Source organism: uncultured Methanobrevibacter sp. (genome assembly GCF_900314615.1).
In the GTDB taxonomy this organism is placed as follows: Archaea; Methanobacteriota; Methanobacteria; order Methanobacteriales; family Methanobacteriaceae; genus Methanocatella.
In genome coordinates, this window is record NZ_OMWA01000005.1 from 57,672 (window position 1) to 115,342 (window position 57,671).

The 57,671-nt window shown below is 35.5% G+C and carries 23 protein-coding genes (2 of these 23 cut by a window edge); 5 read left to right on the top strand and 18 right to left on the bottom strand.

Annotation, left to right across the window (positions count from 1 at the left end):
- Positions 1-14,513: the 5' portion of an Ig-like domain repeat protein gene (locus tag QZN33_RS02425; RefSeq protein WP_296789223.1), read on the bottom strand. Its footprint begins 12,295 nt before the window's first position; 14,513 of the gene's 26,808 nt are visible here — the first part of the coding sequence; the start codon lies at positions 14,511-14,513; the stop codon falls past the left edge of the window.
- Between the two features lie 280 nt (positions 14,514-14,793).
- On the opposite strand from QZN33_RS02425, the gene QZN33_RS02430 reads away from it, so the two are divergent.
- Positions 14,794-14,967 carry a hypothetical protein gene (locus QZN33_RS02430; RefSeq protein WP_296789227.1) on the top strand — a complete coding sequence of 58 codons (174 nt, stop codon included), beginning with the start codon at positions 14,794-14,796 and terminating at the stop codon, positions 14,965-14,967.
- Between the two features lie 467 nt (positions 14,968-15,434).
- On the opposite strand, the gene QZN33_RS02435 is transcribed toward QZN33_RS02430, so the two are convergent.
- From QZN33_RS02435 to QZN33_RS02495, 13 genes are all read right to left on the bottom strand, one after another.
- Positions 15,435-31,376 carry an Ig-like domain repeat protein gene (locus tag QZN33_RS02435; RefSeq protein ID WP_296789228.1) on the bottom strand — a complete coding sequence of 5,314 codons (15,942 nt, stop codon included), beginning with the start codon at positions 31,374-31,376 and terminating at the stop codon, positions 15,435-15,437.
- Between the two features lie 828 nt (positions 31,377-32,204).
- The gene (locus QZN33_RS02440) at positions 32,205-42,626 is read right to left on the bottom strand and encodes an Ig-like domain repeat protein (protein WP_296789232.1); all 10,422 of its coding nucleotides are present in this window, start codon (positions 42,624-42,626) and stop codon (positions 32,205-32,207) included.
- Positions 42,627-43,094: 468 nt separating this feature from the next.
- A complete protein-coding gene (locus tag QZN33_RS02445) occupies positions 43,095-43,676 on the bottom strand; it encodes a 30S ribosomal protein S3ae (protein WP_296789236.1) in 582 nt (193 codons plus the stop codon).
- Between the two features lie 461 nt (positions 43,677-44,137).
- Positions 44,138-45,535, bottom strand: a complete 1,398-nt coding sequence (locus tag QZN33_RS02450) for a glutamate--cysteine ligase (protein WP_296789343.1) — start codon at positions 45,533-45,535, stop codon at positions 44,138-44,140.
- Positions 45,536-45,572: 37 nt separating this feature from the next.
- The gene (locus tag QZN33_RS02455; RefSeq protein WP_296789240.1) at positions 45,573-46,406 is read right to left on the bottom strand and encodes a class II glutamine amidotransferase; all 834 of its coding nucleotides are present in this window, start codon (positions 46,404-46,406) and stop codon (positions 45,573-45,575) included.
- Positions 46,407-46,465: 59 nt separating this feature from the next.
- Entirely contained in the window at positions 46,466-46,786 is a 321-nt protein-coding gene (locus QZN33_RS02460; protein WP_296789242.1) for a NifB/NifX family molybdenum-iron cluster-binding protein, read from the bottom strand.
- Position 46,787: 1 nt separating this feature from the next.
- Positions 46,788-47,357 (bottom strand): flavodoxin family protein, encoded by a 570-nt coding sequence (locus QZN33_RS02465; RefSeq protein ID WP_296789243.1) that lies wholly within the window; start codon positions 47,355-47,357, stop codon positions 46,788-46,790.
- 10 nt (positions 47,358-47,367) lie between these two features.
- Complete coding sequence (mtnP, locus tag QZN33_RS02470) at positions 47,368-48,126, bottom strand: S-methyl-5'-thioadenosine phosphorylase (protein WP_296789246.1); 759 nt, start codon at positions 48,124-48,126, stop codon at positions 47,368-47,370.
- Positions 48,127-48,131: 5 nt separating this feature from the next.
- Complete coding sequence (locus QZN33_RS02475) at positions 48,132-49,580, bottom strand: RtcB family protein (RefSeq protein WP_296789250.1); 1,449 nt, start codon at positions 49,578-49,580, stop codon at positions 48,132-48,134.
- Positions 49,581-49,644: 64 nt separating this feature from the next.
- Complete coding sequence (locus QZN33_RS02480) at positions 49,645-50,043, bottom strand: hypothetical protein (RefSeq protein ID WP_296789255.1); 399 nt, start codon at positions 50,041-50,043, stop codon at positions 49,645-49,647.
- 91 nt (positions 50,044-50,134) lie between these two features.
- Positions 50,135-50,587, bottom strand: coding sequence for a hypothetical protein (locus tag QZN33_RS02485; RefSeq protein ID WP_296789258.1), 453 nt, complete (start codon positions 50,585-50,587; stop codon positions 50,135-50,137).
- Positions 50,588-51,185: 598 nt separating this feature from the next.
- Positions 51,186-51,506 (bottom strand): hypothetical protein, encoded by a 321-nt coding sequence (locus tag QZN33_RS02490; protein ID WP_296789262.1) that lies wholly within the window; start codon positions 51,504-51,506, stop codon positions 51,186-51,188.
- Between the two features lie 33 nt (positions 51,507-51,539).
- Positions 51,540-51,953 (bottom strand): archease, encoded by a 414-nt coding sequence (locus tag QZN33_RS02495; RefSeq protein WP_296789263.1) that lies wholly within the window; start codon positions 51,951-51,953, stop codon positions 51,540-51,542.
- 88 nt (positions 51,954-52,041) lie between these two features.
- Here QZN33_RS02495 and QZN33_RS02500 point away from each other — a divergent pair, with 88 nt between their 5' ends.
- The gene (locus QZN33_RS02500; protein ID WP_296789266.1) at positions 52,042-52,218 is read left to right on the top strand and encodes a hypothetical protein; all 177 of its coding nucleotides are present in this window, start codon (positions 52,042-52,044) and stop codon (positions 52,216-52,218) included.
- Positions 52,219-52,319: 101 nt separating this feature from the next.
- On the opposite strand, the gene QZN33_RS02505 is transcribed toward QZN33_RS02500, so the two are convergent.
- The gene (locus tag QZN33_RS02505; RefSeq protein ID WP_296789271.1) at positions 52,320-53,429 is read right to left on the bottom strand and encodes an ORC1-type DNA replication protein; all 1,110 of its coding nucleotides are present in this window, start codon (positions 53,427-53,429) and stop codon (positions 52,320-52,322) included.
- Between the two features lie 32 nt (positions 53,430-53,461).
- Complete coding sequence (locus QZN33_RS02510; RefSeq protein ID WP_296789277.1) at positions 53,462-54,181, bottom strand: 6-hydroxymethylpterin diphosphokinase MptE-like protein; 720 nt, start codon at positions 54,179-54,181, stop codon at positions 53,462-53,464.
- 219 nt (positions 54,182-54,400) lie between these two features.
- On the opposite strand from QZN33_RS02510, the gene QZN33_RS02515 reads away from it, so the two are divergent.
- A complete protein-coding gene (locus tag QZN33_RS02515) occupies positions 54,401-55,309 on the top strand; it encodes a hypothetical protein (RefSeq protein ID WP_296789280.1) in 909 nt (302 codons plus the stop codon).
- A 70-nt stretch (positions 55,310-55,379) separates the two neighbouring features.
- Complete coding sequence (locus QZN33_RS02520) at positions 55,380-55,796, top strand: hypothetical protein (RefSeq protein WP_296789285.1); 417 nt, start codon at positions 55,380-55,382, stop codon at positions 55,794-55,796.
- Between the two features lie 283 nt (positions 55,797-56,079).
- On the opposite strand, the gene QZN33_RS02525 is transcribed toward QZN33_RS02520, so the two are convergent.
- Positions 56,080-56,727, bottom strand: a complete 648-nt coding sequence (locus QZN33_RS02525) for a YitT family protein (RefSeq protein WP_296789286.1) — start codon at positions 56,725-56,727, stop codon at positions 56,080-56,082.
- A 33-nt stretch (positions 56,728-56,760) separates the two neighbouring features.
- On the bottom strand, positions 56,761-57,429 hold the full coding sequence (locus tag QZN33_RS02530; RefSeq protein WP_296789290.1) for a YitT family protein: 669 nt from the start codon (positions 57,427-57,429) through the stop codon (positions 56,761-56,763).
- 186 nt (positions 57,430-57,615) lie between these two features.
- On the opposite strand from QZN33_RS02530, the gene QZN33_RS02535 reads away from it, so the two are divergent.
- Positions 57,616-57,671: the 5' portion of an alanine--glyoxylate aminotransferase family protein gene (locus QZN33_RS02535; protein WP_296789292.1), read on the top strand. It continues 1,087 nt past the right edge of the window; only the first 56 of its 1,143 coding nucleotides appear in the window; its start codon is at positions 57,616-57,618; its stop codon lies off the right edge, out of view.

A 57,671-nucleotide genomic window follows, 5' to 3' on the forward strand; every position in this document is an offset into this window, starting at 1 on the left:
TTAACAGTAATGTTTGTGTTGAATTTTTTCACATGGAATGTTGTGAAATTAATTTGATAATCATAGTAAGTACCATTACTGAACATTACTGACATTGTATATTCCCCAGTAGTATTTATTATATTTCTATAAACACTTTCAGGAATATAGACTACTTTAGTACCGTTTTTCTCTAGTTTAACTGGAGAAGCTACTTCTTTACCGTTAATTCTAACCCAGATATATCCGTTTTCAGTGTTTGTAGCATTAGTGGTTACATTACAGATAAGAGTTTGGTTATAGTAAATATCAGCAACTTCAATTATAATCCAAATCGGACGTGCTTTTAATACTACTGTAGTATAATTTGTAACACCGAAGTGGTAATCATCACCGTCATATGTTGCAGTAACAGTATAAGTTCCAGTATGCATATGATTTAAGGTAATATTAGCATAAGCAATAATCCAATGTTTATTATCGGTTGAATCACATGAAATGTTGCCATAGTAATCTTTACCGCCAATTACAAAGTGCACTTGCTCATTTTTATTAATAGTATAATTACTGTTAACACCATCATAAGGAATAATTATCTCAGCAGTAAATGTAATATTTTCATCAACTTCCTCACTTTTAGTTATTTTCATTATAGGCTGCATTTTAACATACAAAGTTCCGTTACGGTAACTGCATTTTGCAAGTCCAGTATCATTACCACTAAGTAAGAATACATCCTGGATAAATGCAGGAGAAACCCATCTGTTATAAGTTAAATTATATTTTGCACCAGCATCATATTCTGGGTGATCATTGTAAGTACCTAATGAATGGACAGAAATGATTGTATTGTCATTATCATCTGTAATATTAGCAAAGAAAGTGAAAGTTTGATTCCATTCCACTTCATAAGTACTATTATTAAGCATGTCAAGATATGTTTGGGTCATTATTGTACCGTTGTTAAATATTACATAATCAAAACTGTTTTTATCAAGATATAATATACCATCGTTCCATACAGAGTAATCAACAGGATTATATTTGCTGTTGTAATCACGTTCCAAATAAGTCATGTTTTTATTTGGATTTGGACCGGTAATGTTATTGTTGGTTAAGTGAACGGTAGCAGGCCTGTAAACCCAGATAGCATCCCTACCAGTAAAGTTAGAATCTATTACAGTGGAAATTCCACCATTAAAGTATAATGCACCACCATAGTCAATTGAAGCCTCATAATTAGCAAAAGTACTGTTTTGAACAGTTACATTACCGTCTACGTAAATTCCACCACCGTTACCGTCAGGAGTTTTAACATCATAGAAAATTGAATTTTTAATGGTTGTATCATTTACACCAATTAAATAGAATGCACCACCATTTTCAAATGCTTTGGATTTATTTACTTTAAGTGAATCAAATGTTAAATTAGTTGAATTAATCCATGAGATAGAACCCCCGTTTAGACTGGACACTTCATTATTAAATGTTAAATTATATAATGTAGAATCATTACAGTTTACTGCTGAAATAGATCCACCATTAGCATTTGACCGGAGATTCAAGAAGTTTGAATTTGAAATAGATAAGTCTGTAGAATTTTCCCAGTGAATAGCTCCACCTTCACCGAAAGCCTTAAGTGATGAGTCGATGTAACCTGCACCCATACCATAATCAAAGATACAGTAATCGATTGTAGTATTATAATTGTTATGACCTGAAATTGCACCACCGCTTATTAATGCTAATGAGAATATGAAGTTTGAATATGTTATCTTAGCATTGTCACTGTATAAAGCGATTGCACCACCGTCACCCAATGCACGGGAAGATACAAATGAAGAATTGAATATTGTAATATTTGTTGAGTTTACACCTGCAAATATTGTACCACCATTTACTGCAATTGAATCAACAAATGTGGTGTTGGCAATTAAACCATTAGGACCAACCCAATCAATAGCACCACCTTGACCGTTTTTAACATCAGTAATATAGTTAGTATCGAAGTAGGAGTTACGTACTTTACAGTTTGGACTGTCTCCTCTTACATAAATAGCTCCACCGCTCTTGAAAGCAGTGTTGTTGATGAAAGTGTAATTGTTAATGTTGATTCCATCCACACCTAACCATGCAAGAGCTGCACCAGCAATATCAGCATGATTTTTAATGAAGGAGTTGTTTCCACCGAATCCACCGGTAGCGTTAGCTTCCCTACATAAAGCTGCACCGTATTCACCAGCATAGTTATTTGTGAATCTAGTATTGTTAAGACCCATCATACTAGCATTACAGTCAATAGCACCACCGTTTTTGGTAGCCCTGTTTGCATCAAATATAACATTGAATATTCTACTTTGACTGGAAATACCATTCAAGTAGATACCTCCACCGTAGACAGCTTCGTTAGCTGTGAAATTAGAGTAGAATATATCACCAGCAGCCGCAAGCCAGTCGATAGCACCACCGTGATCGCCTGCAACGTTCTTTTCAAATACTGAGTAGTATATGGTATTGTTTTTACCGGTTCCACCTACCATGAGTGCACCACCGTGTCTTCCTGCAGTATTTGAGTAGAAGCGAGTGTCATTGACTGATACACCAGTTGCTCTTAAATTAATAGCACCCCCATCGATTGTAGCACCGTTTCTTGTAAATGTTACATTGTTGATTTTAGTGAAACCTGATTCTTCACCTGCAGCAATAGCACCACCAACGGATGCATGGTTGTCAGTGAATATTGAATGTATAACAGTTGCGTTGTCTGCATTAATATCTATAGCTCCACCAATTCCTAAAGTTTCATTGGTTACATTGTTTCCTGTGAATATACCGTGTTCTACAATACAGAAGTCACTGTCGTTACCTACATAGATTGCTCCACCTCTTTGACCTGCAGTATTGCCTGTGAAGTTATAGTAATCAATGTGAATGTTTTTCACACCAAGCCATGCAAGAGCCGCACCAGCAATACCAGCATGGTTGTAATTGAATACGTTATGGTCTCCATGACCGTATCTTGCACCTGACTCTCTACATAAAGCTGCACCGTATTCTCCTGCATAGTTATGTTCGAATGTTAAATTGTAAATTCCAATATTTTCCGCATTACATTCTATTGCACCACCGTTTTTGGTAGCGTTATTGTATCTGAATGTTGTATTGGTAATGTTGGTATTACTTGACCTTCCGTTTAAGTAAATACCTCCACCATAAAGTGCGGAGTTTCTAGTGAATGAGGAATTAATAATTTCACCCTCCTGAGCAATCCAGTAAACACCTGCACCGTAACCTGATGCAATATTTCCATCGAATAATGATTCATGTATTTTGTTTTCAGTACCTACACCACCGACATATACTGCACTACCGTTAACAGCAACGTTGTTATAGAATTCACCATCATCAATATGTACACCTGAAGCGTGTAGGTTAATAGCTCCACCACGTTCATAAGCAACATTTTCTCTCCATACTGAAACGTTAATGACAGTGTTACCTGAATCAGCACCTACATATATTCCTCCACCTAATCTGGCGGTGTTTCTTGTGAAGTTGGAATTTAGAATTGTTGCATTTTCTGCAAGAATGTTGACTGCACCACCAACTGCTAAGTCCTCTGGATATTCACCTATAGCATAGTAGTATAAAGTTTCTGTAGGATAAATTATTGTTTTATTGACTAAGCTCATATTATCAGTACGTTGGAGACGATAGAACATTGTATTGTGGTCCCAAGAATCCCAACTGAATGAATCAACACCTACAGTTCTGTTTGTTACAAAGTTATCTTCAAAGTATGAATCTATGATTGAACAGTTATGACTGCCTGGACTTACATAAATAGCTCCACCACTGACATCAGCAGAGTTATTGATGAATTTATAGTCAGTGATTGTAATACCTACTGAAGTCATCCAACCTAAAGCTGCACCTGAAACAAATGCATGGTTGTTTTTGAATGTGTTGTTTTCACCAGATCCTTTTTGAGCATTGACTTCCCTACATAATGCTGCTCCGAATTGAGCATAGTTTCCGTCAAATATTGTATGTGTTAAATACATTTTGGAAGCGTTACAGTCAATAGCACCACCATTGTATTTAGCATGGTTGTCTGTGAATATACATCTTGTAATTATACTTTCATTTGAAAGACCACCGAAGTATATTCCACCACCATAATATGCATTGTTATTTGTTAAGTTTGAATTTACGATTGTACCTGAAGATGCCATCCAGTTAATAGCACCACCGTTACCGTCTGTAGCATTGTTTCCTTCGAAAACAGAGTTGTATACATAGTTGGTTTCACCTTCTCCACCTACATATAATGCTCCACCTTCAAGTGCCTTGTTATTATAGAAGTTGGATTGATTGATAGTTACGGAAGATGCGCTTAAGCTGACAGCTCCACCAGCAGCAAGTGCATAGTTATCTTTGAAAGTGGATTTGGTAATGTTGATTTTACCTGAGTCACTACCTACATAGATTGCTCCACCATCATAAGCATGGTTATTTGTGAAAATGGAATTGTCAACAAGACCTTTTTCAGCATACCATTCAATAGCACCACCGTGACCATCAGTTGAATTGTCAACATAGTTGTTGTTGAATAGACAGTTTATAATTTCACAATTTCCACTGCCTTCACCTACATAGATTGCTCCACCACTGAAGCCTGCAGTGTTATCATAGAAGTAGTAAGTATCAATATGAATACTTGATGCATTAACCCATGCAAGAGCTGCACCTGCATATTCCGCATGGTTATCTCTGAAGGTGTTATTAAATCCATGACCTCCTGTAGCATTTACTTCTCTACATAAAGCTGCACCGACATATGCAGTGTTAGATACAAATGTAGTGTTTATCAATTCCATTCCAGGAGAGTTACAGTCAATAGCACCACCACGGGTAACTGCATTGTTTGCTCTGAATGATGTATTATAGATTTTAGCATTTGTAGCTGTGTAATCGTAGTATATTCCACCACCTATGGTAGCATTATTGGTATAGAAATTACAATCAATTAATGTACCATTTACACCAGCCCAATATAATGCGCCTCCTTTATCTACCTTATCACCAAATTTACCGCTAGCATTACCATTAGCAAATTCCACATCAACAAAGGTAACATTGGCTGCAGTGATATTAAATATTCTTGAGAATCCTCTTGCATCTATAGACCAACCATCACCATAAATAGTAAATGGTTTAATTATATTTGTAAGATTCATACATTTGGTATCTAAAGGATATGAAGTATCATTATTATAATATGGAGTGAATCTCATTGTCCTTGTCAAGTGAATCTCATATTTTCCATTAGTGATATTGCCTTCAATCCAACGTTGGAGAAGTGTGAAATCTCCAATCGGATCACCGTGTGCAGTATCTTGAGTGGAGTTTACTTTATATAAGTAGTCTGCACTAGAAAATCCAACAGTAACATTATAAGTTTGATTAGTTATAAGACCAGTGAATGTTGCATAAAGGAAATTTTCACCTTCATGATCATTATAATGTTCATAGAAATTATCTGGAGTTATAATGACCTGTTGGATTAATTGACCAGTAGTTGAATTAGTTAAATTTATAACAGCATAAATATCTTTTCTATTAAGATTTCTTGGACTGTCAACAATAACAGTAATAACCGGAGACTCAAAACTTGAGTCAGTAATAACCTTTAATATATAATCATAATTATTTTCAAATAATGAAGTGAAAATAAAGTGAGTGCTAGTTCCGTTAGTATAAACATCTGTTCTATGGGTATTTGGATCAATATGTCCGATGCCATCGAAATTATTGAAGTCCCTATATACACATTCAATAGAATTCTCAACTACTATATAATAAACAGCAGCACCATTATATACAGCACTATTTTTTCTAAAGGTATCATTATAAATTGTAAGACCAGTAGATTCACCTCCATAGTATATAGCACCACCATTGTCTGCATGTGAACTTACAAATGTAGAATCACGTACATTAGCAGTTATATCAGGAATAACATAAAGAGAACCACCATTTTGTGCATTGTTTGATTCGAAAGTACAACTTGTTATGTAGTGCCCAGTAGTTGCAAGATAAACAGCACCACCATCAAATTTAGCAGTATTCCTTATAAAAGTACAATCTGATATAGGGAAATTTGAATTGCCATTAAATGCATTGTAAATTGCACCACCATAAGAAGCATTATTGCCATCGAAAGCACAATGTGAAATATCTACATAATGATTATTTAACTTAGGTGCGTAAATTGCACCACCCATATTAGCACTATTATTTGTGAAATTATTATACTGAATAGTGGAACCAGTTGCATATACATAAATAGCTCCACCTTCATTCGCCTTATTACCAATGAACTCATTATTTATAATTGTTTGTGCAACAGGAAGATACATAGCACCACCTTGTTGAGTAGCAGTGTTATTAATGAATTTCATACCTTCGATTTCAGTTGCACGCAACCAGTATAATCCACCACCTTGCTCAGCAGTGTTATTAATGAAAGTTAAATTTTTATAATTTACATCAACATTTGTAAAGTAGATTCCACCACCTTTTTCTGCTGCAAAACTGTTTGAAATTGTAACATTTTCAATATTAAACGAAGACGCACCATAGATACTTCCACCACTGTTGGAACCTAACTTACCTCCAGTAGCTTTATTTCCATCGAAAGTGGAGTTAATTAAATAAACAGAATTAGCGTTTAATTTCCATACAGTAAGTCCTCCACCAAAGTTTGCTGTGTTGTTGATGAAGGTGGTATTTATAAACCAAACATTTTTAGTACCTTTAATCATTGCACCACCTCCACCTTTATCATTATCAGCATCAGTTGCTAAGACACCTTTAGCAGTGTTGTTAATAAATTTAGTATTAAGAACATAAATTCCCAAAGTATTGGAACTATCTAGATATAATGCACCAGCTTCTCTAATAGACCAACAATTTCTAAATTCAGAGTTGTTAATAACTAACTTACCTCCATCAGGTCTTGCATAGATAGCTCCACCTTGTACCCAAGGTTTATCTTTGATAGTAGCAGATGTTGTAATATAATTTCCATCAAATGTACAGTTATCAATAGTTGCCTCAATATTAGCCTTATCCCATAAAATAGCTCCACCATCTGCCTTTTCAGCAGCATGAACTGAATTATTTATAAATTGAGAATTTCTGACAACTCCATATTTTTGTCCTTCAGACCAATAGATAGCTCCACCACCCCTAGTAGTCCTAACATTTTGAATAGTACCGCTAGGTGGATAAGCAGCATTACCTGTAAATATACAACCATCAACAACATTATTTGTAGATTCTTTTCCACCATACCAGAAGATAGCACCTCCATCCATTTTTGCAACATTATTTGTAAAGTTTGAATTGTATACATTAGAATATGAACCTGTAGCAAATATTGCTCCACCATCCCAAGATGTATAACCATTTTCAAATGAAGAATTAGTTACATTACAATAACTACCTTGCAAGTAAATCATTCCTCCTCTATATGAAAAGGAATTAGCAAATTTAGAGTCTGAAATATTAGCATGATCACCTTTAATATAAATCGCACCACCTAAATTAGTAGTACTATAACCAGTTGGAGAGAGTCTTGCAAAGGTTAGGTTAAATGTGGAATTTTTGACATTAGCGGAGATACCGTTAATATAAATTGCTCCACCGGCATTAGTAGCATTATTCATTGCAAAGTGAGAATCTTCAATAGATGCATATTTCGCATCAATATATACTGCACCACCATCATAGCTTGAGGTAGTATAGGATATGTTTGAATCAATAATTTTAGAGTCATCCCCTTTAATATAAACCGCTCCTCCTTCTTTTGCAGAATGAGAATGGGATAAGACAGAATTATTAATAATTGTATTTGCACCGTTTACATAAATGATTCCACCGTAACCTGCAACAGCCTGAGTCATTGTTGAATTTGCACCGGAAATAGTGGTATTTGTACCTCCAACATATATTGCACCACCGTCACCTTTAATTGCTGAACTCATGAGGAAGTTAGAATCAATAATACTTGCTAAGTTACCTTGTACATAAATCGCACCACCGGAATTAGTTGCATTATTCAATGAGAAAGTACTGCCTTCAATTGTTGCATGGAAACCAGAGATATAAATACCTCCACCATTACGTTGAGCATAACACATTGTAAAGTTAGATGTGAGAATTTCCGCATTGATTCCATCAACATAAATAGATCCACCATCAGTTTGAGTGGAATTGCATCTTACAAATGATGAATTGGAAATTGTGGAATTTGAACCTGCAACGTAAATTGCTCCACCACCAAGAGTTGCAAAAGTATAATCAGTTTTCATACCGTCAAGAGTAGCATTATGTCCCTGTACATAAATAACACCACCTTGTCTAGCGTTGGACCTTTCGAAACTGCAGTTTGAAAGATAAGAATTGTTTCCTAAAATATAAATTGATCCACCACCTGTAGTATATGCTTTGCCTGGTTCTGTGGCAGTTAATGAGACATTACATTTTTCGAATACTGAATCTGTAACATTTACATTGTTACCTGTAATGAATATTGCTCCTCCTGCAATCTTAGCAGTTGTAAGTGCGAAGTATGATTTGGAGATTGTTACATTATTACCGTTAAGGGAAATTGTACCACCGTTTGAATTACCGTGTGTACTTCTACCGTTGTTCATGGTACAGTTAATGTTTTCCATAATACCGTGACTGCCTATCCAGTTGATAGCACCACCATCGTCCCCAGCGAAATTTTTGGTGAAATTGGAGTTATATAATCTGCCGTAGTCACCGGATACATATAAAGCTCCACCGTTTTCATCAGAATTGGACATGCTGATTGAAGTGTTGTTGATTAATGAATGGTTACCCTGAATATATACTGCACCACCTTCTCCGTCGATACCGTTAGCAGAGGTTGCATTACTCATCTTAATGTCACTGTTTAAAATGCTTGCATTGTTTCCTTCTACAAATATAGCACCACCATGACGTGCAAATGTCATCATTGAAGAGACATTATCCAAAGTAGCATTGTCTCCTTCAATATAAATTGATCCACCATAAGTAGAGTTCAAACGTGAGAAATCAGAGTCTTTAATCAGTGTGGAGTTACCTGAAACGTAAACACCTCCACCCGCTTTTTGACTTGGAGACTGAGTGAAAGTGGAAGTTGTAATGTTTACATTGTTACCTTCGACATAAATGGAACCACCATAAGCAGCACTAGTCATGTTAAATAATGATTCTTCAATAACAACATCTGAACCTGAGATAAATATGTTTCCACCTTTTGTATCACCAGGTCCACCAACAGCGATGTTAATCAATCCAGTCATATTATGGATTTTACCATGGTTTCCTTGCCAGTAGATAGCACCACCCTGACCTGCAGTTGGTCCGCCGGCACGATTTCTCATGAATAAAGAATCTTCAATTGTAGTGTGCTCACCAATAACCATAATTGCACCCGCCTTATTTGGTGCAGTACAGTCAATGAATGTTGAATTGGAAATAGTTGAATAATCTCCTGTTACAAATAATGCTCCACCATCGGTTTCATTTAATTTTCCCGCTTTAAATAATACTGCACCAAGTTCGAATTTGGAATTTGCAATAGTTACATTGTCACCGGTAAGACAAATTATACCACCTTTTGATGTGGATGCACCGGTTACTTCATCGTTGTATGCAACAGCAGTGTTGTTGTAACATATAATATGGATAACATGACCTAAGTCACCTTCCCAGTTGATTGCTCCACCGTCATCTCCACAGGAGTTATTTGTGAAATTAGAATATTCAACTGTATTGTTTAGAGAACCGGTTGCAAAGTTGATTGCACCACCGTCACGACGGGCATAGTTGTTAATAAATACTGAATTAGTAATATCACATTCTGATGCACCAACATCAAATGCAACTGCACCACCATGACCTGTAAGTTTGTAATCTATTTTAGTTGAATTTACTGAATCGTTACGGTTTGATTTGTAGTTGGACCATGTGTTGTTTGCAATACCTAATGCACGGTTATTTTCAAATTTACATAAGTCAAATGTTACATTATGATTATCTTGCAGGAACACTGCTCCTCCACGACCAACTGAAGTACAGTTAATGAAAGTAGCATTGTAAATGTATTCGTGATCACCTGTAAACATAATCGCACCAGCGTCACCACCAGTAGTATTAGTATCCCAGTGACTTGCATCCCAACCAGCATATTTAACAGTAGTTCTACCGTATGTACTTTGTTTTAATGCACCACCATTGTTGGTAGCATTGATAACAGTAATGTTTATCATTCTACCATAATCACCGTCATAGTAGATTGCACCGGCTGAACGTGCCGCACGGGTATTAAGGAATGTACAGTTAATTACACTACCATAGTTTGCACCTGCCAACCAGTCAAGACCTCCACCGTTGGTACCTGAAGTACAGTTAATGAACTTGGAATTGGAGAATGTAATGTTGTCACTTCCGGTCATGTATGCTCCACCACCACGACGATTAGAGTTGGAATCAATGAATATGGAATGATCTACAGTACCATTGTCCCCCCTCCAGAAGATTGTTCCACCGTCACCGCAGAAGTATTCATCAGTTCCCCAATCAACAGGGGACGGACCAGTTCCAGTAGTGCTTTTAAGCAGTGACCATCTATAATTTTGGCCATTTTTAACAGTTATTGCCATGGTGTAACTTATCTTCTTATTTCCATCCATTTGCACAATAACATATAAATAATCCATAGTATCTGCACCTGCAGTAGGCAGTGCAGTTTCATTTATTATTTTATTGGTAGTGGTTACATTCTTAATTTGGCTTAAACTGTGTAAATTAAATACACTTGTATCAATATCTTCTGCAGTTGCAGCGTTGTTTGTGAAATTACAATAGTCAAATCTCGCATTTATACCATCAATAGATATAGCTCCACCATTACGTTTAGCAGTGTTATTGTCAAATGTGGAGTTAATAATGGTAGCATTGGATGAACCTTTAGCAAAACTGATTGCTCCACCCATACGTTGAGCAGTGTTGTTGATGAATCTGGAGTTTTTGATAATACCTAAAGTAGCACCGTTATCAAATCCGATAGCACCACCATTACCTGATAAGAAAGAATTTTTACCGCTGCTTAAGTTTTTATCATCATTCCAGGTATTGTTTGCAGTACCTAAAGCAGTGTTATTTGTAAATACACATAAGTCAAATGTTACATTTTTGTTATCCTGCAAGAACACAGCTCCTCCACGACCTGTAGCAGTACAATTAATGAAGGTCACATTGTACAAGTATTCATGGTTACCGGTGACCATAATTGCCCCAGCATCACCACCAGTAGTATTGGTATCCCAGTGACTGGAATCCCAGCCAGCATATTTAACTAATTTATCATCACTTTCATTTAATGATCCTCCCCATGACTTGGTATTGATAATTGTGATGTTTTTCATCTCACCATACCAACCATCGTAGTAGATAGCACCAGCAGAACGAGCAGCTCTAGTTTCATTGAAAATACAGTTGTAGATTTTACCATAGTTAGCACCTGCCAACCAGTCAACTCCACCACCATTAGTACCAGAAGTACATTTGGTAAAGGTACAATTTTCATAGGTTACATTATCACTTCCTGTCATGTATGCTCCACCACCACGACGAGCGGAATTAGAGTTTTCAAATGTACAATTGATTACATCACCTAAATCTCCACTCCAAAGGATGGTACCTCCATCACCTCCGAAGAACTGGTCTATAGTCCAGTCCACAGGAGAAATTGTGTCAATAGTGACATTAGTTTCATCTAATTTCAACCATTCCCAAACATTAGGAGAAGTTTCATGAGCAACATATAATTTAAATATATGAATGGTATCACCATTTGAATTTTTACCATCTGTATAGTTAAGAGTAAATAACTTATTTGCATCACTTGATGTAGGAGCAACACTAGGTAAATCACTACCTTGAATGATATTAATATTTCCTAAAACTAAATCGCCGTTTGTTTTAACTTCTATGATAGTACCCATGTCTACTTTAATAGGATATAAGTGTGCTGTACCAGTTGCTCTATTATTGTTAAATCTGGAATGTTTGATTGTACCATTGTGTCCGTGCCAGAAGATTGCACCACCATTACGTCTAGCAGTGTTGTTTATGAATGTTCCGTTATCAACTAAACCGTCTTCTGCACCATCGTGCCAGTCTATAGCACCACCGTTGGTACCTGCGACATTATCTTTAAAGTACACATTCTTGAAGGTTGTGTTTTTGTTTCCGTGGTCACATCGTTCGAGGTATACTGCACCTCCACGGCCACCAACATGATAAGTAGCATTATTCAACTGAGCATTATTAGCAATGAATCTGGAATTTTCAACAGTACCATTAATACCTGCCCAGAATATTGCACCACCATCACCTAAGTTACCATATGATCCGGTGTGTGTACCTTTAGCAGTATTGTTTGTGAAATTGGAACCTATAATTTCACCATTGTGACCTCTCCAGTATACTGCACCACCATTTGCATAAGCAGTATTATTTTTAAATACAGAATTAAGAATATTACCATCACTTGCACCTTCGTGCCAGTCTATAGCACCACCATTTGTACCTGCAGTATTATTAATAAATACACAGCCATCAAATGTGGTGTTGGTACCGTTACCTTCATCACTACCTTGCAGATAAACAGCTCCACCACGACCTCCTGAATTAGTAGCAGCATTATATTGAGCATAGTTATCTTCAAACCTACAGTTAATAGCAGTACCATTGGAACCAGTCCACATTACAGCACCACCATAACCACCATAGGTTAAATTACCATAAGAGTCGTTATACTGTACAAGACCTAAAGCTTTATTATTGGTAAAGTTGGAATCTTCAATAGTACCATTAGTACCAAACCAGAATACAGCACCTGCAGACCTGTTTGCTATATTATTATTGAAAGTAGAGTTACTAATAACACCATCATGAGCACCTCTATTGAAATCTACAGCACCACCATTAATACCAGCAACGTTATCATTAAAGGTAGAACTGTCTATAGTTAAGTTAGTACAATTTTCAGTGGAGTTACCATGTAAGAATATAGCACCACCACGTACATTAGCATGGTTATTGGTGAAAGTAGAATTACCATTAATAATACCATGACTACCTACCCATACGATAGCACCACCATCTCCACCACCAAGGATACCACCAATTACACTAGTGACCTCACCAGTAGCATTATTGTTAGTAAATGTAGAATTAGTTACAGTACCATAATGACCACTCCAATGTACTGCACCACCACTACGTTTAGCAGTGTTATTGACAAATGTGCTATCTCTAATGTAACCATGAGTAGCACCTGCAGACCAGTCAACAGCACCACCATTAGAACCGGCAGTATTGTTAATGAATGTAGAAAGTACAAAACCTGTATTATTATTAAGAGGATTATAAGTGGTATTAGTTAAGAATACTGCACCACCATGTTGTTTAGCAGTATTGTTAATGAAAGTACAGTTATATGCATAACTATCCCAACCTCTCATTACTAATGCACCACCATTACCAGGAAAAGCGGTGAATAAACCTTTTGCTTCATTATATTTAAAGGTAGAATCAGATATGTGGAAATTACTACTTTGCATACCAACTCCACCTGCGGAACCATTAGCAGTATTATTATTTATTGTACAATTTAAGATATTAACATTAGTAATACGATTACCACTACTACCAATAGCACCTCCATTCATACCAGCCATATTCTTAATAAAAGTAGAATGACTTATAGTAACACTGGAACCATTCAGGAATACTGAACCTCCAACACCTGTTTGCATATTATTAGGGTTCTTTATAGCACGGTTACCTTCAAAGTATGAATTGTTAATTGTGCTTCCAATACCATTTATGAATACAGCACCACCATTAGCATTAGTAGCAGTATTGTCAATGAACTTACAATTATCAATGTTGACTACACCTTTTGCAAATATTGCCCCTCCATGTCCAGCTTGCATACCATTTGGCATTACGGTAGCTTTACAATTGATAAATGTTATTCCAGTTAAGGTTATGGTATGTCCTTCCGGAACAATGAATGCTCTCGCTAGGTTACTACCATCTATTATTACTTTACCCTGACCATCGATTTTAGTCACGGTTTTCTGAATAGTTATTCCTTTAACTAAACCGGAATCTGAACTACTGTTATAAGTATAGTTCTTGTTTAAAGTGACGGTTCCTCCGACACTTATATCAGTCTGCAATTGTGAAAATGAGTCTGCATTTACACTTCCCTCATGCAGTTGATCGTTAGAATTAGGAAGTGAATATGCAGAGACATTACTTTGTACTGTTAAAACAGTACTATCCGCAGTATTTGAATCACTTGAAGCTGCAACAGCCTGAAGTGAGAAAATACAACATATTATAAGTAATATTATTAATATCTCTTTTTTGTTCATAATACACCCCCTCCATTTTACTTTTGTTCCATTATACTAGAACATGGAGAGTCTATAGTGATATTTAGTTTAGATTATACTTATATATAAAGGTTATACTTTACATTAAAACAATGATAAATAAACAAATAAACATGATTTATAAAAAAAATTAAACACTATATTTTTATACACAACATAAATAAAAAAATTATCAACAGAACTCTGAACAAATTAAAAAATTTAAAGTTAGGTAAACCTAAATTAAATGTTTTTTATTAAAAAATCAATATTTTATACAATGATAAAAAAATTAGAAAAATATTTTAAAACTAATATAAAAATTAAAATTACCTATACAAAATTCAGTTTTTATGACAAAATACTGGAAAAAATTGACATGGAAACCGTTATTAAAACTGGCGGAAAAGTAATAAAATCCACTAAAAAAAGCTCTAAAATTATTGTTCAATAATATACAAACTAAAAAAATATTATAAAAAATATAACAAATGTTAAACAAGTAAAATAAAACTTACAAAAAAATTAGATTAAATTTGAAATAAACATAAAATAATATGCCAAAATAGAAAAATTAGTAAGAAATTAGATAGCAATAGAAAAAATAACAATAAATTAACTAAACAATAAAGAAACAATTGAATTTAAACAGTTTAATTTAAGAAAATTAAAAATTATTACTCTGAAGAATTGGAGTAATACTGAATTTGGGCAATTCTCAGTTCTTCAATATGAAATTTGATACACATCGATTATTTTTAACCGATATATCCTTTAAAAATTCAAATTTTAATTATCAAATAAAATATCTAATAGATTTTTTCCGATTAAAAAATAAAGATTTTCAAAGAAACTAATGAAAAAATAGCGAAAAATAACATCTCCAAATTTTCGAGATATAAAAAAAATAAAAAAAGAAGATTATTTTTTAAATCTTCTTATCTGTGTTGAACCGATCATCAACAATAAAAGCAATACAAGTATCGGATTACCTGTTGCATACTCAGACAGCATGACACCAGCACCAGCATGTTTACCTTCACTGCCGTTATTGTCCGGAACATCAGGCTGAGAGTATAAAACTTCAATATCAGTTATATTGTCATTTGCATCATACTTGTCATCACCTGAATAGAATGCCACAATATTGTGGTCCCCTCGGGTAAGACCCGGAATTACAAATACTGCAACACCATTGTCAACTTCAGCAGTGTACTGTTTTCCGTCAATTGTAATGGTTACAGTTCCTGTAGCGTCACTTGGAACATGAACAATGACAGTTGCATCTTCACCTTCATTGATGTCATCAGCTTCAGCCCTAACAGGAGCTTTAACTTTATTGACAGTGAATGATACTGGAGCAGTACTTTCCAGGTATTTGTCATCACCTTCATATGTTACTGTTGCGGAATATTTTCCTGCAGGAAGTTCAGGAATTATTATCTTGGCTTTGCCGTTTGTAATTTCTCCGTAATATCCTACACCGTCAATGGTAATCAGGACTTTTCCTGTTGCATCTGACGGAACAGTTACAGTGATTACCTCATCTTTTCCAACAGTAATATCCTTTCCGACTGCAGAAATACTTGAAGGGACTTTTGAGACAACAAACTGACCGGTAGTGTAGTTGTCATTGTATGAATCGTCACCTGAGTATTTTACAGCAACTGTTTTATTTCCAAATGCAAGATCCGGAACTTCAAATATTGCTTTTCCGTTTTCAACATCTGTTGTGTATTCTTTACCGTTGATTTCAATTGTCACTTTACCTGTTGCTTTTTCAGGAAGTGTTACTGTGACGATTTCAACATCACCGACATTAATGTCTTCAACTTCAACACTTATTGGAGTTGCGTATTTTGGAATATCCGCAACCAGCTGTGTAGAGTTGGATGCATAATTATTGTCACCTGAATATTCAACAGTTATATCGTGTTTACCAGGAGTTGTATTTTCCAGGGTGATAACAGCTTTGCCGTCAACTACCTCAGAAGTATATGTAACATTATCAACAGTTACAGTAACGTTTCCGGTTGCATTTTCAGGTACAGTTACAACAATGGTTCCGTTACCCTGATCAACCACATCCATAGGAGTTGTTGCTTTGGATACTGTAAATATTGTAGTGTTAACTGCCGGCAGGTATTTTTCATCTCCATTGTACATTACGCTTACTGTATATTCCCCTTTAGGAAGTCCGGATATTACAAGTTCCCCGTTTCCTCCACTTATAGCTACATTATATTTTGCACCTTCAGAGTAGACTGCGCCGAGAACTCCTGTGTCTAAATTGAAGTTGAATGCTTCACCGTCAATGACTACAGTAACGTTTCCGGTTGCATCTGAAGGAACTAAGAGACGAATGTTTTCGTTTTCACCCACATAGATATTGTGAGCAATAGGAATAACAAATGATTCAAGTTTGGATACTTTAACAGTGGTAGCGTTTGAACTTGAGAGATATTTGTCATCACCTGTGTAGGTTAATGTTACATTATAGCTGCCTGCGGTTAAATGTGGAATTTCAGCAGTTCCTTTTCCGTCAGTGACGTTTAGATAGTATCCCACACCATCAATGTCTATCAGTACCTGGCCTGTTGCATCACTTGGAACTTCTACAGTGATTGTTATATTTTCACCAACACGGATATCTTTGATTGAAACTGTTAGTTTTGAATCAACTTTACCTACATCAAACTGTTCAGATGTGTAGTTTTCTTCATATTTTGCATCACCATTATAGACTGCAAATACTGATTTGTTGCCCGCAGTAAGACCTTCAATTTCAAATGTTGCAACACCATCAGTGACTATTTCAGTGTATTTTTTACCGTCGATTTCGATTGTGACATTACCATCACAGTCTTTGGCAACATTTACTTTGATTACTGCCTTATCTCCAACTTTAATGTTTTCTACATCAATGCTTATTGGAGTTGAGCGTTTTGAAACGTCAATTGTTGCATTTGCAGTTGCGTTGCTGTGTGTGTCATCACCTGAATAGATTACTTCAATGTCATGAGTTCCAGGAGTTACATTGTCTAAAGTTACAACAGCAGTGCCGTTTATTACTTCAGCAGTGTAGTTCTGACCGTCAACAGTTACAGTCACATTACCTGTAGCGTTGTCGCCTACTACAACTACAATTGTTCCGTTACCTTGATCAATGACTTTTACATCAGAATCTACCTTAGGCTGGTCAATTGTGAAGTTTGAAATTGTGTAGTTAGATGCATAATTATCATCACCTGAATATTCTACAATTACTGTCTTGTCACCAGGTGTTAAATTATCAACAGTTACAACAGCCTTACCGTTTTCAATAGTGCCAGGATATTCATGACCGTCGATAGTTACAGTCACATTACCTGTAGCATTTTCAGGAACAGTTACAGTGATTGTAGCTGTCTGACCGTCTTTTGTGACATTTACATCAACAGGAGCATCATATTTAGGTCCGACTACTGTAGCGTTAGCAGTTGTAGCATTGTGAGTATCATCACCTGAGTAAACAACTGTAATGTTTTGCTCGCCTGGAGTAATGTTATCTAAAGTAACGACAGCAGTGCCGTTAACAACAGTAGCATTGTATTCCTTGTCTCCAACCTTAATGGTTACGTTACCGGTAGCGTTGTCACCTACAACAACCACAACAGTTCCGTTACCTTGATCAATGACTCTTACATCCGGAGTGACCTTAGCAGGTTCAACAGTTACCTTTGAAACTGAATAATTGCCGTTATAGTTATCATCTCCAATATATTCCACAGCAATAGTATGATTGCCTGCAGATACATTTTCAACAGTTACAACAGCTTTACCGTTTTCAATAGTTCCAGTGTAGTTTTGACCACCGACATTAACAATGACATCACCAGTAGCGTTTTGAGGCACTTCAACAGTTATTGTGAACGGTTCACCTTCTTTAGCTTCGCCAACAGTAACATTAATACCAGTATCATACTTAGGAGCTGTGATATTGGCTGTTTCAGTTGCATTGGTATGAGTATCGTCACCGGAGTAGATTACCTCAACTTCATGAACTCCAGGAGTTTCATTGCCAATGTTTACAATTGCAGTTCCATTGATTACAGTAGCGTTGTAAGTATTGTTTCCAACTTTAACAGTAACATTACCAGTAGCATTATCACCAACAACAATTACCACAGTTCCATTGCCCTGATCAATTACAACAGGTTCAACATCTGATTTGCCTGCTTCTTTTGTGAAGTTTGAAATGGTGTAATTGCCTGAGTAATTGTCATCACCTGAATACTCAACCGCAACAGTGTGGTTTCCAGGAGCTATGTTATCTACATATACTGTTGCTTTACCATCCTCTTTGACTTCTGTGACATATTCCTTACCACCTACATTTACTGTTACATTACCAGTTGCATTAGTTGGAACTTCCACATTAACAACAACAGTACCATTTTCAAGTTCAGTTACTGTTACATCCACATCTGAATCATATTTAGGAGTAGTGACAGTGGCATTTGCAGTAGCATTAGTATGATTACCATCACCTGAATAGATTACTTCGATGTCATGAATACCAGGAGTTTCATTATTAATATTAACAATAGCAGTACCGTTAATCACAGTAGCATTATAAATATTATCTCCCACTTTAACAGTAACATTACCAGTAGCATTATCACCAACAACAATTACCACAGTACCATTTCCTAAATCAACCACATTCATGTCAGGTTCAACTTTTCCAGGAGATACTGTGAAGTTAGATAAGGTATAATTAGCAGAGTAGTTTGAATCTCCACTGTATTCTACTATCAGTGTCTTGTCTCCGGCAGTTAGGTTTTCAATAGTTATGATAGCTTTTCCGCCTGTAATGTTATCTGTTGTGTATGTTTTACCGTCGAGAGTTACAATTATTGTGCCAGTTGCATTGATTGGAACTTCGACAGTTACAGTTGCATTGCCACCAGCTTTAGCTTCAGTTACTGTTACATTCATCTGAGTGTCGTATTTTGGAACAGTTATTGTAGCATTTGTTGTAACTGTATTGTTGCCATCAGTGTAGATTACAGTAATGTTATTGACGCCAGGAGTCATGTTTTCAAGAGTGATTGTTACACTACCATTGTCAATTATTACGGTCTTGTTTGTTCCGTTTGGAAGAACAACAGTAACGTTTCCAGTTACGTTTTCAGGCACTGTTACAACTACTGTTGTGCTGTTTACAACTGTAGTTACAGGCAATTGTTTTTCTGCCTTGGTCACATTGAATGTTACATCCAATTCTGTGCCTTTGTAGTTTTTATCGTCTGCAAATACTACATGAGCTTCTTTTTCACCGACTGTGAGTTTACCCATTTGAATGATTGAATTTACATTACCAGAGTATGTTTCACCGTCGACAGTGATTGTTACTTGTCCTTTGTAGTCATTCGGAACAACAATTATAAATGTTGAGTTCATCGCATCAGTTACGTTAACTGCTAAAACTGTTGGTTTTAAGTTGATTTGAGTTACATTGAATGTAGTGTCGTTTGTTTGAACAGTGTAGTTTTCATCACCTTCATAGGTCACATTTACAGTGTATTTATCAACATCCAATCCAGTTACATTGAATACTGCGACTCCTTTATCGATTTTTGTAGTGTAGTTTTTATTAGCAACTGTTATTGTTACATAACCTGTTTGAGCAATAGGAACTTCCACTGTAATTTGAGCCATTTCATTGTATGGAGTGTCTTTAACAGTCACATTTACCATAGCTTCGTGTTTATCTACAGTGAATGTGTATGATTCAGATGAGCTTTCGTAATTGTTATCTCCAGGATAGTATACTACAACAGTGTGTTTTCCAACAGTTAATTTTGTTTTATCAATGATTATTCTATTGTTTTCCAATTCTTTATCGTTTATTATTTGATCATCAATATATACAACAGGTTTACCTGTACAGGACACAGTAATATTGATTTTTGCATCACCACCAGCAGATAATCCGCTAGGAGTTACATTGATTTCAATGTGTGATTGTGCTTTTTTGATGAAGAATTTATAGGACGCATTTGCATTTAAGTTGTAGTCATCACTGCTTGTGAATGTTACATTAGCCTCTTTAAGACCTGCATTTAATCCATCCAATTCAATTACAGTCAAACCATTGGTAATTTCTTTAGTGTAGGTTTTATCTCCTACTTTAATTTCAATGGTTCCATTAGCTTTTCCGGATACTTTAACAGTAGCTGTAGCATTGTTTGGATAAGTTGTATCTGTTATTGTTACATTTATAGTAGGTTCAACAGCTGAAACTGTGAATGTTGGCTCGATAACTTTAATGTTATAATTATTATCACCATAGAATGTTACTGTAGCCTGTTTAGCACCTTTTAAGAGTTGTTCCATTTCAATAAATGTTTTTACAGTTCCATTATATATTTTACCGTCAACTTCAATGCTCACATTTCCATTAAAGTCATTCAATACTGATACGATAAATGAAATGTTTTCGTTAACTGTTACGTTTTGAGCAATTACTGAAGCTGTTAAGTTTGCTTTGGAAATATTGAAGTATGTGGAGTTTTCTTTAATTCCGTAAGTTCCATCACCTAAGTAAGTCACATTTACTTTATATCTTCCCGCTTTCAAGTCAGTTGCGTTGAATGTAGCAATTCCGTCTTTAATTTCCAGAACAACATCAATGTCTGTTCCGTTAACTACGACTCTTACATATCCTTTTTGGACTTTAGGAACTTTAACAGTAATTACAGAATCATTTCCATAGACAACAGTAGTTGCAGAGACATTTACTAAAGCATCTTTAAGGCCAACCGTATTGTTTGTTGCATTGAAAGCACTTGTGAAGTTTGCATCACCGCTGTAGATTGCAACAACAGTGTTGTTTCCATTTAAGAGCACATTTTCCAATATTGCCCTACCGTTGTCTACTTCTTTTGAGTATTTTTTACCGTTGATGTAGAATGTTACATTTCCGGTTGCTCCAGGAGTAACGGTTGCGATTACATTCTGGTTTTCCTGAGTAATTACAATTGTTGATTTTGCTTTGACAATGTGGAATTTTACATTTTCTGTTGCATTAAAGTTATATTTGTCATCATCTGAAGCTGTGAAGTTAACTAAAGCATCTTTTACGCCTGCAGATAATCCTTTCAAGTCAATTGTAGCAACACCGTTTGTAACTGTTCCGTTGAATACTTTTCCGTCAACAGTAATGTTAATTGTACCATTTGCATAATCAGATACATTAACGACAGCTATTGATTTGGTTGGGTAAGTTACATCATCAATAGTGACATTAATGGTTGGAGTTACTCTTGAGACTTTGAATTCAACTTCAACAGACTTATTACCGTAATTGCTATCACCATAGAATGTTGCATTAGCCATGTAAGTTCCAGCAGGCAATTTATCAATGCCAATTAATGATTTTACATCATCGTCATAATAGCTTACACCACCAATGGTAATGTTAACTTTTCCACTAAAGTCATCAGTTATATTGACCACAAAGCTTGGATTTTCTTTGACAGTGACATTTTGACCAATTACATCAACGACCAGATTACTATTCTTTGTAATGTTGAAGTAAGTGTGATTTGTAGCCACATCATAAGTTTCATCACCCAAATAGGTTACATTTACAATGTATTTGCCGACTCCTAAACCTGTTGCATTGAATTTAGCTTCACCATTTACGATTTTAACAGTTACATTCACAAGAGTATCGTTTACTGTGATTGTTACATATCCTGTTTGCGCTTTAGGAACTTTAACGGTTATCTCAGTTGGAACGCCGTAAGTTTCATTAGTTGCAGATGCATTTACCAAAGCTGTGTTTTTAGCAATTGTAATGTTTTTGAAGCCTTTTGATGAAGTGAAGTTGATGTCTCCATTATAGATTGCTACAATTGAATTGTTTCCAATTGTTAAGTTATTCTTATCCAATAAAGCAACATTATTTACAAGATCAACTGTGTAGTTTCTTCCGTTTACAAAGAATGTTACTGTTCCGGTTGCATTTGTAGTGACAGTAGCTTTTACATCACCATTCACATCCTGAGTTATAGTTGTGGTTGATGCTGCTTTTTCAACAAGGAAGTTTGTTGAATTTGTTTTTGTCACATACCTGCTGTCACCAGTGTAGTTTGCAGTTACTGTGTGAAGGCCACCTGAAATATTGTTCAATGTCAAAGTACCGACACCATCATCATTTATTGTGACTGTGTGGTTTAGGCCATCTATTGTCAGATTTAGTTTTTTGCCTTCAACATCAATTGGCAATGTGACTGTAAATATTGTGTTTTGACCGTATTGATGTGCTTCAACATTTAGTTTTAATGTCCAGTCATCAGTTGCTAGAACATTGAATTTAGTTCCATTATTGTAGTTCAATGCATAAACACTGTCTCCAGGATATGTTACATTGACCACATATTGTCCAGGAGCGTTTAGAACCGTATTGTTTACATTTAAAATAGCCAATCCATTATTGACAGTGACATTTTCATATTTTGTATTATTTACATAAACTGTTAAATTTTCACTAACACCCATAGGCAAGACTACGTAAATAGTAGCATTTCCACCAAGTTTTACATTATTAACTTTTACTGTAATATTATAATCATCGGTTTCACTGACAATGAATAAAATATCAGTGTGGTTTCCATTAAATATGTCATCACCAAGATAGGTTACAGTTCCCCTATATGTTCCATTAGGAAGTCCTACAATATTGAACTGAGCTCCACCCGTGGAGTTCACTTTTTGATAATATGAATCACCATTACTTAATGATAATTCAACAAATCCTCTTGCGGATTCATTAAGCTGAACTGTAATTGTTTCAACTTGGCCCACTTTAATTGAAGTTGTTGGAGTTGCATGAATGGTAGTGTTTAAGCAATATATTTCAAATGAAGTTTGATTCATATTAAACGCATAGTATTCATTTGCTTCAAGCACTACACCTGCAGAGTGTATTCCGACTGTAGTATAGTTTTCTTTTGTTAAATTAAATTCACCTACGTAATTTTCACCTTTTTTGATTGTAGGAACTACAATTATTTTATCTTTACCATGTAAATTGAATCTGACTGTTCCGTTGGAGTTTGTAGTTATGGTTACTGTTGCATTTTCCCCATAGGCAACACTGTTAATATGAACTATTAACCAAGAGTTACGCAAGTTGGTTAAAAATGAAGTTTCATTTTGAGCTCCCAAATGATGGTCATCCTCATCATATGTTGCAGTTACCTTATGGGTTCCTTCAGCAAGATTATTTAAATTCCATTCAGCTGTGGCAACTAACCATTTTGCAACGCCATTTAAAACATCAGCATCATATTCTGCAGTTCCCATCTTAAAGTGGACTTTACCTGAAAGTGTGTAATTGCTTGTATATTTAGGAGTTATTGTAGCAGTAATTACAACTCTATCACCATCAGGGTCACCAGTATGTGTCAGTTCAATTTTGATAGGCATTTTAACGTTTATTGTACCTGATCTGTTTGTACATTTAGCCAGTCCAATGTCGCTTCCATAAATTATGAAATTGGCCTGATAATATGTGTTTGTCTTGAACTGATTATAGGACATGTTGAAATATCCTCCCATACTCTCATTGTTCCATGTTTTCAGATTTTTAACTGAAATGATTGAATTGTTGTTGTCATCAGTAATGTTGGCAAAGAATGTGAATGTTGAATTCCAGGTTACATTCCATGTATCATTTGCCAAAATGTCCATGTAGGTTTGTGTGTGGATTATTCCGTTGTTGAATATCAGATAATCAAAGTTATTTCTCTCCAGATACAAGTCACCGTCGTTCCAAATGGAATATTTTGTTTTTTCCACTCCTAAAGTAGAGTTGTCCTCTAAATATGGAAGGGATTTGTTTGGGTCATCTGCTGTAAGATTATTACGAGTTAAAGTTACATTAGCACCTTTTGCAATTCCAATTGAATTGAATGAATTGGTGAATGTGGAATTGATGACTCTTGATATTCCTGAGTTGAAATATATTGCAGAGGCATTATCCTCATCCACATGAGTGTCATTGAATTTTACAGTATCGATTGTGACATTTCCATCGACATACATTCCACCACCACGGTCCCATGATGCCCATGTGTAGTTGATTAATGAATTTTTAACTGTTGCATTAATATTGGACAGGTAAAGTGTTCCTCCTTTATAGTTAGCACCTGAATCGTTGAAAGTGGCTTTATTAATTGTTACATTATCAGAGTTAACCCATGCAATGGATCCTCCGTTTCTAAATGCAGTTTCATCATGAGTTATAATATTATAGATCAATGAATCATTACAGTTATCAGCGGAAATTGATCCACCTGACAAGTGTGCTTCGTTGGATTCGAAACTTGAATCTTTTACTGTGATGTTTTTAGAGTTTTCCCAGTATATTGCACCGCCTTCACCATAAGGAACACCCTGTGGATCGATACGAATTCCAACAACATTATATTTGAAATGAATATTTGTAATGTTGGCATTATCAGAGGTGAATCCTGCTATTGCACCACCGCAATCTCTAGCAGAGCATGAAGTGAAGTTTGAATCAAGAATTGTTACATTATTCCCTCTTAAAACAAGTGCTCCACCATTGGTTAGGGAGTTACATTCAGTGAATGAGACATTTTTAATTGTCATGTTGTCTGATTTATCATCAACATATATTGCACCGGCATTTATGGAGATACATTTATTGAATGTTGTGTTCATTACAGTACCATTGTTTCCAATCCAGTCAATGGCTCCACCACGGCCTTCAATAGCATTTGAAATATAGTTTTCATCGAAAGAACAGTTATCCACAATACAATTGTCACTTCCAGGACCTACATAGATTGCTCCACCACTATAGTCTGCAGTGTTGTTTGTGAATGTGTAATTGTTAATGTGAATATTACTTACACCTAACCATGCAAGTGCCGCACCTGATTTGGTTGCATGGTTTTTAACGAATGTGTTGTTTTCACCGAATCCTCCGGTAGCGCCTTTTTCTCTGCATAATGCTGCACCAAACTCAGCTGTGTTTGTAACGAATTTGGTATGTGTAAGGTTTACTAAAGTTGCATTACAATCAATTGCCCCACCATTTTTGGAAGCAAAGTTGTCTTTAAATATCAGGTGTGAAAGTTCACTTCCACTTGATGCACCGTTCAGATATAAAGCACCACCGTATACTGCTTCATTATCAGTGAAATTAGTGTATTTGATTTCACCTTTCTGTGCAAGCCAGTCAACAGCTCCACCACGGTTTCCTGCCTTATTGCTTTCAAAGTCAGAATCAAAGACCACATTAGTAGTACCTACACCACCTACATAAACAGCACCCCCGTTGTTTCCTGCTGTGTTGTTGTAGAATTTAGTTTTATTTAATCTGACACCGGATGCTTCCAAGTTAATTGCACCACCATCATGGAAGGCATTGTTCTTTTTGAATGTTACATCTGTAATGTTTGTGTGGCCTGAAGCACTGCCTACATGAATTGCTCCCCCATCATATGCATTGTTGTTTGTGAAATTGGAGTTTATGATTTTGTTATTGTCTGAATCGATGTCAATAGCACCACCATGACCTGCAGCGGCATTGGTTACATTGTTATCCTTAAAGTTACAGTGATTTATTGTGAAATTGTCACTGCCGACACTGGCATAAATAGCACCACCCATCTCATCGGCATAGTTTCCTGTGAAATTATAGTAATCAATAGTGATATTTTTCACGTTCAACCATGCAAGAGCAGCACCTGCAATTCCTGCATGATTATATTTGAATTCATTGTGATGACCTGAACCGTTTGTAGCGCCCTGTTCCCTACATAATGCTGCACCGTATGCACCTGCATAGTTGGATTCGAACAATGTATATGTAAGGTTCATTTTAGTTGAGTTACAGTCTATTGCACCACCGTTTCCAAGAGCATTGTTGTCTGTGAAGATTGCATGAGTAATGTTGGTATTGTTTGAAACACCGTTAAGGTATATTGCACCACCATTGATAGCTGAATTTAAAGTGAAGTTAGTGTATTCTATATGACCAGCATATGCTCTCCAATAGACAGCTCCACCATTATTGTATGCAACATTGGATGTGAAATTTGAATTATAAATCTTATTGGTTGTACCTACACCACCAACATAGATACCACCACCATTGCGATGAGCAACATTCCATACGAATTTAGTGCCGTTTAATGTTACACCGGATGCCTGAAGGTTAATAGCTCCACCATCCACTTCTGCAGTGTTATCTCTAAATGTTGTATCTGCAATATGAGTATTACCTGATTTACTACCTACAAATATTGCACCACCATAGAATGCATTGTTGTTGGTGAAGTTTGAGTTTGTAACGTTTGTATTGTCTGCAACTATATCAATAGCTCCTCCATGACCCCCTGTTTCATTAGTAATGTTGTTTCCAACAAACACTGAACCGTTAATACCAGAGTTGTCACTTCCATTACCTATAAATATTGCTGCACCGCTTGCATTTGCAGTGTTGTAGTAGAACTTGTAGTCATTGATATGGATTCCTGTTACGTTTAACCATGCAAGAGCCGCACCGGCAATATCTGCATGATTGTATTTGAATGTGTTGTTTTTACCTGATCCCCCAGTAGCACCGGATTCCCTGCATAATGCAGCACCGTATTCTCCCGCATAGTTTGAAATGAATTGGGTGTTGTAAAGCTGACCTCCTGTTGCGTTCCAGTCAATAGCACCACCGTTTCTGGTAGCGTTGTTCTGCTTGAATATTACATTTTCAATCCTACTGTTTGGAGATGATCCTCCAATGTATACTGCTCCACCGTGCTCAGCAAGGTTTCCTGTAAAATTGGATTTCTCTATACGGCCAGCAGTCGAATTCCAATTCACAGCACCACCACGAACTGTAGCATTGTTGTACATGAACACTGCTGAATAGACATAGTTGTTGTCACCGGTTCCTCCTGCAAATATTGCACCACCGTTTTCAGCTGTATTTTCCCTGAAATAACTGTTATTTACTGCTACGGAAGATGCTACCAAGTCAATAGCTCCACCTAAAGTGATGGCATTATTGCCTATGAATCCGGAATTAGTGATGTTAATGTGTCCTGCATCATCTTTGTTAGGGTCTTTTCCAACATATATTGCACCACCAGTATAAGCATTGTTGTTTGTGAATGTTGAGTTTAAGATTCTACCGGTGTCTGCGTACCATTCAATAGCACCACCATGTCCTTCACTCAGACTGGTTACATTGTTTCCTACGAATGTGGAATTGAAAACTGTACAGTTGGTACTTCCAATACCTACATAGATTGCACCACCACTGAATTCTGCAGTGTTATCTTTGAATTTATAAGTGTCAATGTAGATGTTTTCTGCTTTCATCCAAGCAAGTGCCGCACCGGCAATTGTAGCATGATTTGAGATGAATGTATTGTTTCTGCCGGAACCATTGGTAGCACTAGCTTCCCTACATAAAGCAGCTCCGTTTTCAGCACGGTTCAATTGGAATGTAGTGTTGTAAAGACGCATGTTTGAAGCGTTACACTCTATAGCACCACCGTTTTTAGTAGCATTGTTAGTTGAGAATATGTTATTGGTGACATTACAGTCTGTAGCAGTTGAATTGAAGTATATTCCTCCACCGTATTCTGCAAAATTATTTGAAACAACAGAGTTATTTATTACACCGTTTTTACCGGCCCAGAATATAGCTCCACCTTTCTGGATACCGTCACCATATGCTTTAGTTTTTCCAGTATGCACAATGTTGTCATTGTAAATTCCACTGGTATTACCGTTAATAAGCCTTACATCATTTATAATTACATTCTCTCCGGTAATATTAAATATTCTTGCATATGCTAACGCATCGATACTGTATCCATTACCATTAATTGTAATTGTATCGGTGATATTCATACACCAGTCATCCGGATCTTGGACTTTACCTCCCCAATCTTCCACTGCTGTGAAAATATAATCTCTTGTCAGATTAACGGTTTTATTGCCGCTAATAGCTTCATCGATTAAACGCTGAAGAATTTTGAAATCCCCTCTTTCAAAGGTATCGGCAGTTCTAAAGCTGGATTTGGCTTCTTTGTAGAGATAAGCACTATCTTCAAAACCTACAGTCACATTATATTCAGTGTCACGTGTTAAATTTACCCTGGTACTTACAACAAATCCTGCGGTTCTGAAATAATCTACATAATCCTGATATGAATCCAATATTATCTGTGTGACTAACGCATCATCTTTAGTGATATTAATGACAAGTGTGAAATCATGACCGTTTGGATCTTTTGGACGGGACACTATTACAGTACCAAGTACAGTATCGGTAGCACTGCTAGCAGTCATTGCCAATATATAATCTTCATTACCCTTAAAGTAACAGTCATCAATCCTTTTTACATAAGTAGAACCTGCACTACTTTTCATAGTAAGTGTAGTTCTGCCTGCACTAATGTCACCTTCATCATCAAAATTATTATAATCCCTATATATTACTGTATCATCACTACCTGTATCATCAACAACAACATAGTATATTGCACCACCATTATGAGATGCTATATTATTGGTGAAAGTGGAATTATGAATTGATACAATAGTACCTACAGAACCTGCATAATAGAAAGCTCCCCCATTATATGCATAAGAGTCATTGAATGTTGAATCATAGAAGTATATGTAAATATAACTTCCCACATAAACGGCACCACCATATCTTGTAGCATTACACCCTTCGAAAGTACAGTTGGTTACTTTATGATAATTGGTATTGAAATACAATGCACCACCATCATATGTAGAGGTGGAGTTGGTGATATTGGAATCATATATGTCAATATTTTCGCCTGATATATACATCCCACCACCATTCTGAGCAGATGCATTAATGATATTGATTAACCTTAAAGTACCCCGACTTTCAAGCCAGTATATGGCACCACCATTAGCAGAGGAAGTGGAATTTATAATAGTTACATTATACATATTACCGCCGGTAGGACGGGAACTTCCATACATGTAACCCCAGTATATGGCACCACCATTACCCTCTGCTGAGGAATTAATAATGGTTGCATTGGCAAATACAGAATTACTGTCCCATACCGCAACAGCACCACCTACTAATCCTGCACTGGAATTGATAATAGTAATGTTCTCAAATATGGTATTGGTAGACCATTTGATAGCTAATGAACCTCCTTTCTGTGAGGAACAGTTGATGAAAGTGATATTTTTCAATTTACTATCGATAGCATTGAAATACATACCTCCACCCCAGACATCGGATTTTGTTGCAGTTGTGGTACAGTTAATAAAAGTACAATTTTCAAAGTAGAAATATTTTCCTCTCTGGTTGTGTGAAAATGCTCCTCCTTCCTGTAGCGCATGATTATCAATAAAGTCTACATTGTAGATGTAGAAATAGTTAAATGAATTATCATTTCCACTGTCAAAACGGATAGCTCCACCACGACCGTTGCTTCCATAGGTAGCATGGTTTGAGATAAAGGAAGAATTTAATAAATGTACATTTGTAGTTTTAGTATTGAAATGGATTGCTCCACCGAATTGGCCAACAACATAATTGCTTTTAAAAGTATTGTTAAACATCATCAAATCAGTTGGACTTTCAAAGAACAATGCTCCACCACTACCTGCATAATTACTTTCAAATTTTGAATTATTTATTGTTAGATTTACTGAATTTTGAGAAGTGATAGCACCGCCATGACCTTTTTGGGCATGATTTCCTATAAAAGTACAGTTATTTATTACTGAATTTACAGAAGCACTACCTACTTCAATAGCTCCACCACCATAAACATTAGAGTTGTATGTTGCAGAATTATCTGTGAATCTTGAATTGTTTATTAATGCTTTTTTACCGGTTATATAAATAGCTCCAGCACGACCTAAATTGGTAGCAGAATTTGAGGTAAAAGAACAGTTATCAACAGTTAATTCATCAACTGAACAGGATATTGCCCCGGCTAATGTATATGCTTCATTTGAAGTGAAAGTACAATTTTTTATTAAAGTACCCGCACCACTACTTGAAATATGAATTGCCCCACCATCAGAGGATGAAGCTTTATTATTCTTAAATACGGAATTTGTAATTTTTAAATTGGCAACATTATTTCTAAGTCTTATAGCTCCACCGCCCAAAGAAGTTGCAGTATTGCCGTCAAAAGTACAGTTTGTTATGTTAACAATATTATCATAACTGTATCCTAGTGACAATGCTGCAGCGGTAGGTGCCTTATTGTTTAAAAAGGTACAGTTTTGAATCAGCAGTGTGGATCCAGGCTTCACACCATAAAACTCTACAGCACCAAAACCTTGATTCTGATTACCTGAATTACTGTAAGCATTTGCAAATATGATATTCTTTAATACAACTGCACCTGCTGTACCTGAATGGTCATGGCCATCATAACCAATTGCAAATATTCTTGCCAGATTGTTTCCGTCAATTGTATATCCATGTCCGTCTATTGTTATTGCCTTTGTAAAGCTTATTCCATTAACATAAGCGGAATCACTAGACGTATAAGTATAATTCATTTTCAAATCGATTGTAGCTGAATTATCCCCATTTATTTTTTCATTCAACTGCGTAAATGATCCTCCACCCGTCTTTAAAATATCTTCTCCAGATATCGAGCTGAGTGATAAATCATTACTTGCTCCAACAACTTCCTCATCGGAAGTCGCCAATGTCTTATTTGTATCATCCGCATGAACATCGGCAGCTGAAACTGCAGATATTGAGCAAATAATACATAATAATAAGCATATTATTAAAATCTCTCGTTTATTCATACATTCATCTCTCCATTAATCGATGTAATATTTATTTTACACCAATTATTTTTCGAAAGTTGATATGTATTTTAGAAAAAGAAATTATATAAGTATTACTATTTTAAAAAAATTTGAAAAATATAAAATTTTATTCATAATTTAGAAAAAATTATAAATTTTATTCAAAAATAAATTTTTAATAAAAACATAACTGTAATAAAAAAAATAATTATTAAAAAATATTCAATGATAATAAATCATTCTGAATATTTATATAAAAAAATATACTAATAGTATACAATATTAAAAATTGAATGAAATAATTAAATGAGAACCAATATTAATAGAAAATAATAGACAAATTACAGAGTTACAGAAAAAAATATACAGTATATATTGCCCTTTTTCATTACAACCATTTAAATCAATTAAAATCTGTAATTTATCCAAAATTAGGTAAAAATTAAGAAAATAAACATATATTCCATCACTCCAATTTAATGATGAAAAATAAGCTATTTAAAACATATAAATATGAAATAAAGACCATTTTAAAGAAATAATGAAAATTATATTGTAAATTTATACAATAACTTAAAGTAAATTATTTTTTAATATTGGCTAAAATTTTTTTACAACTACAATATCCAAGATGGTTAGAAGTCAAGTGTCCATCTGTCGATCAAACTACACTCCTCCAAATTGAATCACAAAATAGAACAAAAGATGCTTCAAAAAAAACTGAGCAAATATTTAAAAAAATGGAAATATTGAAATCAATAAATAATCACTGAATTTATTAAACATAATTTCCATTGAAAAATATATTGTATACAAAAATGTAAACTATTTTCGATATCTCCTTGGCCTAATTAGCCCAATCAGAGCACAAATCAACAGTATAATCCAAACAGGATTACCAGTTGCATAATCTGACAAGTTAACCCACTCTGAAGAGAGTTTACCATAAGATTTACCCTCATGTGTTGCACCAGACCCCTTATCAAAATCAACATTTATCATGAATGATTCTGATACCTCATCATATTTATCGTCACCTGAATATGAAACGAAAATGCTGTAGTCACCATATTTTAAACCTGAAAGTTCAAATACCGCTTTTCCATTTTTAACAGCTTTTGTGTAAACCTTACCATCAATCTCAATTGTTACAGTGCCTTCAGCATCACTAGGAAGAGTTACAGTGAATTTTTTACCGTCGAAATCGATGTTGTCTTCAGTGAGCTTGATTTTCACTTTGGATACTTTAAAGGATCCTTCACTCTCATCAGGCAAGTATTTATCATCACCAGAATAGTAAATGCCAAATTTATATTTTCCCGCCTTGAGTTTAGGAATTGTGAATGTCACTTCACCATTTCTTAAAGATTTGGTGTATGATTTGCCGTTTATAATGATTGTTACATCTCCTGTTGCATCTTCAGGATATTTGATATTGATTATTTCATCATCCCCCACCTTGATATCTGAAATAATGATAGAAACATCACCAACATCCGCCCTAACATGGAATACTGCACTTGTATTAACACTTGTGTAATTTTCATTGCCTTTATAGACTGCAAATGCATTATGAGCGCCTAAAGGCAAATTAATCAGATTCCATGTTGCCTTACCATCATAGTTTAATGTATTTCCTAAAGCTAAAACATCAGTGGTTTTGACACCATCCTCCAATGGAATCTCAATTGTTAACCCATCAACAGTGATTAATACAGTTCCAGGAGCATTGACAGTAACATTCAATACTTCAATTTCGCCTTCTTTAATGTCAACTACTTCAATTTTAATTTCAGGTGTTAATTTTGCTACATTGAAACATGCATGTGTTGAATTTGGCTTGTATTTATTGTCTCCGCTGAATGTTACATCAACATCGTAGTCTCCTCCCGCAAGACTATCGTATTCAAATACTATCTGCCCATCATAAACCGGAAGATCATTGTATGTTTCACCACAGACTGTAACGTTTACAGTCCCGTTGCTGTCTTTTGGAGCTTTAACTGTTATAACAATAGCTTCACCGTAAGTGATGTCTTTAACGTCGATTTCAATTGGAGAATCTCTCTGTATAACAGTTACATTTTCACATGTGAAATTGTTATCCGAACTATTTAAGTCTTTTTCAAGAGCCCCAACAGATACTGTATTTTTAACTTCTCCTGCAGATATTGCTTTAACGGTTAATGTTAAAGTAGCACTGGTTGAAGAGTTTAAGTTACCGACATACCATACTCCTTCATTTTCGCTGTAATATCCGTATTCTGTATCAGCTGATATGAATTTGAGTGATTTTGAAAGTTTTTCAGAGACTTTTACATTTGTTGCATTACCTAAACCTGCATTATAAACCACAATTGTGTATGTGATCTCCTCATCCACATAAACTTCTCTTGCATTTGCTGATTTGACAATATTAAGGTCAACTCCAGGATATATTTCAAAGGAAGTCCTGTTTGCGGATTTAAAGTAGTTGTTTGTTTCAGGATAGTCTAATTCAACCTCATATACTCCGAAGTCAAGTTCAGGAATTTCAAATTCAGCACAGCCGCTTTCATTGACTTTAACTTCATAAGTTTTGCCGTTTAAGTTGATTGAAATTGTATTGGCCTCATTTTCAGGAACTTTTATAATCATTTTTCCTTTTTCGCCGTAAGTGTAGTTTTCAATTGTTGGAATTATGAATGAAGCGATTTTCATAACTTTAAATGTTGTTGAGTTAATTGCCGGGAAGAAATCTTCACTGCCAGTGTATTTAACTGTCACATTATATGTTCCGCAATGCAAACTGGTTAAGACAATTTGAGGGGTTTTGCCATCCTCTAAAGTGAAATTGCCTATTTCAGCACCATTCAGCAATACTGTAACGTTTCCAGAAGGTACTGTTTCATTTTGCCTGTCAACAATACTGATGACAAATGATTCATTTTCAAGATAGTACATATCAGTAGCCGGAATAATTGCATAAGCTAATTTTTTGGATGTTGAATTTTCAATTCCAGTGTAATAATTATCATCCGGATGGAATACTAATTCATATAATTTATCGGAACTTGAAGCATATTTAAATCTGGCCATACCTGAAATATTTGTTTTGACTGTTTTGCCGGTGAGAAGATTGTTCTGCCTGTCATAAATATAAAATGTTATGTCCTGATAATCCTCATACTGTGTTTGATAAATATTATCATAATCGCCAGGTTTTACGTCGTCTGCAAGTACAACAGGAACTCTACGTTCACTGCCAGTGTTTGTAACACCGTCAATACCTAAGTAAGTCACATTGGTAAGGCCGATTGTTCCGTCATTCCATATTGCATTGACTAAATTGTCATTACCCCTAAGTGTTGCTACAACATCAATTGTTTGATTATTATTAGTTTTTGTTACGTTTAAGACTAAATCCTGAGAATCCGCCTTGTTGTTGAGCAATACGGAGTCGATAATTTCAAGATTATTTTTTGCAAGATAAATAGCTGAACCTTTACTTGCAACATTTCCTGTCAGTATGCAGTCTGTTAAAATTTCATTTGACTGGGATTTCCAGTATATTGCTCCACCCTGTTTTGCTGAGTTATTAGTGAAGTTAGCACCGTTAAATGTAGTGTAGAGATTGTCTCTTAAAAATACTGCTCCACCCAGTTTTTCTGCATTATTTTTAATGAAATTACAGTCAGTAATAGAACCTATATCACCAGTCCATGATACAGCTCCACCGGATCCACCCAATACTTTATTTCCGTCACTGTCAATATATTTATGAACTCCTCTTGCATCTTCATCAACAAGACCTAAAGCTTTGTTATCTGTGAAATTGCATGATTTTACTGTACCGTTGTGACCGTACCAGAATACTGCACCACCATTTCTCAAAGCAGTGTTGTTGATTAAGTTTGAATTGGAAAGTCTACCGTTGACGGCTCCTTCCTGGAAGTCAACAGCTCCGCCGTTAAGTCCTGCAAAGTTATTTTCAAACAGTCCGTTGTCGATAGCTACATTGTTGCAGTGGCCTTCACCTCCGTCATCGCTTCCTTTTAAGAATACTGCACCACCTGAGTAAGCAGCACGGTTGTCTTTGAATTTTGAACCATTGATGATTCCGTTTTGGCCAACCCAAAGGACTGCTCCACCGTCACCGCCGCCGTTGGCATCAGTAATATTGCCCAGAGCAGTGTTGTTTGTGAAAGTGGAATCTTTGATTGTACCGTCAATTCCACTCCAGTATATACCCCCACCGGATCTTTTTGCAACATTATTTACAAATGTTGAGTTGTCCACAATACCGTGTCTGGCTCCATGATACCAGTCAATAGCACCACCATTATATCCTGCTATGTTATTTGCGAAGTATGAACTTCTAAATGTTGTATTGTCGCATTTTTCATCTTCACTTCCCTGCAGGAATACTGCTCCACCACGTTTAGCTGCAGTATTATTTACGAAATTGGAATAGATAACGTTACCCAGTGCCCCGGACCACATTACAGCTCCGCCGTCACCTCCGTATGTGACGTCACCTAAAACGCTTGTAGCGTTGGCTATACCTAAAGCTTTGTTGCTGTAGAATTTTGAATATTTTATTGTACCGTTGTGACCGTTCCAGAATATTGCTCCTGCTGAACGTTTAGCAGTGTTGTTAATGAAAGTGGCATTTTCCACTAAACCATCTTCAGCACCTGCATGCCAGTCAATAGCTCCACCATTTGTTCCTGCAACGTTATCTGCAAAGTAAACGTTTCTGAATGTAGTATTTTTATTTCCGTGATCGCACGGTTCAATATATACCGCCCCACCACGGCCACCAACATCATAATCAGGGTTTTTAACAGCTTCATTGTCAGTGAATCTGCAGTCATCCACAAGACCGTTCAGACCTGCCCAGAATATTGCGCCTCCGTCACCGACATTTCCATAGGAACCTGGATTTAGACCTTTTGCAGTGTTGTTTGTGAAATTGGAACCTATAATCTCACCGTCATGACCTCTCCAGTATACTGCACCACCATTGGCGTTAGCTGTGTTGTTTTCAAATGTGGAATTGAATATGTTACCGTTATGTGCGCCTTCATGCCAGTCAACAGCACCACCGTTGGTTCCAGCTAAATTGTTTGCAAATTCACAGAAACTGAATGTTGAGTCAGTACAGTTTCCAGCATCACTTCCCTGAAGGTAAACTGCTCCACCACGTCTTGCTGCAGAGTTTTTTTCGAATTTACAGTTGTCAACAAGACCTTTAGCACCAGTCCACTGTACGGCACCACCGTTACCGCCGTATGTTAAATCACCATAGGAATCTTTATATTCAACAATACCTAATGCAGTGTTGTTTTTAAAAGTGGAATCTTTTATTGTACCGTTTGTTCCAAACCAGAATACCGCACCTGCAGATCTGTTAGCGACGTTGTTTTCAAATGTTGAGTTGATAATGGCCCCATCATGAGCTCCACGGTTAAAGTCAACTGCACCTCCGTTAATTCCTGCAGTGTTGTTTGTGAATTTATCATTTGCAAATGTGGTGAAACTGTTGTCTCTTAAAAATACTGCACCCCCTAATCTTCGAGCAGTGTTGTCTGTGAATGTGGAATCATTTATTTTACCAATATCCCCAATCCAGGATATAGCTCCGCCAGAACCTCCTAAAATAGGATTTCCGTACTCATCGACATATTTATGCACTCCTCTCGCATCACTGTCAACAAGACCCAATGCCTCATTTTCGATGAATGTTGTGTTGAACACTGTACCATTGTGTCCGTACCAGAATAATGCTCCACCATTTCTAAGTGCAGTGTTGTTGATAAATACTGAATTTGACAGTTTACCGTTGGTAGCTCCCTGCTGGAAGTCAACAGCACCACCGTTTAAACCTGCTCTGTTGTTTTTAAATACACCATGGTCTACAAATACATCATTACAGTGAACATCAGTTCCGTTGTCTGATCCTTTAAGGTATATTGCACCACCGGAGTATGCAGCTGTGTTGTTTTCGAAATATACCCTGTCGATGAAACCTTCAGGACCTACCCAGAGGACAGCTCCACCGTCTCCACCGCCGTTTGCATCTGTAATATCACCTGTAGCAGTGTTGTTTATGAAAGTACTGTTTCTGATTGTACCGTTTATACCGCTCCAGTATATACCACCACCTGATCTGTGAGCAGTGTTGTTTATGAAAGTGGAATTTTCCACACAACCGTTTGCAGCACCTCTAAACCAGTCTACAGCACCACCATTGTATCCTGCAGTGTTATTTATGAAAAGGGAATTATAGAATGCTGTATCGTGACCGTTACCTACATCACTACCCTGCAGATATACTGCTCCACCACGACCACCGGATTTGGTAGCATTGTTGTATTGAGCATAGTTGTTTATAAATGTACAGTTGTCTACAATACCCTGTGCACCTGTCCACATTACAGCTCCACCGTAACCACCATAGGTAACATTACCATAGGAATCTGTGTAATTGACAATACCTAAAGCAGTGTTGTTGATGAAAACTGAATCTTTGATTGTACCGTTTGTACCGAACCAGAATACTGCACCTGCAGACCTGTTAGCTTTATTATTTACGAATGTTGAATTGAAGATAACCTCATCGTGAGCTCCACGGTTGAAATCAATAGCTCCACCATTGATTCCCGCAGTGTTATTGATGAAGTGAGTGAAGTCAAATGTGATTTTGGAGTTTTCACGCATGAAGATTGCTCCACCAAGTCTAGGAGAAGTATTGTTTATGAAATAGGTGTTATTTACAAAACCTATTGAACCTATCCAGTAGATTGCACCACCATTGTTATTTTGAACAAAACATCTGGTGAAATTGGAATCCAGCATTGTAACGTTATTTCCGGAAATGTAGATAGCTCCACCATCTTCCACACCGTAACAGTCCACCATATTGGATGAGGATATTTTTATATCATTACCGTCGATATCAATGGCTCCACCTGTTGTTGAGTTACAGAATGTGAAATTGGAGTTTTCAATGTTTGTGTATTCACCGAATCTTATATATACTGCTCCACCGGCCCTTTCGGATTTCACATGATCAAATGATGTTCCTGAAACATTTGTATGTTCTCCAAAAATGTATAATGCTCCACCATCATTGGTTGCAGAACATCTTGTGATGTTCAAATCAGTTATTTGTGCATTTGAACCTGCAATAAACATCACACCACCATTACGGGAAGTACAATATTTGAAATTGGACTGGCGTATTGAAGCATCATCTCCTCCAATCGCAATAGCTCCTGCTGCACCGAATCCTCCTCCTTCACCATTATAATCCGGTGCGATACAATATGTGAAATTGGATTTTTCGATATTTGCGTTTTCACCCATTATGTATATAGCTCCTCCGGAACCGCCTCCTTCTGCAATGTTTTTGAAAAATACAGACGAGGTAATATTTACGTTATTTCCATAAATGAATATTGCACCACCAAAACCTGCAGTGTCACTTTTGGAAGAACTTGCATTTGCAAATGCAAAGAGACTGTCGGCAATCAATACGTCGTCCCCTTCAATGTAAATGGAACCTCCTGACTCAACAGTCCAGCTGTAGGTGAGATTATCATTGATAATGCTTGCATTTGTACCTAAAATATAGATGATTCCACCAGTATTTGCAAAACTGCGGACGAAATTTGAATCCTTGACAAGCGCAAGGTCTCCTTCAATAAATATGGCTCCACCACGACTGTTTAATGCCTGTGTTCTATCAAATGAACAGTTTATAACTGTCGTATTGTAACCACCAAGATAGAATGCACCGCCGTCACCATATCTTGCAATACAGGTATTGATAACACCGTTGAGGATGTTTACGTCATCTTCTCCTGTAATGTAGATGACTCCGCCGTCATTGGTAGCATTTGAATAGCCGATGTTGAAATGATTTACTGTTGCATGGTCACCTGCAATGTATAAGGCACCGCCCTGATTGGTTGCTGAGGTCATGTTTGATACGAATCCGTCAATATATGCATGTGAACCTTCAATGTTTACAACACCTCCGTCAAAAGCAGTACACATTATAAATGTACAGTTTAATAGTTTTGTGTAGTTTCCTGTAATATCAACTGAACCTCCACGGCCGCTTTCCTGATTAACCCTGTTTTGCAGGAACTTTGAATTGGACACAGTTGCATTTGCTCCGGCAATATAAAGAGCACCACCATCATAATTGTCTGCAATACATCTTGTAAAGCTTGAATTGTTGATTTTAGTGAAATCACCGGCCACATAAATTGCTCCTCCATAGTTGGTTGCATTGGTAAGGGAAATGTTAAAATCAGCAATATTTGCATAATTTCCTTCTACGAATATTGCGCCACCATTATTTGCCGCAAAACTCATAATGCAGGAATAACCGTCAATTAAAGTATTTGAACCGTTAATGTAAATTACACCCCCATCATAAGCATTACATTGCATGAAAGTGGAATTAAGTATTTTTGTATTGTTTCCATGAATTGCAATGGATCCTCCGCAACCAGTCTGGTTATTTACCTTGTTCATTGTAAAGCTGGATTTGTAAATGGTTGTGTTTAAACCTAAAACATATATTGCACCACCATTGTGATTGTAAGCTGTACACATGGTGAAATTGGAATTGTGAATGTTTAAATAGTTTCCTGCAACATAAATTGCACCGCCATAGTTGGTTGCATTGGTAAGAGCTATATTGAAATCGGCGATTGTTGCATAATCTCCTGCAACATACATTGCACCACCGTCATTGTTAGCAAGACTTTTAAGACAGGAATAACCGTCAATCAATGCATAATCCCCATCAATATAGAGTACTCCACCATCGTAGGCAGTACACATTTCAAATGTTGAATTCAATATTTTTGTAAAGTCACCTTTTACATATACAGCTCCACCTTTGGCATTAGCTCCGGTTACCCTATTTTGAATCAGTTCAGCATTAATGATTGTTGTATTTAACCCTTCAATGTAAATTGCACCACCATCCCTATTATAAGCGATGTTTTTAGCAAGAGTAATATCAGTTATGATTGCGAAATCTCCTGCAATATATAACGCTCCGGCGTATTCAGTTGCATTATTGAATTCAAAGTCAACATTATGGACCTGAACTTTGTCCCCTTCTATGTAAAATGCTCCTCCTCTTGCAGCGAAGCTGTGCATACCTGTTACATTGATTATTTTAACGTCATCACCAGCAACATATACAAAACCGCCTTTGGATGCAGTACAGCGGTCGAAATTACAGTCTATAATTTGAGTGCCGTTACCTAAAACGTTCAGTGCACCTCCCTGACCTATACCGACATTAACCCTGTTCATGGTAAAGTTACAGTTTTTAATATAGGTATCAGAGCCTTCTACAAATACTGCACCGCCGTGATAAGCTGCAGCAGCACATTTATCAAAGAGAGAATCTGTGATGTTTACATTATGACCGTATACATATATTGCACCGCCGTTCAGTGTTGCATTGGAGAGGGTGAAAACGGAGCGTGAAATGCTTGAGTTTGAACCTCTAACGCAAATTGAACCACTTCCTCCGTCAGCACGGTTAAGCATGAATGTTACGTTATCAATAACACCCCCGTTACCTGTCCATGTAAGTGCACCTCCGTCACGTGCCGCCCTGTTGTTGATTATTGTGGAGTTATATAACTTACCGAAGTTACCGGAAATATAACCTGCACCACCGTCGTGACCTGCACTGTTTCCAATCATTGTAATATTCACCACAACTCCGTTATTTCCGGCAACATAACCTGCACCGCCGTCATAAGCTGCACTGCAGTTAATGATTGTAGAATGTCTTACTCCGACATTATCGCGAAGAAGAGCTATATAATACGGATCCACACCTTCTGTGTCAATGTTGCTTGCAGACAGATATATCGCACCACCATTGTTTTTGGCAGATTCTGCGATAAGTGTACAGTATTCTATTGATGCTCCAACGTCAAGATAGATTCCTGCACCGTCTCTTGCCTCATCTTTTGTGAAAAGGGAATGGTGGATTACTGCAAATATTCCGCTTACATATATTGCACCACCGTTTTGATATGCGACGTTATTTGAAAAAGTAGAAGCGTTGATTATAGTTATACCGTCAAATACTGATACATCATCTTCAGGTTTCTGGTAAATACCTGCACCGTTACCTCTTTGAGCTGTATTGTTGATGAAATTACAGTCATAAATCATACCGTTGATACCACTCCATACAAGAGCTCCACCGTTCTGGGAAGCTGTGTTATTGATAAAAGTACAGTTTGATACCACTCCACGGTCACCGTCTATATATGCTCCACCACCGTTTCTGCCGGCAGTACAGTTGATTACGGTCATGCCGTTTACTGTACCTCTGTTGCCGTATATGTATGCAAAACCGCCGTCTGTACCTGCGCTGCATGCTATGAATGTGCTTGAGTAAAGACCGTATTTTTTAAGAGCTTCCGGAGATAAAGTGGAAATATTGTTTACAGTGGAGTACAGGTAAAGGGCACCGCCGTTTACACCTGCATGGTCATTTATGAATACTGAATTGTTTAAATAAATTCCAATATCGAAAAATATGGATCCTCCGTTATTTGAAGCGGAGTTATTTGTGAATCTTGATGAAAGAACGTCCAGCAATGTTCCTCTTGCAGATATTGCTCCACCGTTTGCTGCTTTATTGTTTATGAATAAGGAATTGACTATTTTTGAATTTGTGGTTATTGTAGAGGTATTTGCAATGTAGACTGCTCCTCCGCTTGTTAAAGCGACGTTGTTTATGAATTTTGAATTGATGATGCTGACGCTGTCATCAGCAGTAAAACTGACAGCAGAACCGTTAACACCATATGCATTGATGAAATTGATATTTTTCAAAGTAACCTGTGAATTTCCCATTATTTTAAATATTGAAGATTGACCTGCACCGTTTAAGGTATATCCTGCACCGTCAATTGTCAGGTCCTTGTCAATGGTGATTCCGTTTTTATCACCATCACCTGCATAAGTATAGTTTCTATCGAGCACCACAGTCGCTCCGGAACCGGCACTTTGCACTACCCCGTCAAGCTGGTTAAATGTTGCAGAGGATGCTTTTAATGCATCAAAATCATCAGTCATTTCGATGGTATTTTGACCATCTACGCCAGATATGGCATTGTTGACTGCATTATCTGTCGCTGAGACAACAGACAGTGCAGAAAACAACACCAAAACCATTAAAATCAATATTGTTATTTTTTCCTTATTCATACATACAACTCCATATTTTATTAGATATAAAATAGGCCGTTTTTCGACGCCTACATTGATATTAATTTAAGTTAAAAGATGTATATATGTTTTTGTTTATTGTAGAATGGCCAAAAAACTATATAAGGTTCAGAAAATATTAAAATTGATGAACATTTTCACAAATTGGGCGCGTAATGTAATTAATATTTGACTAAAATGCAATATAAATACAATATTACACCAAAAGCAAATGTTAAAAATAAACCACATCAAGCATTATAATATAATATAATATTATTATAAAGCAATCTAAAGATTAATTTGAATTATTACAAACAAAAACAATAATACTTGAACAAATTTAAGGCCTAATATAAAAATACCTAATTCTACAAGATATAATTTTTAAAAATTGAAAACAAAAAAACAGAAATTATATGAAAAAAATATCAAACTGTATAAAAAAAAGAAATGAAGAAAGTAATCTTATTTGATTACTTTACTTTTGATGATTTCTACTCTTTTAAGAGGGTAGATTTTTTTAGCATTGTGGTAAATTTCAGATGCTAATTTACCGTTAACACATACTTTTACTAAATCATCAAATGATTTTTCAGCTGCGTTTTCTCTGAGTAAATCTTCAATGACTTTTCTCATGTATCTTTGTTGGGAAGATTTAGCTCTTCTGGTGGTTACAGCTAAAACTTGTAATTTTAATCTGCGGTCATCTTTAGTTTTAACAACTGCTGAAGCATCGATTCTGGAAGTTCCTCTTCTGATCATGCTTCTTACGTAATCAGTGGTTGTTTTGTGTCCGGTGAATTTTGTGTTTGCAACATCACCTGCAACATTATCAATTTCAAATCTGAGTTTGATGTATTGTTTTGAGAAGTCCCCAGATAATTCTCTCATAGTAACTTCTACTCCTCTACCAATAAGAAGTTCTGGATCTTTTGCTGGAGTTTCTCCAATTTCTTTATCTTCAAAGTTTACTGGTGTTTTAATAGTATACCAGGATTTTTCTTTCCATGTATCACGTACTCTACGTCTTGATTTTGCTTTTGCCATTATATCAACCGTTTAATTTTAATCTATAATTATTTAGTAATTTAGCGTTTCGCCATTTAATTTTAAAAATAGTCTTAAATTAGGTAGTTTATCATTTACTACACAAAATAAACTGTAAAAATGATTTAAGATAAGTATACTTTTACAATCTCTTTTTTGACTATTATGAGCTCAAATTAGCTCATTTAAAGAAAATATTTGTAATTAAGTTCTATTTTTTTAAAACCCGCCCATAAAGGTTATGAATAGTTATTTTATTCATGATATATAAAGATTATTGAAATTGCTTAAAATAAGTAAAATTTTGAGAAAATAAAAAGTAATAAAATTTTTCATGCATATTGGAGAAAAATTTATTCACCTTTAAAACGCTTTAATTGTGAAATAAAGCACACAGAAACATTTTCAAAAAAGTTACAATAGAACTTAAAAAAAGTTACAATATAATTTTTTGAACTAATTTACATGCACATAAGGCCGCTTAAAGCAATTTCAATATACTCCTGAAGACTCTCAAGCTCATCAGAATCCATATTTTCCATCCTGTTAATACTGTTGATTTTATTATTCTTGGACAAGGTCATGTGAGTGTTAATGTATCCGTCACGTTCTATGAGTTTGAGCATCCTTTTGCCATATGTCAAATCAGGATTTGAAACACGGTCATGCATCAGCTTTAATGTATGACCTTCATCAATTCCTAAAACTTCACACATGCCGTACATTTCATTGATAATATCTGAAGCCCAGCTTTTAAGAGTAACCTCTTCACCATCCTTTAAAAGTCTCATTGAATCAGTGTAAGCCCTTTCAGCTGTTGCTTCCTCATTGATTTTGGCTTCTTTTTGCCAGTCGACATAATCAGACTCACGCTTTACCATCATATATATTAAAAATAAATGAAGAAAATTCATGTCATGCCTTACAAGACCACACTGGTAAAACGGATTGATATCCAATGTTCTAACTTCAATATACTGAATTCCATCTTCTTTAAGGGAATTTAACAAATCTTTAGGATTTTTAGGTTTTAATCTTATTTGAGTATAAAGCTCCTTAGCCTCAGATAAATCCCCATTTTCTATAAATTTTTCAATATCAGAGGTAAATTCATCCAAAGAAGCGTATGAAGGATATAAATCTTTGAGATTCTTATAACCGCAGGAGGAATTTCTAAATGAAGGTCCTTTTGTTGAATAAAAGCTTCCAAAATCATCTTTTGCATCCATCAGATGTATGCATTCATTTGAAAACGTATTGTGAGAACCTATTGAACAGCCAGTCAGATAAATTATCAGCCAGGAATATCTCAAGTAGTTTCGGGCTATTTTTAGATAAACTTCATTTTTAAACTCCTGAAGAGACATATCAAGGTTTAAAACTTCCTTAAATTTGTTTAAAAAGTCATCACTAAATGAAAAGTTAAAATGAACACCTGAAATCATCTGTTTTTTAACACCGTACTTTTTAGCCAGCCCTTCCCGGTATTTCTGTGAAGATTCACCTTCACCAGAGTATTGTGCTATTGGTATTCTGTCCCAATAAGGTAAAATACAAGGAATTGACTGAAACCAGAGACATTCATCCTCCTCAAGAGCATAGTTAACCACATCAGCCAGCAAAACGAATGTATCAAAAGCCTCATCAAGCGAATCGACAGCAGGAGTTATTATTTCAATTTGACTTTCGGAAAAATCAGTTGTAATCAAAGGATTTTTGAATTTATCTCCAAATACCTTCGGATGAGGAGTCAAAGAAAGATTTCCATCCGCTTTTGCTCTTAAACTTTCCCATTCAATTCCAAAATGTCCTGCCATGATATCCTTTGTTGAACACCTTGATAAATCAACCAAATCCATCAGCACGAAAAATCCCCCATATTTTACTGAAATTTATCTAAAAAGACATAGCGTTTTTGTCGTATTCTTCCATCAATTTGTCATATAATTCCTTATCCAGTGATTTGATAGCTTCGCGAATAATTTCTTCATGTTTTTCTGTAAAAATAAATTCATTTCCATGGTTTTTGCTTTTTAAAATTATTTTACCATCTTTAAGCCCATAAATCTTATTTATATCAACAGTTTTCCAGTTTTTATCGTCATTTAAAGGACATGATGTTAAAATCAACCCATTATCTGTCCTTAAAGAGTGAAGAGAATCCTTCAGATTTGTGTGGACATAAGTCAGCTCGCCATCACAGATCATAATATTAATCTTATTTTCACGAGATAAGTCAGAGATAATATCCGTTATTAAGTTAAATCTCTCTTCGGTTGTGAGCAATGCGTTTTTACTCTTTTCAAACTCATTTACCTTATCGATGATAAAAAGAAGTATTCTTTCAGAGTCAGTGCTTCCTTTTTGAATTTCCTGATATTTTTCAAGCCCAGGATAGTTGAATACGGTACCGTTGTGCATAAGCATCCAGCAGCGCCCAGTATTATCTTTTTTAACGAAAGGATGGCAGTTTGAAGGAGTCAGTTTTCCTATTGTGGCCAGTCTGATATGTGCAAATACCATTTTTCCAATAATCGGTTTGGAGAGTATTTTTTTCAGTTTTTCACTCTCTGATGCCTTTACAGGTTCCTTATCTATGATATACCTATCAGATTTGATGTTGGCCAGTCCCCATCCGTGAGGATGTTTGTCGGAGTGATTGTAAAATTGATTAAGAGCTTTATTTATCTCTTTTGGAGCTTTTGAATTAAAACAAAAAATTTCACACATTTTCTACAATCCTCACATTGCCCTATTATATTTTTAATAACAATTGTTAATAAATATTTTTAATTTTTCATGAAATTGACATGGTCAATATATCTTTGAAGAACCTCATCAATCGGCCCTTCATCCATTACTAATTTTATTTCAGCATTTTCAGCTTTAATCTTGGATTTAAAACCATACTGAACAGCAATTAAAACATCACAATCCTCACAGGCCTTAATAACCTTTCCCCCCTGATGTTTTGAATCTTCTGCTATTTCAATATCTCTTTTTTCGACAAAATCCAACTCATCTTCCCAGTCATACACATATACTGATTTTCCTCGTCCGAGGTGCAAATCCACATTTTCACCATCAGATGATACAACAGCCAAACGCATTTTAATCCCTTACTTTTTTAATTATTTTAGCTACATTTCTTCCAAAAAGCCTTATTGTTTCTATTCCTTCCGTATCTTCAAGTGCAGTTCCTTCAGGACCTGCAATCACCATATTCCAGTATGTACTTCCTGCAACAATCATATTATTGATTGCGAAAAACATCATCATTTCCTGAAGTGTTAAAGTAACACCACCACGTCTTGCAACAGCAATCGGACCTCCGACCATCCAGTCAAGGAATTTATCTCCCCCACGAGAGACTTTACCAATTCTCTGAAGTGCTGCCATGATATCTCCTCTTGCGGTTCCGAAATAGACCGGTGCAGCAGGTATGAAACCGTCAGCATGACGTATTTTTTCAATAATATCTGCAAGACCATCGTTTAAAACGCAGTTGCCAGTTTCTGTGCATTTAAGACATGCAATGCAGGACTGGATTTTCATTCCCTTAAGTGAGATGATTTCAGCTTCAACGCCTTCTGCTTCAATTTCACGTGCGCACTGCTCAAGAACAATACCTGTGTTTGAGTTGCCTCTTGGGCTAGCATTTAATAGAATAACCTTACTCATATTATCACACTTACACTTCTGCACCATCTAATGCGTGATGACATTGGCAATCTGGTGAATCTTCTGCATTTTTTATAAAATTGTATATCATCTCAAGTAGACGAGCTTCCATTTTTCCGACCATTTCAAACACTTCATCGATGGTCAGCTCATTTTCTGAGATTCCTGAAGCGTAATTGGATACGATGCATATTGAATTGTAGCACATTTCCCTTTCACGTGCCAGTGTAACTTCCGGAAGACCTGTCATTCCCACAAGGTCTCCTCCAAGCATTTTAAACATTCGGATTTCAGCAGGAGTTTCAAATCTTGGCCCTTCTGTACAGACGTATGTGCCTCCTAAAATGACATCGCCTGATTTGGCGAGAATATCTCTTAAAGTAGGACAATATGGTTCTGTAACATCTATATGAACAACCTTATCTTCATAGAATGTTTTTTTCCTGTCCTGTGAGAAATCCAAAAAGTCATTCGGGATAACAAAAGTGCCCGGAGGCATATTTTCGTTCATAGATCCCACTGAGTTTGTAGCGATTATCTGAGTAACGCCAACATTTTTTAATGCATCGATATTGGCTCTGAAATTAATTTTATGAGGTGGAATTGAGTGACCTGATGCATGACGAGGTATGAAAGCCACTTTTTTGGAGAAAATCTCAAGAATTGAAACTTCAACTTCGCCGTAGTCTGTTTTAACCATTTCTTTCACACAGGAATCTGCTTTCTGTGTGATTTCATACACTCCGCTTCCGCCGATTATACCTATCATTTAATCTACCCTTTGCAAACTGCTATCGGTGTAACTTTTGCAACAAGTTTAGCGATTCCTGTGCTGTCGGATACTCTGACTACGCTGTCAACATCCTTATAAGCACCTGGTGCTTCTTCTTCGATAACATGTTTGCTTGTTGCTTTGATTTTAATTCCTTTTGATTCAAGATCAGATGTGATTTTATCTGCATCATAGTCCTTTTTGGCACGGGATCTTGAAAGCACTCTTCCTGCACCGTGAGCGGTTGAACCGAAGGTTTCTTCCATAGCAGTTTCGGTTCCGTGAAGTACATATGAAGAGGTTCCCATTGTACCCGGAATCAGTACAGGCTGGCCGACAGCTCTGTATTTTTCAGGAACTTCTTCTCTTCCAGGACCGAATGCACGGGTAGCTCCTTTTCTGTGAACGAGAAGGTCTTCTTCACGGTTGTAAACTTTGTGAGTTTCCATTTTTGCGATATTGTGGGCAACGTCATAGACAATATCCATATCCATATCCTTTGCGGATTTGCCTAAAACATCTTCAAAGGTTTCACGAATCCAGTGAGTCATCATTTGCCTGTTTGCCCATGCATAATTAGCTGCAGCAGCCATTGCCTGAATATAATTTTGTGCTTCTTTTGAATCAAGTGGAGCGCAGGCCAATTGTCTGTCTGCAAGTTGAATTTTATAATTTTTATAAGCTTTATCCATGATTCTTAAATAATCGGAACATATCTGGTGTCCGCATCCTCTTGAACCTGAATGAATCATAATGACAATCATTCCTTTTTCAAGACCGTATACTTCAGCCACTTCCTCATTGTAGATTTCATCGACTTCCTGAATTTCCAGAAAGTGATTTCCTGAACCTAGAGAACCTAACTGTGGAATTCCTCTTTTTTTGGCTTTATCTGAAACGATACTTGAATCTGCATCGACCATTCTTCCGTTTTCTTCAAGAACTTCCAAGTCCTCAGGCCATCCGTATCCGTTTTCAACAGCCCATTCTGCACCATAATCAAGGACTTTGTCTATTTCGCCTTTTTCAAGTCTGATTTTACCTTTGCTTCCAACACCGGAAGGTATGTTTTTGAAAAGCTTTTCTGTAAGCTCATCGATGTGTTCTTCAATGTCTTCTCTTTTAAGATTTGATTTAATCAGCCTTACACCGCAGTTAATGTCAAAACCTACACCACCAGGTGATACGATACCGTTTCTCATGCTGAATGCTGCAACGCCCCCAATAGGAAATCCGTATCCGAAGTGAATGTCTGGAAGTCCGATAGAGTATCTTTGAACACCCGGAAGACATGCTACATTAACAATCTGCTCGATAGCACCTTCTTCAAGAGCATCAAAACTTTCATCTGCAATATAAAATCTTCCGGAAGCCCTCATTTTTTTATTGTAGGAACCCGGAATTTCATAAACGTTATCCCTAACTTTTTTAATTTCATCTTTAATACTCATAAGAATCACAAAATTTATTATGTTTTAATATATATTTGTGGTGTTTTAATAAGGTTTTGGTGATTTAGTTACTTTCATGAATCATTGCGTCAAAAATGAAAAATTCACAATTCAAATCAAATTTCGAAAGTAATGGTCGAATCGAATAGTTAATCTTCATGATATCGTCCTTGAATCCGTTTTCAAAATCATGTTTATGAGCATTAACAACCAGTAGAAGCTGAGGAATGAATATAGGATCAATATCTAGCCTCAGATAGAATTCTGCATATGGAACATATTCACCAAGCAGCGGTTTAACCTTTTTGAGAATAACAATTACGCCATGACTGTTTTTTAAAAAATTATGAATGTCTTCACAGCCCTCCATCGGATAGAATTTTTTAATCTGTTCAAATTCATTTTCAAAAAATTCCTCGTCTTTTAAACAATTGATAAATTTTAACTCATCAATTAGTATCATAATCCATTTTAAATACCTCACTAATAATTAGACGATTTTTAAGCATCAAAGCAAAAAGATATCTCTTAAGATAATTTTTGTGTTTTATAAATCATGAACTAAGCCTGTACAAATCCATTAAGGTCAAAGCATTTTTTGATTTGAAATTACAGCTCGCATCCCATATGAAAAATTCACTACCTAAATCAAGTTTTTTAACTAAAGGAAGAATTTTGGAATCTATTAATTGAATATCTTCCTTAAAACCATTGTTAAAATCATTTTCCAGAGCTTTAACAACTAAAATAAGCTGTGGCGGGAAAATTGTATCGAAAAACATTTCCAGATGAAAGTATGCATAAGGAACCTGCGATTTTAAAATTGGCTTAATGTAATTTAAAACAACAACCAAACCCCTATTTTCACTTAAAAATCCATGAACCTCATCATGATTCTTAAATGGAAAATATTTGGAAATATTAATGAATTCCTGTTCAAATAACTCATCATCATTGTTTAAACGAGTGACATACTCAATTTCTTTAGTAAAATCAGCATTACTCATATTAAAACCTCATTAATTATTTCATCCATGCGAACTTATTCCCTTCAACAATATCAAACTTTCAATATTACATTTTTCCGAATCAAATATTTTACTCATATTGTATTCATTTAATCAAATTGCACTGATTAAGTAAAATTGTTCCCATATGAGAAAATTGATACCATTAAAGACATGACACATCTTAAAATTTCAATCTAATACCTATTATAGCAGTTATTATTTAAAAAGCTTTTGTAATTAATCATAACAATTTTTTAAGATGAAAACAATATTGAAAGAAAAAAATAATTAGTAGACAGTAACATTAATATTAAAAAGAGAACTAAAAAATACGATTAAAATAAGAATCTCACAAAAATGAGAGATTCCATAATCGCTCAACACCTATATTATAGGAAAATCCTACAACATACCGGTTAGGCATTGAAAAATCATTTAACTTGAATTTGAATTAAAAAATTCAATGAAGAACTTTTTAAATTCTAGATAATTTTATGATTTAAATGATATATAAAGTTTTTTGATTTTTCACATGTTTATTTATTAAAGGAACTATCAATTTGCTTTTTATTTGAAAAACAAGCCATTAAAAGAATTATTTTCTAAATAATGAGGACATACCTGCTATAAGTAAAAATACTGCACTTAATGCATTGATGTGGTCTGCACCCAGTATTACAAACATTGTTGCAATAATAAATCCTACACCTGCAGATTCATTATTTTTAAAAACATAGGCACTGGAAATAACGCCTAAAAGAGAACCTAATATAGCTAAAAGACCTAAAAATGTGGCATGGGCATGGGATGCGTTGAAGAGAAATATAAAAACAGATCCTGAGAGAACCCCAATTAGAGAACCTATCAGACCCATCGCCATTTCAAAATGTCGTGTTGTAACTTTAGTTCTTTTCATGATAATATATTGGCTTTAATAATATTTATAATCTTATAAATCGACGATGGCGCGAAGCTCTACATGTCTTGTTTTTTTAACATCCATCTTATGGAAAGTTATTGCCTTGATTTCTGTCTTTCTCTCATGCTTATCCCAATTGATTTTCTCCCCTTTAATTTTAGCAGTTAAATGGAGATTATCATCAATTTCTACATGAAAGCTGGAAAATAACATGAATTCCACTTCATGGTAAAAGAGCAGTTCCTCCAGGTAGTCATAAAGAAGAGATACTTCGTCTTCAGAGGTAATTTCAAATTCTATTTCATTTACAGGACTTACATCCTCAGTATCAGTTATTATATTAAACATTGCAATACTTGCATTTTCAAAAGCTTCATTCAGACTCTTTCCATAAGCTTTAAATCCAATGTCGGCAGTAGCTTCAAAATATTCATAATTTTTCATAAAATTTCCTCAAAAATATTACTTATCAAATGCTCTCTCGGACTTTGTTTATATATCAACTTCGGACAATTTAAATATAGTGATTAAAATGTTAGGCAATAAAGACACCACAATTCAAGTTGATTTAAGGAAAAAAAGTTCAATAAGAGATGAGATCATTTACAGCGGTTTAGACGTTCAATCTTGCATGGTAGTGCTTGTAGTAATAGCGGCATTACTTTTATCTGTTATTTCTGTTGTGGCAGCTCAAAGTCCTATAGTTTAGGACTGTTTTTTTACAATACCAAACCCTTAGTTGTCCATTAGAATACAAGCTTACCATGCATTATTCTAATGATACAGAAACTAATTTCCCTACAGGAAAAACTAGATTATATAATCTTCGGGGTTAAAACGCAATATAATTTCTCTAGAATTTCCCCTAACCCCTTTTCCTGTATATTTGGTATCAATTAATCTTACAAATTCCAGTTTATCCAATGTTCTGTTAAATGAGGCATAGCTGGAACCTGTTTTTTGTTTGTAATCTTCACCTAATTCTCCTGCAGTGTATATGCCGTCAAAATTAACTATCATCTGCAGAAGTTCACGTTCGGCACTGTTTAGAGATTTTAATGTTTCAGATACATTTATGGATACCAATGATTCAATAGCCTTGTCAAAGTGCTCCTGAGTGATTTCACGGCTTGCAGAAGCTTCCGCAATATTTCCGCATGATCTTAAAAGGTTGATTCCAACTCTCAAGTCTCCGTTTTCAAGAGTATACATTGAAATCTGCTCCAAGATATCATCGCTCAGCACTCCCGGGAAAAATCCTGCATTGACCCTGTCTCTTAGGATATCTTCGATTTCATTGTATTTGTAAAGCGGAAACATGATTTCCTGAGGAATAAAAACAGTATTGACATTTTTATCGAAAGCATATTTGAATTCCAGATCAGACAATATTGCAAAAATGGATGCTTTAACACCAGGATATTCTTCATATGCTCTTAAAAGGTCATAAACAACCTTGTTTGCATGATTTGTCTGGAACAGGTAGTTTATATCATCAAAGGCAACAACAACTGATTGTCCGTTTTTTTGAAGTTCCTTCATGATTTGGGCATAGATTCTTGAAAATGGAACTCCAGTTTCAGGAGGAAGATGTCCGAAGACTTTTTTAAAGATTTGTGAAAATATTCCGAAACGGGTTGTATGAATCTGACAGTTGATATAAACGCATACAACTTTTTCTGTGTTTTTTTCAACAAGTTCAAATACTTTTCTGATTGCTGTTGTTTTTCCTGTTGCAGGTGAGCCTAATATAACTGCATTTGACGGTTGACCTCCCCTCATAGCAGGCCTTATTGCCATCGCCATTGCTTCCATTTGTGTATCTCTGAAATTATAGTTTGGAGGCAGGTAATCAGGATCAAAAGCATTTATATTTTGAAAAAGGCTTTCATCATACATTAAAATATCTTCAATACCCATATTATCTAATATATAAAAATTATTATAAAAAACTATTCTTTTAAGTTAATCAATTTCACATCTTCGTTTTCAGCTATCCAATTGGTGAATTTCTCAGCGTAATTAAGTTTTTTCTGTTTAAACTCATCAGCTTTGGCTAAAGCGTCAGGAAGATTTGGCCTTGAATATTTGGTTACGATATCTCCGAAATCCATTCCGGCAAGAGTTATTTCAGATGCTCCTAAAGCGACTGCTAAAAATATTGCCCTGTCACCGTCAGTGAAACCTCCGAAGTTATAAAGATTTCCTACAGGCTGTGCCTGGGTTGTTCCAAGGACATTATTGAAAAATGAGCTTAAAGAAGCGATTCTGTCAATATTGTCTCCGTGAGCATGGATGACAATGTTTGCGCCTCTTAAATTTGCTAAAAGAATATCATCAATGTTTCCGTCAAGGTCTGTTGCTACAATGTCTGGAACGAGTTTTTGTTCTATTAATGCAGTTGTTGCACCGTCGGCAGCAACCAGCACATAATCTTTTAAGTCATAATCGTTTTTAAGCATTTCAACGTGCTCTTTTACAGAAGGCCCTGCACCGAATACGATGAATTTATCTGAAAAGTCAACAATTTCCGCAAGATCGTTTAATGTAAGACACCCTTCAGTTGAGAGAATTTCATCCAAAAGTTTTGCAGATTCTTCGTCATCCTCACGTGAAAATCCAAAATCATCAAGAATTTCTTTGTAATATTTTTCCCAGAGTCCAAATTCCATATTTAAACCTCACTATATTATTTTAGCCTTTGGTTAATTAAATAATTTATCATTACATAGAAAATGAAAAATTGATTTAAAGTCATTAAAATATAAATAAAGAACAATACTGCTTTTATTTCATAAAAAACTTAAATATAATGGAGTAAATAGAATTATATATATCGATGTCGTTTTAAAAAAAGAATTTCCGGAAATTAAAATTTTAGGAGATTGAATGTGAAACTTAAAAAACCATACCATTCAAACGATATAACACACAAATATGCGGCAATGGCTTTTAGAAAAAAAATGCATGAATATTTGGACCTGCCAGGGACATATCATAGAAGATACCCTACAGAAGTTGTTTTAAGAACAATGGCCACAGGCAGAATGGATGAATTATACTCTACAAAAGAAGGAATGCTGATTAACCTAAAAGAGGAATCTGATGTTGTAACTGAAAAAACATTAGCGAAATTGGGAAAATACAAAACATTTGCCAGCTTCATATATGGAATGCCACTTTATACCGGTGTAATCTGTTTAAAAAATCCCAAAAATTTCCCAAAAGAGTATGAAATCAGTCCAACAGACATTATAAGGCCAAAATATTATTATTTTTCCCAGGAGAAACTATGGAAAAATTATGATACAATTATAAATAAAGTAGAACATAATATTGAATTAAGTGAAAAGGAAGCACTGCACATTGCTTTCGTTCCGAAATACATATCCAAAAAATATTCGGAATATGTGACAAAATCATTTTCCAAACTGTTTAAACATGCAAAAATTCCAGATGAAAAATTAAAAAGAGACATTGCATTTATTTTAATGACAATGATTTTGTCAAATATCGACGATGAAACAGAACAAGACCAACTATTGGAGGCAATTGACATGGATGCCTACCGTGATGATATGGAAGAAATAGTATATTCCAGATATGGCGATGAGCTAGAAAGAGTAAAAGCCGAAAATAAGAAAGAACTAGCTAAAAAAGATAAAGAACTAGCTGAAAAAAATAAAGAAATAACTAGATTAAAAACCAATTTTGCTAAAGCAATTGAAGAAATCAATGCCCGAAAGGACATACCTTCAAAAACCAAAAAACTACTTATTTCAACCGTACTTAAAAGTTAAAAAGTTAAATTGAATTAACACATATGATTAATCAAATGAATTCACAAAAAGCAATATTAAAGGTGATTGGATGAAAAGAGCATATGAAAGTGATATGGAAGAAATATTATATGAAGCAAAATATGAAGGCGAACTTACTGAAAAACAAAAAGTACTTAAAAAAATGCAGAAACAATTATTTGAAACAATCAAACTCAACGAAATTATAGATGAAAAAGAAAGAAAACTGGATGAAAGATCACGAAAAATAAATAAAATGGACGAAAAACTAAGTGAAATAGTAGATGAAATGGATGAAAAACCAGTAATGTTTGAAGAACTATTGAAATTAGATACAGATCTAATACAAATAGAAGAAGATTTAAATAAAATAGATGAAAATCTAATAAAAAAGTATGAAGAAATAAGAAAAAGGGACGAAGAACTAAATCGAATACCCCTAAATATTCCCAGTATAGAAAAACTGATTATTGAAAAAAGTGTTTAAAAATAATTTAAAGAGTTAGAACGCCCCATTAAGCAAATATCAGTTTGATTTACTTAACGCCTGGGAACCATCTCTTTTTTTAGAAAATAACATTACAGAGACATATGCTCCGATAAGAAGCGCATTCAATGCTATAAGTTCAACACCGAATACCATTTATAACACCTCCACTTATTGTAATCTAAATAATAACCAAAAATAGTTTATATTTCCAGGTTTATAAGATTTTGCGAGCGCAAGTGCTTGCTTGCATGATTAATTAATCTTTATTTTCAGCAGAGTTTCATTGGTTTACCACATTGACCTCATGGCCTGTAATATAAGCGTAGAGATTGTTGATTTGCCTTAATGTAAAGCCTACCATAAATGCTGAGATAACAGTTCCAATATAGACTGCACCGAAAACGTTAGAATACCACAATCCGCACATTACAAGTGAAATGATTACCATTGTTGCGTCAAATCCAATTTTAATTGTGGAAAATCTCCATCCGGTTACAATAGCCACTGATTCAACACATCCTTCACCTGGAAGAGGTGCAATATTTGCCGGCATGTAGATGAATATTCCAAGAGCAGTTAAAATGATACTTACTGCCAGAAATACAGCACACATCAAAACAGATCCGTCAAATGGTACGAATGACACCAGATACAGTGCCAGATCAGTAAAGTATCCGAACAGTATGCAGTTTATAAGCTGCAGAAGTCTTTTTTTGTGAAATCTTGAGCGCAAAATCAGAAACTGAATAAGGATTAATGCTGCATTGAAGATAAAAGTAGTTATTCCAATGTTAATGTTGGTAATTAAAGCCAGTGAATATGATATTGAGCTTATTGGAGTTGTTCCAAGTGTTGATATGATTGAAAAGGCCACACCAAGAGACATTATGAATAATCCAACAACAAAAAAACAAATCCTTTTAATCATATATTAAATAAAATAGTTTATGATATAAAAAGTTTACATTTTTTTCAAATCCACAGCATTGCCTGTAAAATCGGCGTGGAATTTGTGAATGTATTTTACAGTTATACCGATAAACAAAGCTCCGAGTATTGTTCCGATTCCAACACTTCCAAAACTGCCTAAAAATGCATAACTTATGATTAATGCTGTTAAAACAACACATACATCAAAGTAAACCTTGATTTTCGGGAAAGGTCTGTTTGTTACAATAGCTATTGCCTGTGTAACGCCTTCCACTGAAAGGGGAATGATATTTGTAGGCACATAGAAAAACAGCCCCAAGGCAATGAGAAATATGCTTAAAACGCTCATCAAAAGAGCGACTATAAAGTTATCTGCAGGAGGTATGAAACCCATGAGAGACACTGATATGCTTGTAAATGCACCAAAAAGCACCCCTACAAAAACCTGCATGAAATGCTTTGGCTTGAAATTCCTTCTAAGCAAAACAAGTTCAATCAATACCAAAATAGCATGAAATATGAATGTTGCTACTCCGATTTCTATTGCCCAGACCAGATCCATTGCATATGGAATTGAACTGACCGGAGCTGAGCCCAATCCTGATTTGATTGAAAACGCTACGCCCAATGTAATGAGATACAGGCCAAAAATATAGTTAAAAATTCTCTTTAAAGTTAATTCTTCTCCACTAAATTGCATGCAGTTATTAATTTATTATTCATTATTTAAAAATGTAACTTGCATTTTGAACAGGTGTGCAAAATATATGTTATTGAAATAGAAAAACTGAATAAACACCCATATTAAAAATATTTAATAAGTATAAAAATTAAATTATATAATAGCTTTAAACTAGCTAATCTTTATATAACTTGGAGGAATTTAATGAATGATATTTTATTAATGCTTCCTGGACCAACAACAGTACACCCTAGAGTACT

What these genes read in the sequence shown, in the direction of transcription:
- QZN33_RS02430 (WP_296789227.1), top strand. Translation starts at nt 14,794, where the DNA reads ATGATAAAAAAATTAGAAAAATATTTTAAAACTAATATAAAAATTAAA.
- QZN33_RS02435 (WP_296789228.1), bottom strand. Translation starts at nt 31,376, where the DNA reads ATGAATAAACGAGAGATTTTAATAATATGCTTATTATTATGTATTATT.
- QZN33_RS02440 (WP_296789232.1), bottom strand. Translation starts at nt 42,626, where the DNA reads ATGAATAAGGAAAAAATAACAATATTGATTTTAATGGTTTTGGTGTTG.
- QZN33_RS02445 (WP_296789236.1), bottom strand. Translation starts at nt 43,676, where the DNA reads ATGGCAAAAGCAAAATCAAGACGTAGAGTACGTGATACATGGAAAGAA.
- QZN33_RS02450 (WP_296789343.1), bottom strand. Translation starts at nt 45,535, where the DNA reads ATGGATTTGGTTGATTTATCAAGGTGTTCAACAAAGGATATCATGGCA.
- QZN33_RS02455 (WP_296789240.1), bottom strand. Translation starts at nt 46,406, where the DNA reads ATGTGTGAAATTTTTTGTTTTAATTCAAAAGCTCCAAAAGAGATAAAT.
- QZN33_RS02460 (WP_296789242.1), bottom strand. Translation starts at nt 46,786, where the DNA reads ATGCGTTTGGCTGTTGTATCATCTGATGGTGAAAATGTGGATTTGCAC.
- QZN33_RS02465 (WP_296789243.1), bottom strand. Translation starts at nt 47,357, where the DNA reads ATGAGTAAGGTTATTCTATTAAATGCTAGCCCAAGAGGCAACTCAAAC.
- mtnP (WP_296789246.1), bottom strand. Translation starts at nt 48,126, where the DNA reads ATGATAGGTATAATCGGCGGAAGCGGAGTGTATGAAATCACACAGAAA.
- QZN33_RS02475 (WP_296789250.1), bottom strand. Translation starts at nt 49,580, where the DNA reads ATGAGTATTAAAGATGAAATTAAAAAAGTTAGGGATAACGTTTATGAA.
- QZN33_RS02480 (WP_296789255.1), bottom strand. Translation starts at nt 50,043, where the DNA reads ATGATACTAATTGATGAGTTAAAATTTATCAATTGTTTAAAAGACGAG.
- QZN33_RS02485 (WP_296789258.1), bottom strand. Translation starts at nt 50,587, where the DNA reads ATGAGTAATGCTGATTTTACTAAAGAAATTGAGTATGTCACTCGTTTA.
- QZN33_RS02490 (WP_296789262.1), bottom strand. Translation starts at nt 51,506, where the DNA reads ATGAAAAGAACTAAAGTTACAACACGACATTTTGAAATGGCGATGGGT.
- QZN33_RS02495 (WP_296789263.1), bottom strand. Translation starts at nt 51,953, where the DNA reads ATGAAAAATTATGAATATTTTGAAGCTACTGCCGACATTGGATTTAAA.
- QZN33_RS02500 (WP_296789266.1), top strand. Translation starts at nt 52,042, where the DNA reads ATGTTAGGCAATAAAGACACCACAATTCAAGTTGATTTAAGGAAAAAA.
- QZN33_RS02505 (WP_296789271.1), bottom strand. Translation starts at nt 53,429, where the DNA reads ATGGGTATTGAAGATATTTTAATGTATGATGAAAGCCTTTTTCAAAAT.
- QZN33_RS02510 (WP_296789277.1), bottom strand. Translation starts at nt 54,181, where the DNA reads ATGGAATTTGGACTCTGGGAAAAATATTACAAAGAAATTCTTGATGAT.
- QZN33_RS02520 (WP_296789285.1), top strand. Translation starts at nt 55,380, where the DNA reads ATGAAAAGAGCATATGAAAGTGATATGGAAGAAATATTATATGAAGCA.
- QZN33_RS02525 (WP_296789286.1), bottom strand. Translation starts at nt 56,727, where the DNA reads ATGATTAAAAGGATTTGTTTTTTTGTTGTTGGATTATTCATAATGTCT.
- QZN33_RS02530 (WP_296789290.1), bottom strand. Translation starts at nt 57,429, where the DNA reads ATGCAATTTAGTGGAGAAGAATTAACTTTAAAGAGAATTTTTAACTAT.